Below are 57,530 nucleotides of genomic sequence, written 5' to 3'. Positions count from 1 at the left end.
GAACTGACTACTTCACCGTTCACCGAACGCTCGATGTCGGTAACTTCCTCCGGCCGCTCATCTATTAACAGCACCATCAAGACAATTTCCGGGTGGTTTCTGGTAATACTATTGGCGATTTCTTTAAGGAGAATAGTCTTTCCTGCTTTGGGCGGGGATACAATCAGGCCACGCTGGCCTTTACCAATTGGGGATACTAAATCAATAATGCGGGTGGACAGTTTATCCGGTTCGGTTTCCAGGGTGATGCGCTCCATAGGGTAGAGGGGTGTCAGCCCGTCGAAATGAAACCTCTCCCCGGATTGCTCCGGGTCTATGCCGTTAACTTGTTCCACTCTCAACAGGGCAAAATACCGCTCGCTTTCCTTGGGTTTCCGCACCTGCCCGCCCACCAGATCACCGGTGCGCAAATCAAAACGTCTGATCTGGGAAGCGGATACATATATATCGTCATGACTGGGCAAATACTGCATGGGTCTAAGAAAACCGTAACCATCGGGCAGTATTTCCAGCACACCTTGCGCAAACAACAGGCCGTCTTTTTGGGTCTGGACTTTTAGAATTTCAAAGATCAACTCTTTTTTGCGTAATTTATAATATGCCGGCAGCTCAAGACCTTTGGCGATCTTATATAACTCAACCATGGTCTTGTTCTCAAGCTCGGAATAATTCAAAGGCACCCCTCCCGCTCAAGAGAAAATTATTTTTTTAACAACACCAGAATTCAGTAGTCAGCAATCAGAATATATCAATAAATAAACCGCTCTTTCATTCTGACTGCTGACTACTGACTCCTGTCTACTGATCTTATAACCAGGGCGGACACATTTTATACGGCCTTTCGTTGTTTCCTCTTCAGTAAATATTTCAATAAAAAATACACAGGCAAAGAAACCACCACAGCGTTAACCAGGCTGCCCACCAGAAACGGGTAGCCATGTTCAGCAATTCCCGACAATAAAACGCTAAACATACTATCACCGGCAATTTTAATGTCCGGTCCGCTTACCTCCCCCAGCAGGGCCTTTCCCGTCATCAGGTCCAAGGTAAAGAAAAACGGCACCGCCAGTTTAAAAAATACCACTGTGGCAACCGCCGCCACCGGGTTGCAACGGATCAGGCGGGCTACCAGATAAGAGAGCGGAATGCTGATGATTGGTATCGGGAGAAAATCAAAAGATAATCCCAAGGCTACACCACAGGCTATCTTCTGAGGTGAGTCCGGCAGTTCCATCATCTTGCGGTGATAGGCTTTAACCGCTTCCGCCAGCCTGGAAGCAATTTTTTTCTTGCAGTAAACATTACTCTCGGAAAACACGTATTACTCCTTCAGGTTAGTATCATCACTTATTTATTTTTTACAGTCTCCCAGTCTTCAAGGAATTTTTTAATACCGGCATCGGTCAAGGGGTGTTTGAGCATCTGCATAATTACTTTGTATGGAACCGTGGCAATATGAGAGCCGGCCTTTGCCGCAGCAGTGACGTGCACCGGGTGGCGGATGCTGGCGGCTATGATCTCGGTGGCTAGCGCATAGCGGTCGAATATATCAACTATGTCGCAGATCAGTTCAATTCCGTCCTGGCTGATATCATCCAAACGGCCTACAAACGGGCTGACGAAAGCAGCTCCGGCACGGGCGGCCAGGAGGGCCTGGTTGGCGGAAAAGATCAGGGTAACATTGGTGCGGACACCTTTTTCGGCCAATATACTGGTGGCTTTCAACCCTTCCGCAGTCATGGGGACTTTGATCACAATATTGGGGTGAATGGCGGACAATTCCAAAGCTTCCTCAACCATGGCCGACGCCTCTGTGCCGACTACCTCGGCGCTGATCGGCCCGTCGACAATTGCAGCAATCTCACGGACTACTTCGGCAAAATTACGGCCTTCCTTGGCGATTAATGACGGGTTGGTGGTAACACCGCAAATAACCCCGAGCGCGTATGCCTCCCTAATTTCTTCGACATTTGCCGTATCAATAAACAGCTTAATTTATAACACCTCCCTTCGGCGCTCTATCCGCGCTGCCCAGAACCCGGATCTTTTCACGGATTACCGCGACAGCCGCATCTCTGGCAGGGGCGAGGATCTTGCGGGGGGTCAATCTCCAGCGGGCTGGCCGCGAGTATATCATGAATTGCCGCGCAAAATGCCTCACGGATGTTAGTGTCGATATTGACCTTGCGCACTCCCAGGCGTTATGTCTCATTTCTTTTGCGCCGCGTTTTTTTTAACTTGCCTACGTTCGCCAGACTGTCAAGGCACTTAAATCCATGCCGCGCAAGTTCAATTGATTCAACCTGCTGAATTACGCTCAAATCCTCTTCTGTTTCCGCATAGACGATATTGATGCTGTCACAATTCTTACAGTGCAGCTCCAGCCTGTCCGAGAAAATATCCACTTCAATCTTGTAATTGCCGCACTGGCAAAACAATCCGCCGGCGCAGGCAATCTCATGCAGGCGGTTCAGCACTTCAAACATGATTTTTGAGTTGTGAAAGTAACTGTCATAGCCAAACTCGTCAAAAAAGTTTTCCAGTTCCTGCCCGTTGTTCATCATCATTTCGCTAATCTTGGACACAGGACCGATATTACCCACTACCAAGTCGGTCTCCAGGCAGGAAAGCCGGGTTACTTCCCCGGACCAAAGCGACTTTCCGGGAATTTCGAGAAGATGGCCGCTTTCACAAACCATGCAGGCCAGTTTTAGCAAATAGCTGGACCGGTTTTTGATAACTTCCATCTTGGTGGCGCCGCAGGAACAGTTGATGGAAACAGCTTTGCCCTTGGGGAAGGCAAACCGGGAAAAGTAATGAACATCCATTTTTCCGCACTCAGGGCAACGCATAGCCAACACGGCGTCTGTTGCTATCAGCATTGTTTACCCCCCCTAAAGAACTGATAAAACCCTTTCCTTCAAAACCTGTATATAGTTACTTCGACAACAGGAATAAAAGTCCTCTTTCTCCAAGGGAAATAAAATGCCGACTGCCCTAATGGCCGTCATTGCTCCAAATCCGGCGGACATATTATCTTTTAAAAGTAACCGGGGCCGTTCATTTCAAAGGGTACCGACACGGCAAGAGCTACCAGCGCCGCAATAATCAGCATCAGCAGAACCAGGAGAATCAGAAAAGGCGACATCACCACCAGAACCGACCGGCCTGCGGTCAAACCGTGCACCTGCTTCAGACCGATCACCAGCAGGACAACGCTCCATACCGCCGTGGCCAACCCCGCCAATACGATTATAACCAATCCACCCGTTCCCAGCCAGAAGGACAACAAGTTAACCGGAAACATAAAAATAGAAGGCAGCCCCGCCAGTCCCACGACCACGAAGACGCCCGTCGCAGCGCCCTTCCCGCCAAGCAGCTCTGCCGCAAGGTGAATGAAGGCGCTGTAGCCGAACCATTTTACATAGCCCCAAAGCAGGCCGAAGATCGCCCCCAAAGGCGCCAGCACCCGCGAGAAAGGCAGAATTTGCAAACCGGCGTCATAAAGACCTGCTGTCATTGCCCGTGAAACGGCAAGCAGCCCCACCGTCACGTCAGAAACACATAGAATGGTAAACACCAGTAAGGCAAGGCCAACCGGCGGCCTTCTCGCAACAGTTTCCATAGTTTTCACCGGGTCAAAAAGCACGCCGTAAACCAACTCTAAAAAGTCCGGACGGGACCCGCCGCCGGTGAAGTACTGTTCAGATTCCGGGCTTACATCCGTGACCATACTGTCTTCCCGGTTAATATCACCATCCAACAAAAAGCACCTCACTTTTTTAGGAGTCAGGAGAGACAAAAGACAATGGACAATGGGGACGGTTCTTATTGTTTGACATGGCCCCCCCAACAATGAGAACCGTCCCCATTGTCCCTTCATTGTCCCTTGTCCCACCCTGACTCCTGACCTGTTATCTCAACCCGTAAGAATAAGCTGACTCCCCTCCCGTAAAAGCCGGCATACCTTTGCCTGACAGGATGCTTTGCCAGCCACCGCCTAAAAAGTTTCGCCAGATACTGTTGGAACCGAGCTCGGCAATTGCCGGCTCACCTGATATTCCCGCCAGTTTGCCGGCCAGCAGCACCGCGTCGTGAAAATCGCCCAGTTGGTCAACCAGACCAATCTCCATGGCCTGCCGCCCGGTAAAGACCCTGCCGTCAGCCAGTTGTTTGACTTCTAAAACTTCCTTATGCCTGCCTTTTGCCACAGCATCAACAAATTGGTTGTAGATATCATCAATCATCGATTGAAAAATTGCCCTCTCCTCCGCCGTTGCCGGCCTGGAATAAGAACCCATATCCTTATAGGGGCCGCTTTTAAAAGTTTGCTCGCTGATTCCCAGCTTGTCATACAATCCCTCAAGGTTTGGCGTCTGCATTATGACTCCGATACTGCCGGTCATCGTGCCGGGATTGGCAACTATTTGATCTGTGCACGCGGCTACCCAGTAAGCGCCGGAAGCAGCCACGTCCCCCATTGAGGCCACTACTTTTTTGCCTGACTGCCTCAATCTTTCTATCTCCAACCCGATTTCCTGCGAGGCCGCCGGAGTACCGCCAGGGCTGTTCAGCCTTATTACCACGGCCCCTATCTCAGGCTCCCTGGCAGCCCTTCGCAGGGTGGCGGCTATTTCTTCCGCACTACAGCCGCTGCTTAAAAAACCGGTGCCGCTTTGGCCGGACGCAATGGCGCCGTCAATATAAATCACACCGACTTTACTTTTGTCAAAGCCGGTCTGCCGGGGCGACCTGTCTCCAGTGCGCAAGCCGAATGAGAGAATAACTGACAGCGCGACCAGTCCAAGAATAACGCCTGCGATTATTTTCCTGCTCAATACCAACCACCTCTTATAATCTCATGTTACCTTAGCATGCTGTTTTGCTTGGAAAACATGCACGCTTACGACAACAAATCCGCACGGGGGACTGCGGGCCGACAACGCAACTCAATTTCAGACCTCGCCTTGTGATAAAAAAGCTTTGGTTTTTACCCAAAGCTGCAAAAAATTCGCCGGGGTTATTTATTTCGCTCCGCAAACTTCCTGGCCGCCCCGATAAATTCTCTGAATAACGGGTGCGGCCGGTTGGGCCGGGATTTAAACTCGGGGTGAAACTGGGTGGCTACAAACCAGGGGTGGCCGGTCAGCTCAATTATCTCCACCAAATAGCCGTCAGGGCGCGTGCCGGTGAATACCAGGCCGCCCCGGGTGAAATCTTCCCGGTAGGCGTTGTTCATTTCATAACGGTGGCGGTGTCTTTCTTCAATTATTTCTTCCCGGTAGGCCTGCCGGGCCAGTGAGCCGGGCTGGAGCATGCACGGGTAGTGCCCCAGGCGCATGGTTCCCCCCATCTGGTCGAGTGTTTTTTGCTCCGGCAGCAGGTCAATGACCGGATAAGGCGTGTCAGGGTTAAACTCAATGCTGTTCGCCCCCTGCCAGTTCAACACATTGCGGGCAAACTCCACCACGGCAAGCTGCATTCCTAAGCAAAGGCCCAGGTACGGCACTTTTTTTTCCCGGGCATACCGGATGGCTTCGATCTTGCCCTCAATGCCGCGGTCTCCAAAACCGCCGGGCACCAGAACGCCGTCAACGTCAGCTAAAAAATCCTCGACTTTTGCCCGCTCAACTTCTTCTGAGTCGATCCATTTGATCTTAATCGCCGACTCATTATAAAAGCCCGCGTGACGCAGGGCTTCCGCGACGCTCAGGTAGGCGTCGGGCAGGGAGACGTATTTCCCCACCAGGCCTATGGTGGTAGTGTAGCGCAGGTTTTTCATCTTCACCACCATTTCCTGCCATTCGCTCAGATCCGGCGGGCCGGTGGAGATACCCAATTTGCCTAGGACAATATCAGCCAGGCCTTCTTCTTCAAGCATCAGGGGAACCTCATAAATAGACGGCGCGTCCACGGCCTGGATCACCGCGTCCTTGTCAATGTCGCAGAATAGCGCCAGTTTATCCTCCATTTCCTTGGAAAGCGGCCGCTCGCTGCGGCAGACAATCACATCCGGCTGGATGCCGATGCTTCTGAGTTCTTTGACGCTGTGCTGAGTGGGCTTGGTTTTCAGCTCGTTCGCCGCCCGCAGGTACGGAACCAGGGTAACATGGATATATACAACATTATTTTTGCCGAGATTGCCCTTCAACTGGCGGATTGCTTCCAAAAAGGGCAGCGATTCAATGTCGCCGACAGTCCCGCCGATTTCGGTTATGATAATATCGGCGCCCGATTCATCAGCCACACTGCGCACCCGCTCCTTAATTTCATTGGTGATATGCGGAATTACCTGCACCGTGCCGCCCAGGTAGTCGCCCCTGCGTTCCTTGTTTATAACTGACGAATATATTCCTCCGGTAGTGACGTTGCAGTTTCTGAAGATATTTATATCAATAAACCGCTCGTAGTGCCCAAGGTCAAGATCGGTTTCCGCGCCGTCCTCAGTGACAAAAACCTCTCCGTGCTGGTAAGGGCTCATGGTACCGGGATCAACGTTAATATACGGGTCCAGCTTCTGAATGGCTACCTTCAGCCCGCGGCATTTCAACAGACGCCCCAGGGAGGCGGCCGTAATTCCTTTTCCCAGCGAAGATACAACCCCGCCGGTAACAAAAATGAACTTGGCCATAAACTCCTCCTTATGTCTTCCCAAAACTATCTCTCCAAAACTACTCTCCCATTCTATTGCTACCGACAGGACCTGTCAACAGTGACCAATGGATTGCCTGCCTACATACGTTCCGGTGCGGCCAGCCCCAGGAGGTGCAAGGCGTTTTGCAGGGTAATCCGGGTGGCGTCCACCAGCACCAGGCGGGCGCCGGACAAGGCTTGATCCGCGGTAATCACCCGGTGGGCGTTATAAAAGCTGTGCAAGAGGCCGGCCAGTTCGTGGGCGTAGCGCGCGATGCGCTGCGGCGCGAGCCCCTTGGCGGCCGAGGCCACTTCGCCGGGAAAGTCCGCCAGCTTCCTCGCCAGGGCAAACTCACTCTCTTCTTGGAGCAGGTTAAAATCAACTTCAGCCGGGTCCGGCACTTTGCCGCCCTGTTCTTTGCACTGCCTCAGGATGCTGCAGATGCGGGCGTGGGCGTACTGGATGTAATAAACCGGGTTCTCGTTAGTTTCCGCTCTGGCCAAATCCAGGTCAAAATCCAAGTGGCTGTCGGAACTGCGCATAACGAAAAAGTAACGGGCGGCGTCCTTGCCGACTTCCTCCATCAGCTCTTCCAGGGTCACAAATTGCCCGCTCCGCTTGGACATGCGCACCAGTTCACCGCCCTTGTACAGGCGGACAAGCTGCATAATGACAACTTCCAGGGCTTCCGGGTCGCAACCCAGGGCGGCCACGGCGCCTTTCATGCGGGCCACGTGGCCGTGGTGGTCGGCGCCCCAGATATCGATCACCCGCTCGAAGCCCCGCTGAAACTTGTTCAGGTGATAGGCTATATCAGTCGCGAAATAGGTTGGTATGCCGTTAGAGCGCACCAGCACCTCGTCCTTTTCCGCGCCGAAGGCACTTGCCTTAAACCACAGGGCTTCTTCATGCTCATAAATATGCCCCTGCTCCCGCAATAATTTCAAGGTGTCCCCGACCGCCCCGGACTCATGCAGAAACCGCTCGGAAAACCAGACATCGTACCGGACGCCGAAATCCTCCAGCGCTCGCTTGATAGCCTCCAGTTTTTCGTTCAGCGCGTATTTCACCAGGGCGGCCCGCCGCTCCCCGGCCTCAGCCTTCAGGTACGCGTCTCCGTTGCGGTCAACAAAGCCGCGCACTGTGCCGATAAGGTCCTCTCCGTGATAGCCCTCTTCGGGAAACGGTACGTCCATACCCAACAGCTGCATATAGCGGGCTTCCAGGGAAGTGCCGAAGTTCTCGATCTGGTTGCCGGCATCGTTTATATAAAATTCGCGGGTAACAGAAAAACCCGCGAAGTCCAGAATCGAGGCAATACTGTCTCCCAACGCCGCCCCGCGGGCATTGCCCATGTGCAGCAAGCCGGTGGGGTTGGCGCTGACAAATTCCACCTGAACCCTTTTGCCCTTTCCTTCGTCCACGCGTCCGTAGTTTTCCCGCTGGGCAATAATCCTGGGAAGAATCTCGTAAACCCAGGCCGGTTTAAGGTAAAAATTAATAAAACCGGGGCCGGCGATTTCTACCCGTTCCACCCAGGTCCCGGTTAAGGAAAAGTTATTGACCAGCATCTCCGCTATTTTGCGCGGCGCCATACGGGCCGGCTTGGCCAGCAGCATGGCCAGGTTGGCGGCAAAATCACCGTGGTCTTTCTCACGGGGCACTTCCACCGTAAAGTCCGGCACTTGCTCAACCTTGACAGCCCCGCTGCTGCGGGCAGATTCCAGCGCTCCGGCCAGGGCTCCGGCCAGGCTGGCACTAATTTCTTCAACTATTCCGCCCATTTATATCATTAAACCTCCTTGACAGACACTATTTAGCCAATTCAGTAATTAGGTTAATACTTTGCACCGGCTCTGTCAAGTCAACATTGAGGCGGGAAATGGCTCTTCAACGCGATGAGATGCTCTGTAAAACACAAAAAATAAGCCCCGGCAATACCGGGGACGGCAAAAACTCCTGCTGAGTTTTGCCGGGCTGATGATAAATCGATTACTTTTTATCAAGCAGGCATTGCAATAATTTCTTTAAATCTCGCAGTTCTTTTTCAAGGACGGATAGCTTCTGGACAGCCTGACTCGGACTACAGTTTCCAAATTGGGCGCACTTTGCACAGGGGTCAATGTAGGCTAGCGGGCATTGCTCCATTATTCTGCCTCCTTTCCTTGTTGATTCTCTTGCTTTTTCTATACTACCCCCTGGGCCATCATGGCGTTGGCCACCTTGAGAAAACCAGCGATGTTCGCGCCTGTCACGAGGTTGCCCGCGCAGCCGTATTCCTTAGCCACCCGGCTGGTCCGGCGGTAAATGTTAATCATGATGTCCTTTAATTTGGCGTCCACTTCCTCAAATGTCCAGGAACACCGCATACTGTTCTGGGACATTTCCAGGGCTGAAGTGGCCACTCCGCCGGCGTTGGCTGCCTTTGCGGGCGCGAAAAGAATTTCATTATCCCGGAACACTTTTATCGCTTCCGGGGTGGAGGGCATGTTAGCGCCTTCAGCTACCGCGATAACCCCATTGGCGGCCATCTTCAAGGCCGATTCCGCGTCAATCTCATTCTGGGTGGCGCAGGGAAGGGCGATATCGCACTTAACCGACCAGATTCCCCGCGAACCTTCGTAATAATTTGCCGTGGGATGCTCATCAACATAAGACCTGATTCTTTTTCTTTCAACTTCTTTCAGCCTCTTCAAGGTATCCAGGCTAATCCCGCCGGAATCGTAAATATAACCGTTGGAATCGCTCATTGCCACCACGGTGGCGCCAAGCTGCCGGGCCTTTTCAAGCGCGTAAATAGCCACATTCCCGGAACCGGAAATAACTACTGTCTTATTAGCAAAGGATTGCCCTTTGGCCTTGAGCATCTCCTCAGCAAAGTAGACCAGGCCGTAACCGGTAGCCTCGGTTCTGGTCAAGCTGCCGCCGTAGGCCAGTCCTTTGCCTGTCAGCACTCCATTGTAAAGTCCCGTGCACTTCTTGTACTGACCGTACAGGTAACCTATTTCCCGGCCGCCGACTCCGATATCCCCGGCCGGCACATCCACGTCCGCCCCGATGTGCCGGTAAAGTTCCGCCATGAAACTTTGACAGAAACGCATGACCTCACCGTCCGACTTTCCTTTGGGATCGAAATCACTGCCGCCTTTACCTCCCCCGATGGGCAGGCCGGTCAGGGAGTTTTTAAATATCTGTTCAAATCCAAGGAATTTAATTATCCCGAGATTTACGGAAGGGTGAAAACGCAGACCACCCTTGTAAGGGCCGATGGCACTGTTGAACTGAACCCGGAAACCCCGGTTAACCTGTACCCGGCCGCTGTCGTCAACCCAGGGCACCCGGAAAATAATCTGCCGTTCCGGCTCCACTATTCTGCACAGGATACCCGATTCCACCAACTCTGGATGTCTTTCAATGGCCGGTTCCAAAGATTCGAGCACTTCCAAAACGGCCTGATGAAATTCCGGTTCGTTCGGATTTCTTTCAGCAACCTTCTCCACTATTTCGCTAACAACCTGGTGCGCTGATCCCACTAATATGCCTCCTTTTTATCTGTTTTATCTGCATTCTTTTTTCAGGCAAAAGCGGCGGGTATTCTACCGCTTTTGATCATCCGGACCCTCCCGAAAAAACCGGGGACTAGAAGAAAGAAAAATACTCCTGCAATTCCCATGGATGTACAAATGCTTGAAAGCGTTCCCACTCTTTACCCTTGGCCATGGCAAACCTCCGGTAGATATATTCGCCCAGCGTGTCCCTGGTCAGTTGATCAGAGGCCAGCTCCCGCAGTGCTTCCGCCAGGGTGCGGGGCAGGCATTCAACCCTAAAGCCCCGGTTCTGGTTCTCATCTATGCGCAAGGTATTTTCGGCCAGCGGCGGGGGCGGCTGAAGCTGCCGCTGCATACCGTGCAAACCTGCTTTTAAAATTACTGCCAGGGCCAAGTACGGGTTGCAGGCCGGATCAGGGTTTCTTACCTCCACCCTGATTTTCCGGTCATGGTGAGCAGCGACCCGGAGCACCGAATCACGGCTGCCCTCCGACCAGGCTATCTGCATGGGCGTCATGTCCCCGGTCACCAGCCTCTTATATGAGTTAATCAACGGATTGGTAATGGCTGTATTGGCCCGGGTATGGGCCAGTACCCCCCCGATGAAATGTCCGAGCTCCCGCTCAAGCGGCAATGGCTGCTCCGTATCGAGAGCAGGGCAGTTATCCTCGCGATGGGGAAACAGGTGCAGGTGCAGCGCCGAACCCGGTGCGCCGTTAAGCGGTTTGGGCATTAAGGAAGCGTGCAATCCGTGCCGCTGGGCAATAGTGCGCACAATGAACTTGAAGGTTACCAGTTTATCCGCAATAGCCAAGGCGTTATCCGGTTTCAAAGCAATTTCATGCTGGCCGGGCCCTGCCTCATGGTGGCTAAAGCCAATGTCGAACCCCATTTCTTCCAGGGTCAGCACGATATCACGCCGCGCATTTTCACCCGAATCAACCGGAGTCAGGTCGCAGAACCCGGCGCAATCGTGGGCATTGGTGGTTGGGTTTCCTCTGTCGTCGGTACAGAAAAGATAAAACTGCACCTCCGCGCCCACGTAAATTTTAATTCTCATCTGAGCGGCTTCACTCAACACTTTCTTTAAGACATTGCGTGAACAGCCCGAGTAAGGAGAACCGGCCGCATCAAACACATCGCAGATGAAGCGGGCCACGGCCCCTTCCCTGGGCCGCCAGGGAAACACCACAAAAGTGGCTGGGTCCGGCAAAAGGGTGATATCCTGCTCATGGTGATTTGTCACCCCATCCACAACCGAGCTGTCGAAGGAAATTCGGCCCGACAACACCCCTGCCAAATCCTCCGAAGTTACGGCGATATTTTTCAACACGCCAAAAGTATCGGTGAACTGCATGCGCAGGAATTTCACATGACTCTCTTTTGCCTTTTCTAAAACGTCTTCGCGAGTGAGCATTGGCCCCCCCCCCTTCCAAATTACCGGTATATTCATTACATTGCTTGCACTGTTTGCTCGAAATACCAAAAGATCATTATAATTGATTAACCATAAATAAATCATAAGAAAAATACCTAAAAAATAATAATTTAATAATACTTACCACCTTATTTTATTTGATGATTAATAAATAAATCATAAGAAAAAAGGCTAAAAAATAATAATTTCATAAAAAAACTCCGCCTTTTCCGGCAGAGTTGAATTATTGATTCCTTTTGCTGCAAGTTTGCTATACTATTCGCTTGCTAATTGGTAGCCGATACCGTGTTTACTGAGAATATATTTAGGTTTGTTCGGGTCATCCCCGACTTTTTTGCGCAAACTGCCAATATAGTTTCTCAAATATTGCAGCTCGTTGCGGTATTCCAGTCCCCATACCCACGTCAGCAAGTCCTCATGGGTAATTATTTTCCCCGCGTTGATGCCCAGATGATACAGGACCTGATATTCCGTGGCGGTGAGCCTCACTTCCTCACCCCCGACAAAGACCCGCCTTTGGGCAAAATTAATCACCAGGTCACCCGATGTGAAAGCAGGATGCTTCAGGGAATCACTTGATTGGCCGGCTCTCCTGAGAACCGCCTTGACACGGCGCAACAGCTCCTCAACGCTAAACGGTTTGGTTAAATAATCATCAGCCCCCACATCAAAACCAAGTATCCGGTCCTTTTCGCGGGCCCGGCCCGTGAGCATAATAACCGGGATATCGGAAAACTCGCGGATTCTCTTACATACTTCAAACCCGTTGAACGAACCGGGAAGCATTATATCCAAAATCACTAAATCGTAATTAGAAGCTTCCAGCATTTCTATAGCGGTTTTTCCGTCAACGGCTATACCCACCTCGTACCCGCTGGCCAACAGGTTGACTTTAACCAACCGTACCAGACGTGGTTCGTCATCCACTATCAATACTGTCTTTCGCTTCATTCCGAGCCCTCCTGTCACTCTTTTAAAGCAATAATTCAAATTATAGCTGTTTGGATACAACCGGCAGGGTAAAATAAAAAGTGGTTCCCTCGTTCAACTTGCTCTTCGCCCAGATCTTTCCGCCGTGACTAATCAATATTTGACGGGCCAACGGCAGTCCCAGCCCCATTCCTTTTTGATATTCCTGGATGCCGCTGCTGACCCGGAAAAACTTTTCAAACAGCCTGTTTAAATGCTCGTCGCCAATGCCAATCCCCTGATCGGCCACCGAAACAACTATTTCCCCGGCCGAAACCTTTCCTTCGATTGTAATTTGAGTGTTTTCCACGGAATACTTGACCGCGTTGTCTACGAGGTTGCGAAGCACCTGTTCAATCCTGATCGGATCAGCCTCCACAAACGGGAAATCTCCCGCAAACAACACTGTATACTGATGATTTTTATTTCTGTAGGACTGATCCCTGAGTATTTTGTTTACTATTTGGGGCAGTAAAACCGGTTCTTTTTTCAGCTCGATATCGCCTTTCCAGCTTAATGTGGAAGAATCCAGCAAGTTATTGATTAGACTCTCAATATGATCTGTTTCTTCAACAATAATATTGAGGAACTCTTTTTGAGCATCAGGATCCCAGGTTACGTCTTCCCGCAGCAAGGTTGTAACGTAACCCTTTATACAGGCCAGAGGCGTCCTTAAATCATGAGACAATCCGGCCAGCATCTCCGACCACATTTGCGCCACATCTTCGGAAGGCAGAAAATATGAGGCAACTTTTCCGGCGTTTTGGTCGACATCCAAGCTGCATTCGATTGCATGCGTAATCGCTTTAAGTATTTCCGCAACAGAAAAGGAGTTCAGCAGCAGCCCTTCTCCGCAGGCCATTAAAAAACCTTTCTTGCCTGCCATGGGGAAACAGGTTACTTTCTGATCAGGCTGGCCGTATTTTTCGACAGCTCTTTGTCTTACCGGGCAATCAAAAACATGGCATGGCGTACCCTGATTCGTTGCCGAATCTTGCTGAGAACACCAGAGGACATCAACATCTATATCAGTAGTATCAGCCCTGCTGTTTTTATCCTGACTGTTAAAATGCACTATGCAATGCTGCGCCAAAATTATCCCGACAGCGCACCCTTTAATCCCCAGGGTGCCGACAAGCCAGCCGGGCACCCATTTGTAATTACCATGCTCTTGCAGCAATTTACCCGTAAATTGAAGTATTTTTATAGGAATGTCAGCCGGGTAAGCGTCTTTTGCATAATTTTTTTCATTCATAATGCCTTACTCCTTGGCAGAGTTGTCCGTAATTTCCCGGATGCTAAATTTCTTGTCCGGGTTTGCCCGTTATTGCAGATACAACTCGATCAACTTCTCTGCCAAGTATACAATTTCCTCGAAAAAGGGACAAGAACAATTTGGATTACATATGTAATGTCAAAAAAAATAAAGCCGCCTTTTAAGCTGGCTTTATCGACATCTGCACATAATATTCTCATTCACAAGGGAGTTAAAAATATATCTTACACCGTCTGGCGCATTCCTTCCCCTTCATCCTGCTCAGGCTTTCTGAAAGAAGCGGTCAATACTTTCCCCCGCCCCAGCCGGCGCTTGACAAAGCTGCCCATCCTCTTTAGCGCCTCACCTAGATCTTCCAGGGAGGCCGCGTAGGCGCAGCGGACAAATCCCTCACCTTGTTCTCCGAAAGCGTTGCCCGGCACCACAAGCACTTTTTCCTCATTGAGCAACTGCACGGCGAACTCCTCCGACGTAAGTCCGGTGCTCCTGATGTCGGGAAAAGCGTAAAACGCGCCGCGCGGCTCGAAACACGGCAAGCCTATTTCACGAAAAGCATCCACGACCAGCCGCCGCCGGCGGTTATACATGTCAATCATTTTGCGCATTTCGCGCCGGCCGTTCTTCAGCGCCTCCAGGGCGGCAAGCTGGGCGGTAATCGGGGCGCATAACATGGTGTACTGGTGGATCTTGGTCATGGCTGAGATAAAATCGCCGTTGCCGGCCGCGTATCCGACACGCCAGCCGGTCATGGCGTAGGCCTTGGAGAACCCGTTCAGCAACACCGTGCGTTCACGCATGCCCGGCAGGGAAGAAACACAGGTGTGCTCTCCCACATAGGTCAGTTTGTCATAAACCTCATCGGAAATGACAACCAGGTTGTGCGCCGCCGCCACTTCCGCAATTTCCAGCAGGTTTTTCCTGTCAATGGTAGCGCCGGTGGGATTGTTCGGATAGCTCAGCACGAGAATTCTGGCTCTCGGAGTAATGGCCTTTTCGACTTGCTCAGCCGCCAACTGAAAGCCGTCTTCCACCGATGTTTTCAAGTATACCGGCCGGCCGCCGGCCAGAATGACGCAAGGCGCGTAGGAAACGTAGGAAGGCTGGGGAATCATTACCTCGTCTCCCGGCCGGAGCAGGGTACGCATGGCCAGGTCCAGCCCTTCGCTGACCCCGACCGTCACCAGCACTTCACTGCGCGGGTTATAGTCCACTTTGTAAGTGTCACGGATGTCCCGGGCAATCTCCTCGCGCAGTTCCAGCATCCCGTGGTTCGAGGTGTACATGGTGTAACCTTTTTCCAGCGAATATACACAAGCCTCCCGGATGTGCCATGGCGTCACGAAATCGGGCTCGCCCACACCCAGCGAAATAATGCCTTTCACCTCCGTAACCAGATCAAAAAAGCGCCTGATGCCGGAAGGCGGCAGGTCACGCACGGCGGGGTTAAGCATTCCCCTCCAGTCGGTTTGTAAAGTCACGGCATGATCACCTGCCTCCTGTCTTCTTCTTTGTCATCAATGATGACGCCGTGGTGCTTATACGTTTTCAGGACAAAATGGGTCGCTGTGCTGAGAACATACTCCATCGAAGCTAGTTTAAAGGAGACAAAATGAGCAACTTCCTTCATTGTGCCGCCTTCAATCATCACTATCAGGTCATAAGCGCCCGACATCAGCCTGACGCTCCGCACCTCGGGAAACCGGTAGATGCGCTCGGCCACGGCGTCAAAACCCACGTCCCGCTGCGGTGATATTTTTACTTCAATCACTGCGGAAACCTTCTCGGCTCCGAGTTTATCCCAGTCAACCAGGGTAAAATAACCTTGGATCAGTTTCTTTTCTTCCGACTCTTTAATAATCCGGGCGACTTCTTCCTCATCCCGTCCGAGCATGGTGGCAATTTGGCCGGCGGTGAGCCTGGCGTCGGATTCGAGAAGTTCCAGCACCTCTCTCAATCCATATCACTCCTTCGTGATGATCTGAGGATTGACCATGCAGCTTATGTTAGGCCGTAATCAAAAAGCCGCTTATCAGCAATCCTTTAAACAATAAAAAAAACCGCCCCCCAAAAGGGACGGGATCTTCTCGCGGTACCACCCTATTTGGCCGCATGCCTCACCCCTTTTCGGGATTTCTCATACAGCCCTCTCCTGCCGTTTAACGGCGGCAAGCCGGCGGCGGCTTATTCTCTCCCCCAAGGGAGGGATTTTTCACCCGCGGCATCCAGGGCGGCCCTGGCGCTTTCCTCCACCGGGCTTACACCATACCCCGGCTCGCTGGCGATTAACGGCGCCTTTCTTCCCCTTCATTGCCTTGCGTTTGCTTTGATAAATCCATAAAATTAAAGTTATATTAGCACAAACGCATTCAGGTGTCAACCGGAAAAACCAGACATTTACATGGTCAATGTGCCGCCAGGCGTTTCAATTAATTTTAAAACATTTTCCTCCCGCCCGGTGACAGCGTTAATATATATCAGGTAGGAATCCTCCCCCAATTTGCCGTGAAACTCATAAGCCAGTTTTTCATCTGAAACCCCAACCGGAATGAGCACAAGCTCTCCCCCGGATACATTCAGCCGCGGGTTTATCGCCGCGCGCGCGCGCTCGCGTGAAACGGCGGCTTCCGGCAGGGGGCGCTGCCTGTGGGACATCAAGTAACCCGAGGTTTCCGTTCCGGTAACCTCGCCGCTGTCCAAAGCAACAGTCACCTTCACCAAATCGGGATAAAGGGTAACGCCATTTTGCAGCGCCGCGCAGTTAAAAGTGACTGAGTTCCCGTGCTGCTGGAAATAAGTCGAGCGCATTTCCCCAAAACCACGGCCGGCCAGGAACTGCAGGGCTTTCCGCCGCGCTTCCTCAATGCTCACAGTCTGGCCGCCGACCGGCCGGGAATTCATCATCCAGATTACTTTGCCGCCCTGCCGGGACACATCCAGTACTGTCGCCGCGCCGTCCGGCCCGCCCACCCGGGTTACTTCCACCCGGTGAGCCGGAATGCGCCCGTTGGTTGTCCCGGTAACCCTGGCCTGGTAGTCGGCTCCATCCTGCTTGTCAATAAAAGCAAGCGCTCTTTGCTCCGCTTCCGGCGCGTCCACATCGCCCTGTCCGCTCAAATCCCGGGGTTCAGTGCGTTCCAGGTGCTCTGAATAAGGCCCGTCATAGATCAGCGCGGGGTAGCGCTGCATCTGTTTATCCATTGACTGAAAGTCAGTCGTGGCCAGATCATCCGGGTTTTTTTGCAGCTTGCCCCTAACCTGGCGCACCATTTCTCCAAAATAAAAATTGTTCTGAGCCATGCCGGCCTGCATTCCCTGCAGCTCACTGTTTAAAGCAGCCGCCTGCTGGTAAAGGCTGTTCAGGGTATCCCAGTGTTTGGTGTCAATAGCTTCGCCCTGGTTGATCTGCCGGGCCAGACTGTCGGCATAATCTCCCACCTGGCTCAAAAACTTGGCCGTGCGCCCGGCCAGCGCGTCGTTTAACGGCAGTTGGCCGAGGTTGGACTGGGCAAACGCCGCCTGCTGGCGAATATCCATCAACAGGGCGCTGTCCAGGCGCGGGTCAGAGGCAATCATGCTTTTTGACAGGAGCACTTCAACGCTTTGAGTCTGGCTTGCCAAATCGTAAAAAGCGCGCTGGTACTTATTGCTCAGATAATTCTCCAGTTTGCGGTTGGCCGTGTACTGGCTGTAGCCCCAGGAACCGGCCGCGGCCAAAGCCAGCAGGCCGATGACCGCCGCTAATATCCATTTTCTCATCAAACAACCCCCTTTACCGGGCAAAAACGTGGTTGCCAATTTGCGTGACAATATTTCTGCTCCATATCCACGGGTTTACGGACTTGCCCGGGTTCCAGAAAAAAAGCGCCCCGCCCGAGGGGTCATACCCACCCATGGCCATCTGGGCGGCCTGAACGGATTCCTCGCTTAAGGGCCGGTACGCCTGTCCGTTTTCAATCGACTCGAAAGCTTCCGGCTGAAAAATCACCTCACTGATTGAGTGCGGAAACGAAGCGCTTTTTGTCCGGTTTAATATAACCGCGCCTACAGCCACCTTGCCGAGCAGCGGCTCGTTCGCCGCCTCACCCTCAATCACCCGGGCCAGGAGAGTAACATCACCCCGGTCGGTGGCCGCGCCCCGGGAAACAGCCGGCGTCTCACTGGGAACGCTAAATCCGAGAGCGTCCCAGGTAGCCTGTCCCACGACACCGTCGGCAGGTATGCCGTTGTTTTGCTGGAAGTTAATGACTGCCTGAAAGGTGCCGTCACCGTAATACCCATCCTGGCTGCCGTTATAATACCCCCATTGGCTGAGCCGTTGCTGCACCCGAAAAACATCATCCCCGGCGCTTCCCCGGTACAAGCTGGGGTTTTGCGCCGCAGCCTGCCTTTCGTGCAGTGAAACCAGCCCTGCCGCCAGCGCCAGCAAGCAAGCCGCATAAATTATTAATTTTTTTTTCGAAAACAAACCCTTGCCGTTAATCGCTCATCACCCCCCTGGCAATCGATAATATTTTAATAATATTTTTTCTATTGTCCCCAATTTTATGTGGAAATGCCGGTATTTTTTCAAAAAAAAAGACCTTTCCAGAGGTCTGCCATTTCTACCTGTTTTTCGTGGTCCAGTCAAAGCCGATATCCGGATCATTCCAGGCCAGGCGCTTTTCGTCCGGTTTGCCCGGGTCATAAGAGGCTGTGGTAAAATAGATGATCAGGGCCGGCATGCTGCCGAGCACCCGGTAGCCGTGCGCCACCATTTTGGGAATAACCAGCAAGATTGGATTATCTTCACCCAGGTAAAAAACATTTGTCTCTCCTTTGGTTGGCGAATCTTCGCGCAGGTCGTGCAGAACAACCTGGGCGCTGCCAACCGGAAAGAACCACAAATCATCCTGGCGCTCATGATAATGGAAAGCTTTAACCACACCGGGGTATGTCCTGGACATCGACGCCTGGCCGAAACGGGACAGCAATTGGTCGTCGTCCCTTAATATTTCCATAAAAAAGCCGCGGTCATCGCAGTGTTTAACCAGTTTCTTTACCTGCACGTCCTTAATCATCAAGCTACGCTCCTCACCCGCCGCACCGGCCGGGCTCACCGGGCGGTATACATTTTTTCGTAATACTCCAGGTATTCGCCGGACTTAATTTTCCGCCACCATTTTTTATTGGCGCGGTACCAGCTGACGGTGTCCCGCAGCCCCCGCTCGAAAGTGTATACCGGCCGCCACCCCAGTTCTTCCTTAATCTTGGCGGCGTCAATGGCATAGCGGCGATCGTGGCCGGGTCTGTCCGGCACGTGTTTAATCAATGATTCCGGCTTGCCCAGTTCAGCCAGGATAAGGCGGATTATTTCTACGTTGGCCCGCTCGTTGTTGCCGCCGATGTTGTATATTTCCCCCGGCTTGCCCCGGTGCAGCACCAGATCCAGCGCCCCGCAGTGGTCCAGCACATGGAGCCAGTCCCGCACGTGCAGGCCGTCTCCATATAAAGGAAGCGGCCTGTCTTCCAGAGCGTTGGTGACCATCAAAGGAATCAGCTTCTCAGGAAACTGGTAAGGCCCATAGTTATTGGAGCAGCGGGTAATGCTCACCGGAACGCCGAAGGTGCGATGATAAGCCAGCGCGAGCAGATCAGCCGCCGCTTTGCTCGCGGAATAAGGGCTGCCGGGAGCCAGGGAGGTCTCTTCAGTGAAATATCCGTTTTCTCCCAACGAGCCGTAGACTTCATCGGTAGACACCTGCAGAAACCTCCTAATGCCATGCCTGCGGGCCGCCTCCAGCAACTCTTGCACCCCCAGGACATTGGTCCGCACGAAAACGCCGGCGTCTATTATACTGCGGTCGACATGGGTCTCCGCCGCGAAATTGACCACGGCGTCTATCCCCTGCGAGAAAATCTGCTCAAGACAGTTCCGGTCCGTGATATCACCGCGCACGAAGCTATAACCTGATTTTTCCGCAACATTGGTCAGGTTGTCAAGATTACCGGCATATGTTAGCGAATCAAGGTTAATTATCCGGTAATCATACCGGTCCAATAAGTACCTGATAAAATTGCTGCCGATAAACCCCGCCCCGCCTGTTACCAAAACTCTCATTTTCAGTCCCCCCGCGGCTATAATATGATTTCCGTGTCATCTCCGACGAACAGGCGGCAGGCGTGGCGGCCGGCGGCAGCGCGGCTGATCCGGGTATTGCCGCCGATCAGGCTGTCTTCAACCCGTTCCACGCCGGATAGCCGGCAGTTTTCCAGCACCACTGAATATTCCACCCCGACCTGATCAAGAACAGTGCCCTTGCCGACAGCCGTATAAGGGCCGATAAAAGAATCTTTGACCACGGCGTTTTCCCCGATCACCACCGGCCCGCGAATGACGCTGTTGGTTATTGCCGCGCCAGCGGCGATGTCAACCCTGCCGGAAATCTCACTGGCGGTGTCGACCGAACCGTCCACTTGGCGGACGGCGTATTCGTCCAAAACTACCCGGTTGGCTTCCAAAATGTCATCCTTCTTGCCGGTATCCAGCCACCAGCCTTCCAGCAGCCTGGCTTCCACCCGGTGACCGGCGTCAACCATCTGCTGAATGGCGTCGGTGATTTCCAGTTCTCCCCGCCAGGAGGGTTTGACCCTGTCTATGGCGGTATGTATCGCCCGGTTAAAAAGATAAATACCCACCAGAGCCAAGTCGCTGAGCGGCTCTTGGGGTTTTTCCACCAGCTTCAATACTTCTTGCCGGGACCCGAGCACCGCCACTCCGAACTGCCGGGGGTCTTTTACTTTCTTTAACTGAATAATGGAATCGCTGCGGCCGGCGCTAAATTCCCTGACCAGCGCGCCGACACCTCCCTGAATCAAGTTGTCGCCGAGGAACATCAGAAACGATGAATCACCCAGGAAGTTCCTGGCGATTTTTACCGCGTGCGCCAGCCCCGCCGGGTTTTCCTGGAGAATGTACGTGAGCACCGCGCCCCAACGCGAGCCGTCCCCCAGCGCCTCCTTGATATGGCCGCCGGTTTCCGGAGATATAATAATGCCGATATCTTTTATCCCGGCGCTGCTGACCTGCTCCAACACGAAGTTGATAATCGGCTTATTGGCTACCGGTATTAATTGTTTGGCAGTGGTATAAGTAAGCGGCCGGAGCCGGGTGCCGCGCCCGCCCGCGAGAATAAGCGCCTTCAACAAAACGACCTCCGAATTATTCAGGAGTCAGGAGTCAGAAATCAGGAGTCAGAATAAAAGAATGATTTTAGTCATTAAATATTCTGACTCCTGAAATTCTCAATATCTGCTTTATAGCAATAATTGTTCAGTAATCAGAAGAGAGAATGGTTTTTAGTCTTGAAATATTCTGAATTCTGAATTCTGAATACTGACTCCTGACTGCCTGCCTTATAGCAGTAATATATGCGAATATGCGGCTCAAGGTTCCCCTAACGGACCGGGAGTCTGTTCTTTGAACACCTTAATTACTTCTTCACTGTAATAGGGCGCGCCGGCTTCCGCCGCCGCGGCGAAATACCTGGCGATACCCGCGTAAATCGCCCGGCTCACCTTGCCCTGGTAGGCCGGATCCTGCAAAAGCCGGCTTTCACTTGCATTGGTAATGAAGCCGGTTTCCACCAGCACCGCCGGTATGGAAGTGTTCCTGGTTATGTAATAGTCAGCCTCTTTTGTTAAACGGTCGGTGTTTTTTAAAAAGTTGGTCAATTCGGACTGGATGATTTGACCGGCCCTCTTACTTTCAGAAAAACCAGGCTGGACGAAGGTCTGAGCCCCGCGCGGAGCTTCAGAGGAATGACTGTTGACATGAATGCTGATCAAGAGGTCCGCCTTATGTTCATTTGCCAGCGCCACCCTCTTTTTTAAATCTTCCTGTTTTTTTTCCAGCAAACTGGTTGTGCCGGGTTCACTCAGGTCGCTATCGGTCTCCCTGGTCATCAGCACTGTCGCCCCCGCCTGCTTGAGCTCAGCCGCCAGGCGCTTGCCAATCGCCAGATTAATGTCTTTTTCCATAACACCGTTTTTACCCACAACTCCCGGATCAAATCCCCCGTGGCCGGGATCCACGACAATCACCTTATCGACAACCGGCCAGGCCAAAACCGCCTGGGATTCCCGTGCCGCCCCGGCATCCAAATACATAGTCACGGGCAGCGCCAGGAACACTAAAAAGGCAGTGGCGAACAAATAGCGTTTATTGATTTTGAAAGCTTTTATAAACATTAAATGCAAAAAAATCCCCCCTAGGACAACTACCTTTTAAAAAGTATGCTGTCTAAGAGAGGATTATGAAAATTGGTTTGCATATTCGGGTATTCAGGAGCCAGGAGCCTGAATTCAGAATATTTCAGCCAAAAACCCAGTCTCTTATCCTCATTCCTGATTCCTAACTCCTAAACCACAACTCCCAAGCTTTTGACTCTCGCTCCTTATCTCCTGACTACTGACTGCTGACTACTGGATTATGCGATCCACCTGGTCAATATTTGCAGCCCGTTTGCGACCGGTACAAAAATAACCTGACTGAACAGGGTTCCGAACAGGTTGGACAACGCCAGGTAGAAAATTATTTGCTTCAATTCCAGTTCATCCTGCTCTCCCGCCGCCACCGCGTCGGTAACCTTGGCCAGGACCGGGTCCACCATCATCACATTAAGCACAATTGAGGCGTTTCCCACTATTGACGCCATCAGCACCGCGGTGGAGCGGTACTCGGGATAAAGAGCGCCGGCATAAAGCCCGGATAAAACATTGGCGGTCCACAGGCTGTAGCTAGCCAGATTCCAAACCAGAAAAGCGCCGGGAGTGGCCATTTTTCTAAATATTATTTTTTTCAGCGTACGCAGTGAGGTGAACCGCAGCCGGAGAATACCGCCGCCGGGCCTGAAGAAAGAAAACAATACCAGCGGTATTACTCGAAAAACTGAGCCTGTCCGGCCGAAGGCCCTGATTGAGTTGGAAAATGACGTTACAAAGCTGGGGATAAGTAAAATGCCCAGAGTAGTCCCCACAGTGGCACCGAGGATGACAAAGCGCAGCTTTTCGTTTAAACCCGCCAGCGCCTCCTGGTAAACCAGCGTATCGGTAACAGCAGCGCCGGGTTCTGCCGACAGTGACCGGTCATAGGCTTGATCGATAATTTGTTCCACGGTTGAAGCCAGCAGCGGCGCCTGAAGCGTATTGGCAAAACTTGCCGCCAGGTAGACCACGCCGAAAAGCGAAATGGCAGTGGCCAGGTGACCTGTGCGAACACCGGCGAGGCGGGACGAGCGGGTCAGCGTATTTATTAAATTAATAAAAATCGTCAATAAAAAGACTAATAGCAAACGTTCCACTTGAGCCTCCAAAGTCATCTCAGAAACTGGTAACTTATTACATCATAACATAATGAATAGTTTATAAGCAATCGGACCTTAAGGCGTGTCATTTTAAGGTTCATAATTGGTTTTTATGAAGGCGAAAAGGAATAGGTATTCACCTCTTTCAACAGTAGTATTCGAAAAGGCTTGACTTGCCGGACCGGGTGTTTATCCGAAGCGACGCGGAGCACTGGATGCGGTTTTTATAGCGCGTGCAGGCATGCAGAAAAGCTCAAATAGACGCGTAGGCAGCTTATAGCAGTCTGGTTTCAGCGGTTGATAAAACGATGTTATTTAGGTAACATGAAAACTGCGAAGAGAGCGGAGGATAATCCCGGTCCGCCTACCTAAAATATTTTTCGAACACGGTCATATTTCAACAAGGGGACACTAAACTTTGTTGTTCCTAAGCAAGAACGAATTCACCTGTTCACAATTTTCGAAAATCGCAATGTCCTAAATGAAAAAGGAAGGTTAACCTTCCTTTTTTGTAGACTATGGTTCTATTATTAATAAGCAAAATAACACACGAATTGTATTTAACGTTTTGAAAATTGAGGCGCGCGGCGGGCTTTCTTCAAGCCGTATTTCCGGCGTTCTTTCATCCGCGGATCCCTGGTTAAAAAACCGGCTTTCTTCAACATGGGACGAAGATTGGGATCTGCCTGAACGAGCGCGCGGGCAATACCCATTTTTATCGCTCCCGCCTGGCCGCTGATACCGCCGCCCAAAACCTTGGCCTGAATATCAAACCGTCCCGCTCCGCCAATCAGTTCAATCGGCTGGCGGACGATCATTTCCAGTGTCCGCCGGCCGAAATATTCGCTTAAAGGTCTTTTGTTAATGGTCACATTACCTTCACCAGGCAGTAAAAACACCCTGGCTATAGCATTTTTCCTCCGTCCGGTACCGTAAAACATCACTTGAGCCATTTTGTCGGTTCCTCCTTCTCTGTTACATCTGCCAGGCTTCAGGCTTCTGCGCTTGATGAGGATGCTCAGGGCCCTTGTATACTTTAAGCTTCCTGCCCATATCCGCACCCAACTTGTTATGAGGCAGCATTCCCTTGATGGCCTTTTCCACCGCGAGTTCAGGCCTTGTTTTCATCAAGGTGCCGTAACTGACTACTTTCAGGCCGCCGGGGTAGCCGGAGTGCCTTATGTATTTTTTGTTGGCAAGTTTATTGCCGGTCAACACAATTTTCTCGGCATTGATCACTATGACAAAGTCACCGGTATCGACATGGGGAGTAAAGTCAGGTTTATGTTTTCCACGCAGAATCCGTGCCGCTTCAACGGCCAGCCTGCCGAGAACCTTGCCTTCAGCGTCCAGAGTATACCACTTGCGTTCTTTTATCTCAAGAGGTTTAGCCATGTAGCTCTTCATTAAAAATACCTCCTCAAAATAAGGCAAAAAGTAAAACAAACTATGCCGCTTTTCAACGGACGGGGCTAATGAACCGTCAAAAAACCACGTATTACAATATAACATAAAGCATTTCCAGTGTCAAGTTAAACAAGGTCAAAACTGACAGATATAAAAACCAGTCAATCGACAGCGGCATACGGTTTGCCAATCATGGCTTCCGCCGCCGGATACTCTACTTTTTCCAAACACAAACCCCTGGCCGGGAGGGTGGGACCGCCTTTCAGGCTGTCCAGGCTTGCCAGGATGCCGGCCACTTCGCCTGCCGCCAGTTTCCCCAGACCCACCCGGAGCAAGGTGCCGGAAATCATGCGGGCCATGTGGTAGAGAAATCCATCCGCCCGCAATATTATGTAAACGAGATCACCCTCGCTTGCCACCCGCGCCTGGTAAAGCGTGCGCACCGTCGTTTTAACCGGCGTGCCCAGGGCGCGAAAGGCGCTGAAGTCGTGCCTTCCCTCCAAATAGCCGGCTGCTTCCCGCATGGCGTTAAAGTCCAGCTGTTTGGGCACATGGTAACTGTACAGGCGGTGGAAAGGGGAATGCCATTTTCCGTGATAAACTGTGTAGCGATATGTTTTAGCGATGGCGGAAAAGCGCGCGTGAAACGACACCGGCACTTCTTCCGCGTCCAAGGCCACGATATCCCGCGGCAGCAAACTGTTCAGGGCGTATGCCGTCCGCTCCGCCGGCACGGGCCAGCCATCTGCCGCGAAACTGATTACTTGCCCGCGGGCGTGCACTCCGGCATCCGTCCTGCCGGCGCCGCTAACCTGAACAGGCCTTTGAGCCAGCTGGAACAGCCGCTCTTCCAGAACGCCCTGCACCGTTTGAAACCTTGTGCCGCGCTGCTCCTGGAATCCATGGTAATTGGTGCCGTCATAAGCTATCGTAACCTTAATATTGCGCATATTATCCTCAAATTAACAGCTACAGTGAAATGTTCGCTTGAATTGCTTTATGTATATCTAAGCCAAACCGTTATGGCAAGGATCGCGAAGGTAATGAGCAGCGTCATATAATCCTCCGGTTTCAGCGTCAAACTGTGCATTCTCGTCCGGTTGGCGCCGCCCCGGTAGCAGCGCGCCTCCATAGCCACGGCAAGTTCCTCGGCGCTGCGCAGCGCCCCGGCGAAAAGCGGCACGAACAACGGCAACAAACCTTTCACCCGGTCCATCGCCCCGCCTGAACCAAACCCGGCGCCGCGGGACCGCTGGGCTTTGGCAATTTTATCAGCCTCATTCAGCAAGGTGGGAACAAAACGCAAGGCTATAGTCATCATCATGGCTAATTCATGGGTAGGCACCCCGACCCGTCTAAGCGGAGCAAGGATACTTTCCAGCGCGGCGGTGAGGTTTACCGGGGACGTAGTCAGAGTAAGCAGAAAAGCGATTAAAATCAGCAATACCAGTCTTAAAAAAATCTGGCCGCCCCCTGCCAGACCCTCCTTGGTGACTTTTAAAAACCCCAGCCCGAACCATACTTCCCCCGGCGTCAACAGTGCCTGGAGAAAAAATGTAACCGCCAGCAGCAGCCAAATCGACAACAAGCCCCGAAAAAAAATCTTCGCGGAAATCCCCGTGAGAATCATGGATAAAAAAACAAATCCGGTCAACAGAGCGAACTCATACCATGAGGCGATGATAAAAACCGCAATTGCCGTCGCGATTACACAAACAACCTTGGTCCGAGGATCAAGGCGGTGCAATAATGAGTTGCCCGGAACAAACTGGCCGATAGTAACGTTAATCATACGCCAGGCTGCCTCATTTCCATATTACGCTCCATGTTCAGTATCCTGGCAATTTCCACAACCGCTTCATCAATCGTTAGCAAATCAGCCCGCACCGGCAACCCGCGGGCCTGCAGACGGAGCATTAATTCTACCGTCGCCGGAACATCCAGCCCCAGGGCGCGCAGTTCTTCAGTCTTGTTGAAAACCTCCCGCGGCGGCGCCTCCATGGCCAGGCGGCCTTTATGCAAAACGGCTACCCGGTCTGCCCAGCGGGCAACCTCCTCCATGTTGTGGGTAACCAGCACCACTGTTATCCCCCGCTCCCCCCGGAGCCGGTCAATACGTTCCATTAACTGCCTTCTGCTCACCGGGTCCAGGCCGGCGGCCGGTTCATCAAGCACCAACACTTCCGGGCGCAAGGCCAGCACACCGGCAATGGCAGCTTTCCTGCGCATGCCGCCGCTCAGACGGAACGGGGATGTCCGCCCTACTTCCTCCGGGTCCAGGTCAACCAGTCTCAACGCGTCAATGACCCTTTCCCTGACCTCGGCGTTGTTTAAGCCCAGGTTTCTCGGGCCGAAAGCCACATCGTCAAAAACAGTTTCCTCAAAAAGCTGGTGCTCGGGCTGTTGGAAAACCAGCCCCACCCTGTGCCAAAGTTCCCGGCGCAATCCTTTATTTGCTACGTCAATACCGCACACCCGCACATTTCCGCCGGTGGGCGCCAGGATGCCGTTAAAATGCTGGACCAGGGTGGACTTGCCGGAACCGGTCGCCCCAACCAGCGCGTAAAACTCGCCTCTTTGGATTTCCAGCGACACACTATCCAGCGAGGTTACTTCAAACGGTGTGCCCCTGGAGTAAACATGAGTAAGATTTTCGACCTTAATTACCGGCATAGGTACGCCACCATATCCTTAATAGTGAGAATACCATCAGGCACTAAAAAGCCCCGCCTTCTCAGGCGACAGGCAATTTTAGCCGCAACCGGCAACTCTAACCCCACATTCCGCAGCAACTGTTCCTCCGCGAACACCTCGGCCGGGGTTCCCGCCAGCACAGACCGGCCGGAGCACAAGACCATTACTCTATCCGCCACGGCGGCTTCTTCCATGTAATGAGTCACCAGAACCACAGTGACGCCGTTGGAACGGTTTAAACGGAGCAGGGTATCCATAAGTTCCCGGCGGCCGGACGGGTCAAGCATGGAGCTTGGCTCATCCAGGACCAGGCAGTCCGGACGCATTGCCAGCACACCGGCGATAGCCAGCCGCTGTTTTTGACCGCCGGAGAGCAGATGCGGAGCATGGTTCCGGTATTCCGACAGCCCGGTTAAAACCAGGGCCTCATCTACTCTGGCCCGCACCTCCGGCGGGGGCAGTCCCAGGTTCTCAGCGCCGAAGGCTACGTCTTCTTCCACCAGCGAGCTGACGATCTGGTTGTCGGGGTTTTGAAAAACCATCCCCACTCTCTGCCGGATTTCCCATAAATATTCCCCCTGGCGGGTGTCCATCCCATCCACCAGGACCGTACCCTCAAAAGGTGTGAGCAGGGCGTTAAAGTGCCTGGCAAGGGTAGATTTCCCCGACCCGTTGGGACCGACCAGAGCAAGGAATTCGCCTTTATATACATCCAGGTCCACACCATGCAAAGCCGCCTGCTCCGACTGGCCGCCGCGGTTGTAGAAATATGTGAGGCCTTTGACCCTGATATAAACCGCGCCTTCACGGGAACGGCCGCGCGCCGCTTGCTTTCCGGGCAGAGCATTACTAGACATGCAGGTTAAATCAGCTCTAAAATAACCGCTTTAGCGGCGTCGCCCCGGCGGTAGCCAACTTTGACAATCCTGGTATAGCCGCCCGGGCGGTCCGCATATTTCGGCGCGATTTTATCAAACAGTTTGCGCACCACATCTTCTTCATAGAGGTACGCCAGCGCCTGGCGCCTGGCTGCGAGGTCGTTCTGCTTGGCGGTAGTAACCAGCCTTTCGGCGATACTTTTTACTTCCTTGGCCCTGGCTTCAGTGGTATTTATCCGCTCGTCCCGGAAGAGGGATGTGACCAGGTTTCTTAACATAGCCTTCCTGTGGCCGGTGTTTCTTCCTAGCTTCTGGTAGCCCACTCTCAAATCCCTCCCTTATTCATCGCTTTTTTTCAGCAATAACCCCAGTTCGTGTAATTTATTGACTACCTCTTCCAGAGATTTTTTCCCCAGATTTCTTACTTTCATCATATCGTCTTCGTTGCGCTGGATTAACTCCTCAACCGTGTTAATCCCAGCCCGCTTCAGGCAGTTGTAGGAACGCACCGATAAATCCAGCTCTTCAATGGTCATTTCCAGGATCCTATCCTTTTGCTCCTCTTCCTTTTCCACCATGATCTCCACATCGCTGACCGTTTCCGTCAATCCGATAAACAGACGCAAATGTTCGCTCATAATCTTGGCTGAAAGGCTGACTGCCTCGTCAGGTCTGATGCTCCCGTCGGTCCAGACTTCCAATGTCAGCTTGTCGTAGTCCGTAATCTGGCCGACCCGGGTGTTCTCCACATTATAATTGACCTTGCTCACCGGTGTAAAAACTGAATCCACCGGAATCACGCCGATAATGTGTTCATTCTTTTTATTACGCTCCGCGGAGACGTAGCCCCGTCCTTTGGAGACGGTAATATCCATGGATAAACTGGCATTATCGGACAGAGTGGCTATCACCAGATCGGGGTTTAATATTTCCACATCGGAGTCACAGACGATATCCCCGGCTTTCACCACACCGGCGTCCTCAGCTTCTATGCGCAGAGTCTTTTCTTCATCGCTGTAAAGTTTCAGGCTGAGACTCTTGAGGTTTAAAATAATGTCCGTGACATCCTCCACAACCCCCGGGATGGTTGAAAATTCATGAAGCACTCCGTTAATCTTAACAGAAGTAACAGCTGCGCCCGGCAATGAGGAAAGCAGGATGCGGCGCAGGGAGTTCCCCAGAGTAATGCCGTAGCCTCTTTCCAGTGGCTCCACTGTAAACTTGCCGTAAGTGTAATCGTCGCTCATTTCTACAACTTCAATTTTCGGTTTTTCAATTTCAAGCACGGACGTTTCCCTCCTATTGGCGGTTGGTGGTTGGCGGCTGGTTAACACCCGGCAACCGACTGCTCACGACCAACGGCCAAAATGGCCTCCTACCTGGAGTATAACTCAACAATCAGGTGCTCCTGAACGGGAGCGTCGATCTGATCCCTTGCCGGGAGCGCCACTACGCGGGCGATGGCCTGGTCGGCCTCAAATTCAAGCCATGCGGGAGGAGTGCGCTCGGCAGCCCTCTCCAGCAGCTCTTTCACTCTCGGCGATTCCTTGCTCTTTTCCCGGACGGTAATTACATCGCCCACGCGGAGCGAATATGACGGTATGTTCACTTTACGGCCGTTAACCATAAAATGTCCATGCCGCACAAGCTGCCTGGCTTCGTTCCGGGATGCCCCGAGTCCCAGGCGATAGACTGCGTTGTCAAGCCGCCTTTCCAATAAGCGGAGCAGATTTTCACCGGTAACACCCGGCTGCCGCTCGGCTCTCACGAAGTAGCGCCTGAATTGGCCTTCCAAAATGCCGTATATCCGGCGCGCTTTTTGTTTTTCCCTTAATTGCAGGCCGTACTCCGAAACTTTCTTTCGTCCCTGGCCGTGCTGACCGGGAGCGTAAGCCCTGCGGTCAACGCCACATTTGGTTGAGTAACAACGGTCGCCTTTGAGGTATAGTTTCAGTCCTTCCCGGCGACATTGCCGGCACACTGCTTCAGTATATCTCGCCATACCAGCACACCTCCTTAAACTCTCCGGCGCTTGGGCGGCCGGCAACCGTTATGAGGAATCGGGGTTACATCTTTAATCAAATTGACTTCCAGCCCCGCCGCCTGCAGAGAGCGGATAGCCGCCTCACGGCCGGCGCCGGGTCCTTTAACCATTACCTCCACTACTTTCAGGCCATGCTCCATGGCCTCTTTAGCGGCATTTTCAGCCGCCATTTGAGCCGCGAACGGAGTGCTTTTCCGGGAACCTTTAAAGCCCACGCCTCCGGCGCTGGCCCAGGATATCGCATTTCCCCTGGTATCGGTAATGGTTACTATGGTGTTATTAAAAGTAGATCTGATATGCGCAACACCAGATTCGATATTTTTGCGTTCACGTCTTTTCGTTCTGGTTACGCGACGCGCCATTTAATAACCTCCTTAATTTAATGGATTTAATAGATTTTTTCGTTCATCAAGTTTGCTCAGATTATCCGCTTGATCGCATGGCGTAGCGCTTACCCACAGGCTAGCGCGTTCGCCCCCCGGATCTGCCAAACTCACCAACTCAGCCGGCTTAAAACTGCTGCCCCGCTTTTTTCGGGAACGGCTAAGCTAAACAACAATTTAATCCTAAACCGCCCTCCAGGTAAGCGCCACGCCACACTGAGCCAACCTTAACACTCATGCTACTTTTTCCTGCGCACGCCGACAGTCTTACGCGGCCCTTTACGGGTCCTGGCGTTGGTCTTGGTCCGCTGCCCCCGCACCGGCATGCCGCGGCGGTGCCTTAACCCGCGGTAGCAGCCAATTTCAATCAGACGCTTGATGTTCAAGGCTATCTCCCGGCGCAAATCACCTTCCACTTTGTGGTTCTTTTCAATAATTTCACGCAGCTTGTTGATTTCATCCTCAGTCAGATCCTTCACCCTGGTATCAGGGTTGACATTTGTCTGAGACAGGATTTTTTGGGACGTCGGCTTACCAATGCCAAAAATATAAGTAAGGGCAATCTCGACCCGTTTATCCCTCGGCAAGTCTACGCCTGCGATACGTGCCATAAATTATTCAACACCTCCTGGTATTACCCTTGGACCTGTTTATGTTTGGGGTTCTCACAAATCACCATAACTTTGCCCTTCCTGCGAATGATCTTGCACTTTTCGCAGATGGGCTTGACGGATGGCCTCACTTTCATCGCAAACCCTCCATTTCGGTCGTCTGTAGTCGTTGTCGGGTTAATTGTTGAAATCCGGATTCGCCGAATTCTTTTTTAATTCTTTTATTCTGACTTCTGACTCCTGACTTTACTTGTATCGATAAATAATACGCCCGCGGTTTAAATCATAAGGCGAGAGTTCGACTGTCACCCGGTCACCGGCCAAAATCCTGATAAAGTTCATCCTAATCTTGCCGGAAACATGCGCCAGCACTTTATGGCCGTTCTGGAGTTCCACACGGAACATGGCGTTTGGCAGCGGTTCGATGACAGTACCTTCAGCCTCGATAACATCTTGCTTTGACATTAGGTATCTGACCAACTCCTTATCTTAAAATGAACACTCGTTAAAGTTTTTCACTAGACTCTTGAGCTCCTCGCGAATATCCGCGTTGGTTATCCTTTTCCCTTTTTCCGCTTTGCTCGATAACTCACCGGCAATAACTTCATGAATATGCAAGTGTTTGATATTTTTATATTTGGGATTTTCCACTTTTCGCCCTTCCCCGTCCGCAACGCACACCCTGGATAGACTTTCGCAACCTATCACCAGATAATATCTGCCTCTATCGCGGCCTTTTGTCGAGCTAACCAAGTGCCCGACCTGTAAAGCGTCCCGGTCGCCGTATTTCCGGCTGAAAACGATATTGCCACTATTATCATCAGGCACCGACTGAGACATCTATTTCCTTCCTTTCATCATCTGGAAAACAGCTACCGGCAATCAGTACTTTTCTTTAATTATCGTAGTCATAATATGGTCAGTATCTCCGGTTTGTCATCCGTAATGGCAACAGTATGTTCGAAATGGGCTGAAAGCTTTGCGTCCAAAGTTACTACCGTCCAGTTGTTTGTAAGAGTCCGCACTTCAAAAGTGCCCATATTGATCATCGGTTCGATCGCTAATGTCATTCCCGCTTTCAGTCTGGGGCCTCTGCCGGGCTTGCCGAAATTCGGAACCTGCGGGTCCTCGTGCGGGCTGCTGCCTATTCCATGCCCGACATAGTCACGCACTACCGAATAGCCATAGCCTTCGGCACAAGTTTGTACGGCATTGGATATATCTGATAGCCTGGCGCCTTCCCTGGCATGCTCAATTCCCTTATAAAGGGATTCTTCCGTCGCCTTTAAGAGCCGCATGGCATCGCTGCTTACTTCTCCCACCGGAACGGTAACGGCGCTGTCTCCATAGTATCCGTTTACTTCCGCCCCAATGTCGATACTAATAATATCTCCACTCACCAGCTTCCTTAAACTGGGAAACCCGTGCACAACTTCTTCATTCACTGAAGCACAGATGCTGTAGGGGAAACCGTATAACCCCTTGAAAGCCGGTTTGGCGCCGGCTTTGATAATATAGTCCTCCGCCAGCCGGTCCAGTTCCCTGGTCGTTACCCCAACCCTAACGGCACTGGTGAGTTCCGCCAGTGTTTCGGCCACAACCCGCCCGGCGTCTCTCATATAGGAGAGTTCTTTTTCGGATTTACAGGTAATCATATGCCCACCTACTTAATAAACCCCTGGTAACTGCGCATCAACATGTGCGATTCCAATTGCTTCATCGTGTCCAGCGCCACCCCGACCACAATCAGCAGCGCGGTGCCGCCGAAATAGATATTTGGTATCTGGGTCGCCATCAGTACAAAGTTCGGCAATATTGCCACCAGGGCCAGGAAAATGGCTCCGGCCAGGGTTATCTTGTTCATCACCCGGCTGATATATTCCGCCGTCGGCCGCCCGGGGCGCAACCCCGGGATAAAACCGCCGTATTTTTTGATATTATCCGCCATATCTGACGGGTTCATGATGACGGCGGTATAAAAGAAAGTGAAGCCGATAATCAAAAGAGCGTAAATAACCGTGTGTGAAACTGTTCCCCACCCGAACCACTTCGAGTAGAACGCCGCGATTGCTTCGTTGGAAAAATATTTCACGAGCGTTTCCGGAAACATCAACAGTGACGAGGCGAAAATTACCGGTATAACACCGGCCTGATTGACCCGCAGCGGCAGGTGGGTTGTCTGTCCGCCGTAAACCCTGCGTCCAACCACCCGCTTGGCGTACTGCACGGGTATGCGCCGCTGCCCTTCCTGAACCATAACCACACCGGCGATCACCAGACCCCCGATGACGACAAGCAGCACAAGACTCAAGATGTTAATTGTACCCGCGTCTAAATAAGCCATAATTCTTTGTAAACCTGAGGGAACCCTTGAGACAATACCCGCGAAAATCAACAGCGAAATACCGTTGCCAATCCCTTTTTCAGTAATTTGTTCACCCGTCCACATCAGGAAGGTGGTCCCGGCGGTAATGGTGACGGCAGTCATTAAATAAGTCGCCGGACCGGGATGATAAAGCGAACCACCGACTCCGACCACCATGCCGATACCCTGGATAAACGCCAGTACCACGGTAAGGTAGCGGGTGTACTGGGTAATTTTCTTGCGGCCTTCTTCGCCTTCTTTACTCAGACGCTCCAGGTGCGGAATGACCACTGTCAGGAGCTGCATAATAATTGAAGCGTTGATGTAAGGCATAATACCCATGGCAAAAACAGAAAAATTCTTCAGCGCGCCGCCGGAAATCACATCAAAGAATCCGAAAATAGCGCCGCTGCTAACCAGCTCGGCAAATTTTTCCGAATTCACCCCGGGCACGGGAATATGAGCGCCCAGCCGGAAAACAAAAATCATACCAAGGGTGTAAAGCAGCTTTGTCCTCAATTCAGTAGCTTTCAGGGCATTCGCAATACTTCCCAGCAATTAAATCACCTCAGCTTTGCCGCCGGCGGCTGTGATCTTTTCCTCAGCCGACTTGCTGAAAGCTTGGGCACATACGGTTAGAGATTTTTCCAGCTTGCCGTTGCCAAGTATTTTCACACCGTCACCGATCTTTTTGATCAAGCGGGCGTCAAGCAAAGTATCCGGAGTCACGGTAACACCGTCCTCAAACCGGTTAAGCGCCGCTACATTGACAGCGATAATTTCCTTGGCAAACTTATTATAGAACCCCCGTTTCGGCATGCGACGCTGCAGTGGCATTTGCCCGCCCTCAAACCCGGGACGCACACCTCCGCCGGAGCGTGACTTTTGCCCTTTATGGCCGCGGCCGGCGGTCTTGCCCAAACCGGAGCCGATCCCTTGACCCTTGCGGGTGGGTTTAGGTCTAGCCCCTGGAGCCGGCCTTAGTTCATGCAGTTTCAAGATGACACCTCCTTAACATTCCTTACGGACCTGCGCTTCTCAGTCCCGCTTGTCTAAATTCGCGGGCCTTACGCTCCGGCTTCCTCGACTTTCAACAAATGCGCAACCTTATTAATCATACCCCTGATTTGCGGAGTGTCTTCGTGGATTACCGACCGGCTTACTTTGGTCAGACCCAGGGTCCGCACTGTAACCCTCTGCTTTTCCGGCCGGCCGATCAGGCTCTTCACCAGGGTTACCTTCAACTTGGCCACAACATTCCCCCCTTTTCTTGAGAGAGCATTACGTTACCTTTCAGTTCAACCGGGGACATCAGGTGTGAGGTGTGTCCCCCTCCAATCGGGGACATTCCTTCACTCGCCTGCTCTAATAGTAGCTAGTGTTCCAGCAGGCCACGCTCAGGAGCAATCCCTCTGTACTTTATACAACACAGGAAGGTGTGTCCCCATTCCTATTTTTTACCCCAGCAGTTCTTCCACCGTTTTATTTCTCAGCCGGGCCACATCCTCCGGAGTCTTCAGACTCTTCAGCGCATCCATGGTGGCACGGACCATGTTGTTAGCATTGTTCGAACCCAGGGACTTGGTAAGTATATCGTGCACTCCGGCCAACTCCAGGATCGCCCGGACCGGACCGCCCGCAATCACACCGGTGCCCGGCGCCGCCGGTTTCAGCAAAACTTTACCGGCCCCGAAATGCCCGGTAACTTCATGGGGAATGGTTGTTCCGGAAAGGGGTACTTTTATTAATGATTTCTTCGCGTCTTCAATGCCCTTGCGGATAGCCTCGGGAACCTCACCCGCTTTGCCCAGACCGGCGCCGACATGACCGTCGCTGTCGCCCACTACCATCAGAGCGGAAAAACTGAATCGCCGTCCGCCTTTTACGACCTTGGCCACCCGGTTGATATACACTACTTTTTCGGTTGTTTCCAGTTTGCTGGCGTCAATCCTCGCCATCTATTTCCCTCCTTTCTCATCGGGGACATTCCTTCACCGACCCGCCCTATAAGTAACTGGGATTCCAACAGGCCGATTTTAGGAATATTCCCTTCCAGATTTACACTCTACTAGAAGGTTTATCACCATTCCGCTCGGGGACATTCCTTCACTCGCCTGCTCTAAGAGTTACTATAGCATCAACAGGCCACCTAAAGGAGTATTCTCTTCGGACTTTTACCACACAGGAAGGTGTGTCCCCATTCCGCTAAAACTCCAGTCCGCCTGCCCGCGCGGCGTCAGCCAGGGCCTTGATCCGGCCATGGTAAATATAGCCGGCGCGATCAAATACCACCACTTTGATTCCTGCCTCAACTGCTTTTTTAGCCAGCAAATCTCCTACCGCAGCGGCTGCCGCTAAGTCGCCGCCATTTGCCAGTTTGCCTTTCAGCTCCGGTCCCAAGGTGGACGCGGCCACTAGAGTTACACCGCGTTCATCATCAATGATTTGGGCGTAAATATTTTGGATGCTGCGAAACACGTTCAGCCTGGGCCGGCCGGCAGAACCGGTTATTTTCTTGCGCACCCTGAAGCGCTTTTTTGCCCGCAGGGCCTTACGGTCGGGTTTATTCAGCACTTAGGAATTCACTGCCTTTCTAAAAAGTAATAAATAAATTATCCGTACTTACAGACTGCCAATCTCTACTTCTTGCCTTTGCCGCCGGCCTTGCCGACCTTGCGCCGGACCCTTTCACCTTCGTACCTGACGCCTTTCCCTTTATATGGTTCCGGTTCACGTACAGCACGAATGAACGCCGCCATGGCTCCCACTTTTTCCTTGTCGATACCCTTCACACTGATTCTGGCCGGCGCCGGAACTTCAATTACCAGTCCCTCTTGCGGCTCAATCTCCACCGGGTGTGAATAACCCATGGCCATTACGAGTTTGTTGCCTTGTTTGGAGGCGCGGTAACCAACGCCGACCAATTCCAGGTTTTTCTGAAAACCGACTGTTACTCCCACCACCATGTTGTTAACAAGAGTACGTGTCAAACCGTGCAATGACCTGTGCTGTTTATTGTCAGAAGGACGTTGGACCAATAATTGTCCCCCCTCGTATTTCACAACCATGTCCCGGTGCAGCTCTCTTTCCAACTGCCCCTTGGGGCCTTTAACCCGTATCCGGTTCCCGTCGATCTGCACATCAACACCTGCGGGTACCGGTACCGGCTGTCTACCAATCCTGGACATAAATTACACCTGCCATCCTAATTGTATTCAAGCACATGGTATTAATTACCACACGTAGCAAACTACCTCGCCGCCAAGTCCTTCTTTACGCGCCTTTCTATCGGACATGAATCCTTTAGAGGTGGAAATAATAGCTATTCCGAGACCGCCTAAAACTTTCGGCACATTATCTTTCCTGGCGTACACTCTTAAACCTGGCTTTGATATGCGCTTGAGACCGGTGATCACCCGTTCCTTATTAGTGCCATATTTAAGATAAACCCGGATAATCCCCTGCTTTCCGTCGTCTACAAATTCGCAATCCTTAACAAAGCCTTCATCTTTCAATATATTAGCGATTGCTTTTTTTACCTTGGAAGCAGGCGCCTCTACTTTATCATGATAAAATGTATTGGCGTTCCGGATTCTGGTCAAGAAATCTGCAATAGGATCGGTCATAACCACGCGAAACTACCTCCTTCCTGATCACCAACTGGCTTTGCGGATTCCTGGAATTTCACCTTTATACGAGAGCTCCCGGAAACAAATCCGGCAAATCTCAAACTTTCTCATGTAGGCGTGCGGACGCCCGCAGATTTTGCATCTATTGTGTCCGCGCACCGTAAACTTCGGCGCCCGCATAGCCCTTAAAACCATTGATTTTTTAGCCACCAACTTGCCTCCTTTTCGTATTTGGTAGCCGGTTGCCCGTAGTTTTCTACTACTGACCACTGACCACTGTAACTCTTATGCCGCCCGGAACGGCATGCCCATTAATCCCAACAGTTCTCTCGCCTCTTCGTCCGTTTTCGCCGTAGTCACAAAAATGATGTCCATGCCGCGGATTTTATCTATCTTGTCATAATCAATTTCCGGAAACATAAGCTGTTCACGAACACCCATGCTGTAGTTGCCGCGCCCGTCAAACGATTTGGGCGAAATGCCCCGGAAGTCACGCACCCTTGGCATCGCTATGTTAAAAAGCTTGTCAACAAACTCATACATGCGTTCGCCGCGCAAAGTAACCTTTGCGCCGATGGTCATACCGGCACGCAGCTTGAAGGCCGCGATAGATTTCTTCGCTTTAGTCGTAACAGGTTTTTGTCCGGTAATAATCATCAAGTCGTTTAACGCGGCGTCGATTGCTTTTGAATTCTGAATCGCCTCGCCCACGCCCATGCTAACAACCACTTTTTCCAGCTTGGGAACCTGCATGATATTTTTATACGCAAACTTTTTGATCATGGCGGGCACTATATCGTTCTTGTACTTGTCTTTTAATCTGGACATCTTAAACTACCTCCCTTCTCGGCAATCGGTTGTCGGTTCTGCAATCAGCTGCTTTTTTGAAATCACCATTGGGGTTTTCCCTTATTCCGACTCCTGACTACCGACTACTGACTACTGATCACTTATATCGCTTCTCCGCATTTTTTACAGACACGTTCTTTTTCCCCGTTTTCAAGCACCTTCTTGCCGACCCTGGTTGGGGTGTTGCACTTATTGCAGAAAAGCATCACGTTTGAGCTGTGTATGGGGGCCTCTTTTTCCAATATACCCCCTTGCGGCAGTTTCTGGGTAGGCTTGGAGTGGCGTTTAACAATATTTACCCCCTCGATGATTAGCTTGTTTTTAGCCGGTATGACTTCCAGAACCTTGCCCTTCTTCCCCGCGCTTTTACCAGTGACCACCAATACTGTGTCTCCTTTGCGGACGTGGATCTTGGGTTTTACCATATATTTTGTGTCACCTCCGAACTCACCGTCAATATTTAAAGATAGCCGGCGCTAGAGCACTTCCGGCGCCAGAGAAACAATCTTCATGAACTCACGGTCTCTCAATTCCCGGGCCACCGGACCAAAAATACGCGTTCCCCGCGGACTCTTGTCATCCTTGATAATAACAGCGGCGTTTTCGTCAAACTTGATGTAGGACCCGTCCGGGCGCCTGACTTCTTTTTTCGTGCGGACCACCACGGCCCTTACCACATCACTTTTCTTAACAACGCCGCCTGGCGTGGCTTCTTTAACGGAACATACAACGATGTCGCCCACACCTGCATAGCGCCGCAACGATCCGCCCAAAACACGGATGCACATCAGCCTGCGCGCCCCGGTGTTGTCAGCAACGTTGAGCAAAGACTGTACTTGAATCAATGCTGCAACCTCCTCACACTTACTACTTACGACTATCAACCGTTAAATCTGTTTGCCTCGCTCCAGGATCTCAACTACACGCCACCGCTTTTCTTTCGACAGCGGCCTGGTTTCCATAACTTTCACCTTGTCGCCGATCCTGCAGGAGTTTTCTGCGTCATGCGCTTTGAATTTACGGGTGCGCCGAATGATGCGCTGGTACCTGGGGTGTTTGACCAGGGTTTCAACAGCCACAACCACGGTCTTTTCCATTTTATCACTTACCACCCTGCCGGTAAGAACCTTGCGCAATCCACGTTGTTCCATCCATAATACTCCTTCCTGAACATATCCCTTGTGAGCCTGGCACCTTAAATCCTGACGCTGTTCTTACGCCCGTTGGATTCCCAACTCACGCTCGCGAATTACCGTCTTGACACGCGCGATCCTGCGGCGGATTTCCTGCAGTTTCATCGGGTTATCCAACTGCCCGGTGGCCATTTGAAATCTCAATTTAAAGAGTTCATCCTTGGAGTCGTCCAGCTTTTTATAAAGCTCGGAATCCGTCAACTCTCTAATATCCTTAGTTTTCAACGACTGCACCTACTTCCCCGCGCTTCACAAATTTAGTTTTAACCGGTAGCTTGTGAGACGCCAATCGCATCGCTTCACGGGCAACTTCTTCGGAAATGCCCGCCAACTCAAACATAATCCGTCCCGGCTTGACAACAGCAATCCAATATTCCGGTGTACCCTTGCCGGAGCCCATCCGGGTCTCAGCCGGTTTGGTGGTAATTGGTTTATCAGGAAAAATTCTGATCCAGACCTTGCCGCCACGCTTGATATAACGCGTCATGGCAATACGGGCCGCTTCTATCTGCCTGTTGGTTATCCAGGCCGACTCCAGAGCCTGAAGGCCAAATTCACCAAAACTGACATCTTTGCCGCCTTTAGCCCTGCCGGCTATTCCGGGGCGGTGCTGTTTGCGGTATTTAACCCTTTTCGGTATAAGCATCCCTATACGCCTCCTTCACCAGGTGCGGCCTTTCCTCCCCTGGCCGGGGTTTTTTCTGCATCTTTGACTGCCGGTAAAACTTCTCCTTTATAGATCCATACTTTAATGCCGATTTTTCCGTAAGTGGTGTTCGCTTCGGCAAAACCGTAATCTATATCGGCGCGCAAGGTATGAAGAGGAACCTTGCCTTCGCTGTACCATTCGCTGCGGGCAATTTCAGCGCCGGCCAAGCGGCCGCCGCACGCGATCTTGATCCCTTTCGCCCCCATTTTCATGGAGCGGTTGACCACTTGCTTCATGGCCCTTCTGAACGCAATCCGTTTCACCAGTTGGGAGGCCACATTTTCAGCCACGAGTTGGGCGTCCACCTCAGGGATCTTGATCTCCACGATATTTACACTGACCTGCTTAGCGGTGATTCGTTCAAGCTGCTTGCGCAGGTTCTCCACTTCCATACCGCCCCGTCCGATGACAATGCCCGGCTTGGCGGTGTGGATAAACACTTTAATCCGGTTGGCCGCCCGCTCTATCTGGATGCGCGAAACGCCTGCCACGAAAAGCTTCTTTTTGATAAACTTGCGTATTTTCAGGTCCTCGTGCAAGAGGCCGGCATAGTTTTTCTTGTCGGCAAACCACTTGCCTTCCCAGTCCCGGATAATACCAATCCGCAGGCCCTTGGGATTTACCTTCTGCCCCACTAAGATCTACCCTCCTTTTTGTCACCCACCACAACTGTTATGTGGCTGGTACGTTTGCGTAAAACATCTGCGCGGCCCATGGCCCGGGCCTGGAACCGCTTTAATGTAGGTCCTTGATCAACATAAGCCGCGGTTACGAACAACTCATCCTTATCGGCCTGCTGATTGTGTTCGGCGTTGGCGGCGGCGGATTTAACCACCTTTGTTACCGCCCCCGAGGCCCGTTTGGGTGTATATTTTAAGATAGCAAGGGCCTCCTGAATTTTCTTGCCCCGGATCAGGTCCACTACTATGCGCACCTTTCGCGGGGAAATCCTTATAAATTTGGCTGTGGCCTTAGCTTCCACAGGCTGTTTACCCCCTTCGTTAAGATGCCGGAAATGAAAACGGCTTCTACTTCAGTGCTGTAGACCTTTCCGTATGGTGACCGTGTCCTCGAAAAAGCCTGGTAACGGCAAATTCCCCCAATTTGTGCCCAATCATATCTTCGGTTATATATACCGGGATATGCTTGCGCCCATCATGCACGGCTATGGTGTGCCCGACCATTTGGGGAAAGATGGTTGAGCGCCTGGACCATGTCTTGATCACTCTTTTTTCGCCTGAATCATTCATGGCCTCTATTCTATTGAGAAGCCGTTCTTCGCAATACGGCCCCTTCTTTAATGACCGGCCCAAAATTGCAGCCTCCTTTCACACTCCATCGGGGACATTCCTTCACTAGCCTGCCTTAACAGTAACTGTTATTCAACACGCTATATGCAGGAATAATCCCTTCGAATTTATACGACCCTAGAAGGTGTGTCCCCTTTCCGCTGACGACATTCCTTCACTAGCCTGCCTTAACAGTAACTATTGCTCCACACGCCATGTGCAGGAATAATCCCTTCCGAATTTGTACACCCCTAGAAGGTGTGTCCCCTTTCCATATTTCCAACAGCCGCTATTTGGTTCTTCTTTTCACGATTAGCTTGTCGCTCGGTTTTCTTTTCCGGGTACGCGCGCCCAAAGCCGGCTTGCCCCACGGTGTAACAGGATTGCGGCCGATAGGCGAGCGTCCTTCGCCACCGCCGTGCGGGTGGTCAACCGGGTTCATCACAATACCCCGGACAGTCGGCCGAATGCCCATCCAGCGTTTCCGGCCGGCTTTACCTATTGTAATGTTTTCATGATCAACATTGCCTATCTGTCCGATAGTCGCGCGGCAGTCCAGCAATAAAAGCCGCATCTCACCGGACGGCATTCTTATATTGGCGTATTTTCCCTCTTTAGCCATCAGCTGTGCGGACCCACCGGCCGAGCGCACCAATTGACCGCCGCCGCCGGGGTGCAATTCGATATTATGAACTAATGTGCCAAGCGGAATATTACGTAACGGCAAACAATTCCCGGCCTTAATATCCGCGTCCGGGCCCGATACAACGGTTTGCCCGATGCTGATGCCGACAGGCGCAAGTATGTATCTCTTTTCACCATCAGCGTAATGCAGCAGAGCAATTCTGGCAGAACGGTTCGGGTCATATTCAACACTGGCCACCTTGGCCGGGATACCATCCTTGTTGCGTTTAAAGTCAATAACCCTGTACATCCGTTTGTGCCCGCCGCCACGGTGTCTTACTGTCAGCCTGCCGTACGCGTTGCGGCCGGCATTTTTCTTTAATGGTTCCAGCAAGGACTTTTCGGGTTCCGAACGGGTTATATCCTTAAATTCCGAAACGGTTACAAACCGGCGGCCCGGTGACGTCGGCTTAAAACTTTTAGTAGCCACAGGGATTCACCCCCTCAATAATTAATGTTATTACGGTAAAACTATATTCCCTCAAAAATCTCGATCCGGTCACCTTCTTTAAGGGTGACTATCGCCTTTTTTGTATCAGGCGTTCTGCCGGGAATCCTGCGGACCCGTTTGAGCTTTCCCTTAACGCGCATGGTATTTACTTTTTTCACTTTAACCTTGAACAAATTTTCGACAGCCTGCCGGATCTCCACTTTATTGGCTTTTAGATCAACTATAAAAGTGTATTTATTATCTTTCGATAAAGATGTGCTCTTCTCGGTAATAACCGGCTTCCTTAAAATATCGCGCGGATTTTTCATGGCGCGAGCACCTCCTCAACCCTGGCCACCGCGTCTTTGGTGATAACCAGCTTGCTGTACGCCAGGATGTCGTATACGTTGAGTCCGGTGGCATCAAGCGGCTTGATCCCCGGGATATTACGGGCGGACTTTGCCACTGTCTGATCGGCTTCCGCCGTTACCAGCAAAGCCTCGTTGACTTTGAGGTTATTTAATATATTAACCATATCCCTGGTTTTCGGCTGCTCCATCTGCAACTGATCCAGAACTAAAATATCACCTGAATTTACTTTAGAAGAGAGGGCTGATTTCAAAGCCAGTCTCCTCACCTTTCTCGGCAGGCTATACCGGTAGTCTCTGGGATGAGGTCCAAAAACGATCCCGCCGCCACGCCAGATTGGTGAACGGGTGGTGCCGTGACGGGCTCTGCCGGTGCCTTTTTGACGCCAGGGCTTGCGGCCGCCGCCGCTCACATCCGCCCTGGTTTTAGTGGCGTGGGTGCCCAGGCGACGGCCGGCCAACTGCATCACAACGGCATCATGCAAAACAGATTCGCTAACTTCAACACCGAAGACTTCATCTTTCAGCGTCAGTTCCCCGACCTGTTCGCCGCTAATATTGTACATTGCTACTGTAGGCATGAGTGTCCCCTTTCCGAGCCGAAAGCCTTTTAGTCCGCAGGCGCGCGCACACCGCGACCGCCCCCCGCGTCTTTAAGCTTAAGCTCTTTTCTAGCGCTGCCGCGCCTTGGTCGACGGTATCACCAGCACCAGACCGCCCTTGGGTCCGGGTATGGCTCCTTTAACGGCAAGCAAGTTGCGGTCGCCGTCAACTTTTACCACTTCAAGATTCTGCACCGTTATTCGCTCCGAGCCGTATTGCCCCGGCAATTTCCTGCCTTTATACACACGGGCCGGACCTTTCGCCCCCAGTGAACCTGGGCGCCTGTGGTACTTGGAACCATGGGCCATCGGGCCGCGGTGAAAACCATGACGTTTGATCCCGCCTGAGAAGCCGTGCCCTTTACTAGTACCAACCACATCTACCTTTTCTCCCTGGGCAAAAATATCGGCCTTAATTTCCTGGCCTACCTCGTATGAATCCGCATCTTCAACCCTCAGCTCACGCAGATAGCGCAGCGGCCGTACGCCGGCTTTAGTAAAATGGCCCTTCAGAGGTTTAGTGAAAAGACGTTCCCTCTTCTCTCCGAAACCAATTTGAACCGCGCTGTAACCGTCAGTCCCAGGGGTTTTCTTTTGCACAACAAAGCACGGACCGGCTTCGATCACAGTAACAGGAATAGCCAGGCCAACGTCCGTAAAAATCTGTGTCATCCCAACTTTTTTCCCCAGAATACCTTTTGGCATTATAAAATGCACCTCCGTTTTTCAAAGGCCGGAAACTAAAACCATTTGCCTTCGCCCCCGGCCTCTGAATTCTGTGGCAAGTGGTTGAGCTGGTTCTCAACATTGCCTCTATCTAAACCGGATATAACTTTACCTTCTTCAACTACAATTTTATTTCGATGTCCACACCGGCCGGCAGGTCCAGACGCATCAGGGCGTCCACCGTTTTCGGGGTGGGCTCGATAATGTCAATCAAACGCTTATGGGTCCGCATCTCGAACTGCTCGCGAGAGTCCTTGTTAACATGAGGACTGCGCAGAATGGTGTAAATATTTTTTTCCGTCGGCAGCGGAACCGGACCGGCGACAGAAGCGCCCGTCCTCTTCGCGGTATCCACAATCTTCAGGGCTGACTGGTCCAATATGTGATAGTCGAAGGCTTTTAGCCTGATCCTGATTTTTTGGCTCTTCATAAATATCCTGCTCTCCTTTTCGCCCGATGACCGGACATTCTCAGTGAAAATTCCCCATCTCGGTAGCTTGTAGCCGGTTGCCGGCAGTCGGATTGCTTATTGAAAATCGGCTTTACCGATCTTCTCTTTATTCTGACTCCTGACTTCTGACTACTGACTACTGAGTTGGCAACCTCTCACCTCATCGCGTTTGCCAATAGCCACGGGTTGGCGTTTCAGTATGTGAAAATGTATAACCTATATTACTCGAGCGGGTCAAATAACAACCTACTCCCTAATTCCGGTAACAACGCCCGCGCCCACAGTGCGGCCGCCTTCACGGATGGCAAAGCGCAGCCCTTCTTCAATAGCAATCGGGGTAATCAGGTCGATGTCAACTTTAATGTTGTCTCCCGGCATCACCATTTCCACGCCATCCGGCAGGGTGATCACGCCGGTCACGTCGGTGGTCCGGAAATAAAACTGGGGACGGTAGCCGTTAAAGAACGGCGTGTGCCTGCCGCCCTCTTCCTTGGTCAGTACTAACACTTCGGCAGAAAAGTTTTTGTGGGGCCTGATCGAGCCGGGTTTTGCCAGAACCTGCCCGCGTTCGATTTCTTTCCGGTCGACGCCCCGCAGCAGGCAGCCGATGTTGTCGCCGGCCTGGCCGCTGTCAAGGATTTTCCTAAACATTTCCACACCGGTCACCACGGTCTTCCGGGGCTTGTCGGCAAGTCCCACGATCTCAATTTCATCCTGCACTTTGACCATACCGCGCTCGACCCGGCCGGTGGCCACGGTGCCGCGTCCGGTAATGGAAAAAACGTCTTCGACAGGCATCAGGAAAGGCTTGTCGGTATCCCGCACAGGTGTGGGAACATGCTCGTCAACGGCATCCATCAGCTCCCAGATAGACTTGCACCATTCACAGTCTTTCTTGCCGCAGGCACATTCCATCGCTTTTAGCGCCGAACCGGTAATAATGGGAATTTCATCACCGGGGAATTCATAATTAGTCAGCAATTCGCGCACTTCCATGTCAACCAGCTCCAGGAGTTCCGGGTCGTCAACCATGTCGGCCTTGTTCAGGTATACGACGATGTAGGGAACATTAACCTGACGGGCCAGCAAGATATGCTCGCGGGTCTGGGGCATCGGGCCGTCCGCCGCGGACACGACCAGGATCGCCCCGTCCATCTGGGCGGCGCCGGTAATCATATTTTTGATGTAGTCGGCGTGGCCCGGGCAGTCAACGTGGGCATAGTGCCTTTTATCGGTTTCATATTCGACGTGGGCGGTATTAATGGTAATGCCGCGCTCACGCTCTTCAGGAGCGTTGTCAATCTCTTCGAACTTCTTAATCGTGGCCTGACCGACTGTGTTCAGAACCATGGTGATTGCCGCAGTCAGGGTGGTCTTGCCGTGGTCGACGTGGCCGATGGTGCCGATGTTAACGTGGGGTTTAGTCCGCTCATACTTTTGTTTTGCCATTAGTTTTATCCTCCTTTAAATTTTTATTTGCTGCAAACAGTTAATCCTACTTGCTGACGCTCTATAATTCCGGCTACCCATATTTTACCCTTGCCGTCTGGCAATAATTCCTTCCGCGATATTTTGCGGAACTTCAGCATAATGGCTAAACTGCATGCTGTAGGTGCCGCGCCCCTGTGTGCGCGAACGCAGGTCGGTCGCGTAGCCGAACATCTCCGCCAACGGCACGAGCGCATGGATTATCTGCATCCCGTTGCGCGGCTCCATATCCTCGATCCGGCCCCGCCGGGAGTTCACATCGCCGATCACGTCACCCATGTACTCGTCGTTCACCACGACTTCCACCTTCATTACCGGTTCCAGCAGAACCGCGCCGGCTTTGCCGGCGGCATTCTTAAACCCAATGGAACCGGCAATTTTAAAAGCCATTTCGGATGAGTCCACATCGTGGTACGAACCGTCCAGCAGGGTGACCCCGATGTCCACCATCGGGAAACCGGCTAAAATGCCGTTTTCCTGGGCTTCCTTAACGCCCGCGTCAACAGCCGGAATATACTCTTTGGGGATAACCCCGCCAATGACTTTGCTCGTGAACTCATATCCTGAGCCCGGCCCCCGCGGCTCGATCTCCAAAACAACATGACCGTACTGACCGCGCCCGCCTGACTGGCGGACAAACTTACCTTCAGCCTTAACCTTCTTCCTGATGGTTTCTTTGTAAGCAACCTGCGGCCGGCCTACGTTCGCTTCCACATTAAACTCACGCAGCATCCGGTCAATAATTATCTCCAAGTGCAATTCTCCCATGCCCGATATCAGCGTTTGGCCTGTTTCAGCGTCGGTATTAATCCGGAAAGTGGGATCTTCCTCCGCCAGCTTCTGCAGGGCAATCCCCATTTTCTCCTGATCCATTTTGGTTTTCGGCTCAATGGCCACATGGATAACCGGCTCCGGAAAATCCATGGATTCCAGGTAAACCGGCGCTTTCTCATCACACAGAGTGTCTCCGGTGCTGGTCGCCTTCAAGCCCACTGCGGCGACAATATCCCCGGCAAACACTTCCGTGATATCCTCCCGGTGGTTGGCATGCATTCTCAGAATACGCCCGATTCTCTCCCGCCTGTGCTTGGTTGAATTGAAAATATATGAACCGGACTGCAGGCTCCCCGAATAAACCCGGAAAAAGGTTAACTTGCCAACATAAGGGTCGGCCATTATTTTAAATGCCAAAGCGGCAAAAGGTTCATCATCCCTGGCCGCCCGGATTTCTTCAGCGCCGCTCTCCGGGTCAACCCCGCGCATGGGCGGCACTTCCGTGGGCGCCGGTAAATAGTCCACAATCGCGTCCAGCAGAGGTTGCACACCTTTGTTTTTAAAAGCGGAACCACATAGCACCGGGATTATCTGCACAGCCAGAGTAGCTTTGCGAATGCCTTCATGAAGATCTTTTTCCGTAAGTTCCTCGTTTTCAACATACTTCATCATTAAATTTTCGTCAGATTCGGCAACCGCTTCAATCAACTTGTTTCTAAATATACTCGCTTCTTCAGCCAGTTCCGGCGGGATGTCGGTTTCCTCGCTGTCGACACCCAATTCATCAATATAGATAATTGCCTTGTTTCTGACTAAATCAATGACACCATGGAACTTATCCTCCATTCCGATGGGTATTTGCAAAGCCACCGGGTTGGCGCCTAAACGCTCTTTAATCATTTTCACTCCACGGTGGAAGTCGGCCCCTACGCGGTCCATTTTATTGATGAAGGCTATCCGTGGAACACCGTATTTATCGGCCTGACGCCATACTGTTTCAGACTGCGGTTCGACGCCCCCCACTGAACAAAAAACCGCCACCGCGCCGTCAAGCACGCGCAGAGAACGTTCTACCTCCACAGTGAAGTCCACGTGCCCTGGCGTGTCGATAATATTAATCTGTGAATCACGCCACCGGCAACTGGTTGCCGCGGAAGTAATGGTGATGCCCCTTTCCTGCTCCTGGACCATCCAATCCATCGTCGCCGCGCCATCGTGCACTTCCCCTATTTTATGCACTTTGCCTGTGTAAAACAGTATCCGCTCGGTAGTGGTGGTCTTGCCGGCGTCAATATGTGCCATTATTCCTATATTTCGAATTTTATCCAACGAAAACTGACGCGCCATCAAGCTCCCCCTTACCAACGATAATGCGCAAATGCTTTATTAGCCTCAGCCATTTTATGAGTGTCTTCTCTTTTCTTTACGGAACCGCCTGTGTTCGCAGCCGCGTCCATAATTTCACTGGCAAGTTTATCCGCCATGGTCCGGCCGGCCCGTTCCCTGGAATACCTGGTCAGCCAGCGGATACCCAGCGTCTGCCTGCGGTCATGCCGCACTTCTATCGGAACCTGATAGTTGGCCCCGCCAACCCGGCGGGCCTTTACTTCAAGAACCGGCATGATATTCTTCATCGCCAGTTCAAAAACCTCCAACGGGTTTTTGCCGGTTTTTTCCTTGATCATATCCAAAGCACCGTAGACAACCGCCTCGGCAAGACTTTTTTTGCCGTCCTGCATCACTTGGTTGATCAGCTTGGTTAAAACCTTGCTCCGGTATACAGGGTCGGGCAGGATTTCCCGTTTGGCAATAGCCCCTCTTCTCGGCACTACTTTTCCCCCCTTTGCAGCGAATATAATGTCACCAAAACAGTACCGGCTATTTTTTAGGCCGCTTAGAACCGTATTTTGAACGCCCACGGTTCCTGTTCTGAACACCCGCGGAATCCAGTGAGCCGCGAATAATATGATATCTGACACCCGGTATGTCCTTTACCCTGCCGCCGCGCACCAGAACAACCGAGTGCTCTTGCAGGTTATGTCCGATGCCTGGAATGTAGGAGGTTACCTCAATGCCGTTGGTAAGCCTGACCCGGGCAACTTTACGCAAAGCGGAGTTGGGTTTCTTCGGTGTAGTCGTGTACACCCTGGTGCAAACGCCCCGTTTCTGCGGGCACTCCTTCAGCGCCGGCGCGGTGGACTTTTTATTCATTTCCTCCCTGCCTTTGCGGATCAGTTGGCTAATAGTTGGCACTATAAAACACCTCCTTCCCGGCTAATCATAGTAGTCAGTAGTCAGCATTCAGAATATTTTAGACGATAAGCCTTTCTGTCATTCCGGCTCCTGACTCCTGGGTAGTTACCTCTAATTTTGCACTTCAAGCAGCTTATTCCTCAATGACAGCCGCGGAAGCACAGCCCACCTCAATACCACAGGCTTTGCCCAGCGCCTGCATGGAGTCCGCCTCGATTACCCGGACACCCTTTGCAGCGCACATCCGGAGGATTGGTTCGACCACGTGCCTGTCAGCGTTTTGCGCTATATACACCACTTTGGCCTGCCCCCGCTCAATTGCTTTAAGTGTCTGTTTCGCGCCTACGGTTTTTTTTCGCGCTGATAGCAGCAGTTCATAAGCCATAACTGCTTAACCCCCTGAAATCCGGACACTTTAGTATCTTATCACCACAAGATGCCATTGTCAATATTGTACTATTCAGGAGACAGAATTCAGTAGTCAGTATTCAGAATAATACGAAACGATAACCAGTTCTCTTATTCGACTGCTGACTCCTGTCTACCGACTCCTGACTTCTAATGAGTTATACAGTCGTCGTCAAAAAATCATCCTGCACCTGGTCACTTTCGATTATATCTTCGTCACCGTCATACTCCTGCTCATCCACCCCTTCTTCATTTATGATATTGATGCTGATGTTGCGGTAGCGGGACATCCCCGTGCCGGCCGGAATCAGCTTGCCGATGATCACGTTTTCTTTCAGGCCGATGAGCGGGTCCAACTTGCCCTTAATCGCCGCCTCGGTAAGCACTCTGGTAGTCTCCTGGAAAGACGCGGCGGACAGAAATGAATCAGTGGCTAAAGAAGCCTTGGTAATACCCAGCAGCACCGCCTTGGCGGTGGCCGGTTCGCCCCCCAACGCCTCAACCCGGGCATTTTCATCTTCAAACTCGAATATGTCAATCAGGCCGCCCGGCAGCAGGTCGGTATCGCCGGGGTCATCTATTTTAATTTTCCGGAGCATTTGCCTGATCATTACCTCAATATGCTTATCGTTAATATCCACACCCTGCAGCCGGTAAACCCGCTGCACCTCTTGCAGGAGATAAATCTGCACACCCTGTACTCCCTTGATCTTGAGCAGGTCATGCGGGTTTACCGACCCCTCTGTCAATTCATCACCGGCGTCAACCTGGTCACCGTCTTTAATTTTGAGACGCGCTCCGTAAGGCACTTGATAAACAGCTTTTTCGCCGTCTGCGGCGGTAACTTCAATTTCCTTGCGGCCTTTGATTTCACGTACTTCGACCACGCCTGCCTCCTCGGCGATAATAGCTTGCCCCTTGGGGCGCCGTGCCTCGAAAAGCTCTTCCACCCGCGGCAAGCCTTGGGTAATATCATCCCCGGCCACGCCGCCGGTATGGAAGGTGCGCATGGTAAGCTGGGTGCCCGGCTCGCCGATGCTTTGAGCGGCAATGGTGCCGACAGCCTCACCGATATCAACATTGCGGCCGGTAGCCAGATTGCGCCCGTAACATTTGATGCACACGCCGTAACGGGTTTTGCAGGTTAAAACGGAACGAATCTTCACTTTTTTTATACCTGCTTTAATAATCCTCTCAGCATGTTCTTCAGTAATTTCTTCATCCGCTTCTACTATAATCTCCACATCGCCATTGGCTTTTTCCACCTTGATATCCTCAAGGGCTACCCGTCCGATAATCCGGTCTTCAATTTTTTCAATAACTTCGGCGCCGTCTTTAATCTCCTCGACGGTAATGCCCTGTGAAGTGCCGCAGTCAATTTCCCTGACGATCACATCCTGGGCGACGTCCACCAGACGGCGGGTCAGGTAACCGGAGTCGGCCGTGCGCAGCGCGGTGTCGGCCAAGCCTTTTCTGGCGCCGTGGGTGGAAATGAAATATTCCAAAACGGTCAGGCCTTCCCGGAAGTTCGCCTTAATCGGCAGGTCGATAATCCGGCCGGAGGGATCAGCCATCAGGCCCCGCATCCCGGCAAGCTGGCGGATCTGCTGGATATTGCCGCGGGCACCGGAATTGGCCATCATATATACCGGGTTAAAGCGGCCAAGCGTTTCATTCAGCGCTTCGGTCACTGTTCTCGTGGCTTCGTTCCAGATTCCGATTACTTTCCGGTAGCGCTCGTCTTCCGTAATCAGGCCGCGGCGGTACTGCAGCTCCACTTTCTCAACCTGCTGTTCGGCGTCCTTGAGAATTTCCTTTTTCCGTTCCGGAATCGTGATATCTTGAATGCCAATGGTTACTCCCGCTTTAGTGGCAAAAGTAAAGCCCAGTTTTTTAATGCCATCCAGCAGTTTGGTGGTGGCTGAAAAACCCAGCTGCCGGTAACAGTCATCAACGACCCTGCTCAACACTTTTTTATCGGCTATCTGGTTAATATACCCTAATTCAGGAGGTATAACCTCGTTAAAAATAGCCCTGCCGACAGTGGTTTCAAGCATGCTTTTATCGGGCATCCGCACTTTTATCCTGGCATGCAGGGAAATAACATTGTTGTAATAGGCCATCACAGCCTCTTCGCGGTCTTTAAAAACCTTCCCTTCTCCCTGTACGCCGGGCTCTTCCACGGTTAGATAGTAGATGCCCAAAACCATGTCCTGGGTAGGTATGGCCACCGGGCGGCCGTCCTTGGGGTTCAAAATATTATTTGAGGAAAGCATCAGCAACCTGGCCTCTGACTGCGCCTCCGCGGACAGGGGCACGTGCACGGCCATCTGGTCGCCGTCGAAGTCGGCGTTATAAGCCGTGCAAACCATCGGATGGATCTGAATGGCCTTTCCTTCCACCAGCGTCGGCTCGAAAGCCTGGATGCCCAGGCGGTGCAAGGTGGGAGCGCGGTTAAGCAGCACAGGATGTTCGCTGATCACATCTTCAAGCACGTCCCAAACCTCCGGGCGCACCCTTTCCACCATGCGCTTAGCGCTTTTAATGTTATGGGCGTGGCCATCATTCACCAGGCGTTTCATGACAAAAGGCTTAAACAACTCAATAGCCATTTCTTTGGGTAAGCCGCACTGGTGGATGTTCAAATCCGGACCGACAACTATAACCGAGCGGCCGGAGTAGTCAACCCGCTTGCCAAGAAGATTCTGGCGGAAGCGTCCTTGCTTTCCTTTCAGCATATCGCTCAGCGATTTTAAAGGGCGGTTGCCCGGGCCGGTAACCGGCCTGCCCCGGCGTCCGTTGTCAATCAAGGCGTCCACAGCTTCCTGGAGCATTCTTTTTTCATTCCTGACGATAATGTCCGGCGCGCCCAGATCCAGCAATCTTTTTAGACGGTTGTTGCGGTTGATCACCCGGCGGTACAGATCATTCAGGTCAGAAGTGGCAAAACGCCCGCCATCCAATTGAACCATGGGACGAAGCTCGGGAGGAATCACCGGAACCACGTCCAGCACCATCCACTCCGGCCGGTTTCCCGATTTGCGGAAAGCCTCCACCACTTCCAGACGCCTGATCGCCCTGATTTTGCGCTGGCCGGTGACGTCTCTCAGCTCCTGGCGAAGCTCTTTGGTCTGTTCCTCCAGGTCGATTTCCTCCAGGAGAATCTTGATGGCTTCAGCGCCCATGCTTGCTTTAAAAACATTGCCGTATTTTTCCCTGTGCTCCCGGTACTCCGTTTCAGTAAGCAGCTGCTTTTTGATTAACCCGGTCTCGCCGGGATCGGTGACAATATATGAAACAAAGTACAAAACTCTTTCCAGAGCGCGCGGAGACATGTCCAGCAGCAAGCCCATCCGGCTGGGAATACCTTTAAAATACCATATGTGCGAAACCGGGGCGGCCAGCTTGATGTGACCGAGGCGCTCCCGGCGCACTTTGGAACGGGTCACCTCAACCCCGCACCGGTCGCAAACCACTCCCTTGTAACGGACACGTTTATACTTGCCGCAGTGACATTCCCAGTCACGGGTCGGCCCAAAAATACGCTCGCAGAACAACCCGTCTCTTTCCGGTTTCAAAGTACGGTAATTGATTGTCTCGGGTTTTTTCACCTCACCGCTGGACCAGCTGATGACTTGTTCGGGAGACGCCAGGCCGATGCGGATACGGTCAAAATTATTTAATTCCAGCAAAAGAATCCCTCCTTCTGGAGTTACTCGTCTTCCAGTTCGAAATCATCTTCCTGATAACCTTCATTAAACCCCTCTTCGTCCACATCGTCGTCGTAATCTTCATGATTGACGACTTCAGGCAATTCTTCTTGCTGTATGTCAATACCCAGCTCTTTCGCTGTTTCAGTGATATCCTCTTCGACTTCTTTAATTTCGATCTCCCGGTCGTCTTCAGACAATACCCTGACGTCCAGCCCAAGGCTCTGCAGTTCTTTTATCAGTACTTTAAAGGACTCCGGCACACCTGGTTCCGGCACATTTTCCCCTTTGACGATGGACTCGTAAGTTTTTACCCGGCCGACCACATCGTCCGACTTCACGGTCAGGATCTCCTGCAGGGTATAGGCCGCGCCATAAGCCTCCAGCGCCCACACCTCCATCTCGCCGAAACGCTGTCCGCCAAACTGGGCTTTGCCGCCCAGCGGCTGTTGGGTAACCAGCGAGTAAGGTCCGGTGGAACGCGCGTGAATCTTGTCGTCCACCAGGTGGGCCAGTTTTAGCATATATACGTAACCCACTGTTACCGGGTTGTCAAAAGGTTCTCCCGTGCGCCCGTCATACAGCTGCATCTTGCCGCTCTCAGGCAGTCCCGCTTCCTTTAGTTTATCAAGAATGTCCTTTTCCGAGGCCCCGTTGAACACCGGCGTGGCCACATGGTAGCCCAGCGCCTTGGCGGCCCATCCAAGGTGCGCCTCCAAAACCTGCCCGATATTCATCCGGGAAGGCACGCCCAGGGGGTTCAGGACTATTTCTATCGGTGTGCCGTCCGGCAGAAAAGGCATATCCTCTTCCGGCAAAATGCGGGCAATAACACCTTTATTGCCGTGGCGTCCGGCCATCTTGTCGCCTTCGGAAATTTTCCTTTTTTGGGCGATATACACTCGCACCAACTGGTTCACGCCGGGCGGCAGTTCATCTCCGTTATCCCTTGAAAAAACCTTCACATCAACAATTTTACCTGCTTCACCGTGCGGCACTCTAAGGGAGGTATCCCTTACCTCACGCGCCTTTTCGCCAAATATGGCCCGCAAGAGACGTTCCTCGGCGGTCAATTCGGTTTCCCCCTTGGGCGTGACCTTGCCGACCAGGATGTCGCCGGGCCGCACTTCCGCGCCCGCCCGGATAATCCCCCGCGAGTCCAGGTCTTTCAAAATCTCCTCGCCGACATTGGGAATATCCCTGGTGATCTCTTCGGGACCCAACTTGGTGTCGCGGGCGTCGCATTCATATTCTTCTATATGAATCGACGTAAAGAAATCCTCCTTTACCGCCTTCTCGCTAACCAGGATGGCATCTTCATAGTTATAACCTTCCCAGGGCATAAAGGCCACCAGGATATTCCGGCCAAGCGCCAGCTCGCCGTAGTCGGTGGAAGGGCCATCGGCGATCACCTGGCCCGCTTCCACACGGTCACCCCGCTGTACAATGGGTTTTTGGTTGATGCACGTGCCCTGGTTGGAGCGGGTAAACTTCAACAGCTTGTATTTGTCAATGCCGGCCGGCCGGTAAACCAGATTCAAATCGACTGCTATCGAAAAGGTCTTGATTCCTTTACGCTGCAGGCTATCCAAATCCCCCTTGTTTATTATTTTATCTTTTTTAATGTGAATTTCTGCCTTGTCAGGCGCATAAATATCTTTCAAGGCCCTGATTTCTTTTATTTGAGGCACATGGTATTTTTTTTCATCCATTACTTGTGAAACAGGGATATTATAAATTTTCAGCCGGTATAATGTCTGTCTCATATGAGCAGGGATTTCTTCCAGCAGCCCTGTTCTCTTCAGCATTTCAACCACGGCTTCGGTAATTATATCGCCCTTTCTGGCTAGTGTTTCATTTGTTTCGCTAGAAATATCATAGGGCCATGTTCCCTCATACCTGGCGTCCGTCTTAACAATAATGTCGTTCGCGGTTACTTGCTCAATAATACCCGGATTTTTGGCAATCACCACCACCCCGGAATCCCTGGCGGCCTTATATTCAATCCCGGTGCCGACCAGGGGCGCCTGCGTTTTTAATAAAGGAACAGCCTGGCGCTGCATGTTTGCTCCCATCAAGGCCCGGTTTGCGTCATCATGTTCCAGAAACGGAATTAACGCCGTCGCTATACTGAATACCTGTTTTGGCGACACATCCATAAAATCCACCCGGTCGGCGGGAACTACCACAATTTCCGGAGAGCGGGCATTGACCCGGTTTTCCTGGAAATGACCTTCCTCATCCAACGGCGCGTTGGCCTGGGCTATAACGCAGCCCTCTTCTTTATCCGCGGTTAGATAAACTATCTCATCGGAAACCCGTTTGTTAGCCTTATCAACCTTGCGATAAGGCGTTTCAATAAAGCCAAGCGGGTTAATCCTGGCATAAGTGCTGAGCGAGCCGATCAGGCCGATATTGGGACCTTCAGGTGTCTCAATCGGACACATCCGGCCATAGTGTGAATTGTGGACGTCACGCACTTCAAAACCTGCCCGTTCCCGTGACAAACCACCCGGTCCGAGCGCGGAAAGACGCCGCTTATGGGTCAGCTCGGCGAGCGGGTTGGTCTGATCCATAAACTGGGATAGCTGACTTGACCCGAAGAACTCTTTAATGGCGGCGACTACCGGGCGGATGTTAATCAATACCTGTGGGGTAATCACATCCACATCCTGAATGGTCATTCTCTCGCGGACCACCCGCTCCATTCTGGACAAACCAATCCGGAACTGATTCTGCAGCAACTCGCCAACCGAACGCAAGCGGCGATTGCCAAGGTGATCGATATCGTCCACATGACCTTCCGATCTCACCAGACCCAACAAGTACTTGACTGTCTCAATAATGTCTTCCCTGGTCAGTTCCCTGATAAATTCACGTTCTTTGGGCAATTCTTTTTTCAGATAAGGATCAAACTCGGTTTCCCCTTTGGCGTTTTCACCATAACGGTAAAGAATGCCATGCTGCAGTTTTTCCTGAATCTTGTAACGGCCGACATTAGCCAAGTCATAGCGTTTAGGGTCAAAAAACAACGCTTCCAAAAGCGATCTCGCGCTTTCAACCGTAGGCGGCTCCCCGGGCCGCAAGCGCTTGTAGATCTCCACCAGCGCCTCTTCTTCAGTGTCGCAATTATCCCGGGACAAGGTTTCCTGAATACTTTTATCCTCGTTGAAGAGTTCGTTAATCACCATGTTGGTGCTGTAGCCAAGCGCGCGCACCAGAACGGTTGCCAATATCTTCCTGGTGCGGTCAATCCTGACAAAAATATGGTCGTTGACATCAGTTTCAAATTCCAGCCAGGCGCCCCGGTTGGGTATTATAGTGGCCGTGTAGAGCTTTTTACCGGTCGGATCGATAATTTCATTAAAATAGACACCGGGCGAACGGACCAACTGGCTTACTATCACCCTTTCGGCCCCGTTGATAATGAAAGTGCCCTTTTCGGTCATTAGAGGGAAATCTCCCATAAAGACTTCCTGTTCTTTGACCTCCCCGGTTTCTTTATTGATTAATCGCACCTTGACCCGCAAAGGAGCGGCAAAGGTTACGTCCCTTTCTTTGCACTCCTCCACTGAGTATTTCGGATCACCGAGGGTATAGTCTAAAAACTCAAGAACCAGGTTTCCGGTAAAATCCTGGATAGGAGATATATCATGGAAAACCTCTCTTAACCCCTCTTTTAAAAACCAATCATAGGAATTGCGCTGGACCTCAATAAGGTTGGGCAGTTCCAAGACTTCTTTCAGTTTACCGAAACTCTTTCGGCCTCTGCCCCCCACCTTCTCGGGATAAATCATCTAGCGCCTCACACCCCCGTCCCCAAATAAGAAAAATATTTACCGGCCATTCAGCAAAAAAACGCAAATACCGCTAGCGTGTCCTTTATCCACAAATCCCCGGAGGGGATTTTAACGATATGTTTAAACCGAAACAATGAAAAGCAAGGCTTTGTTTTTCTTTACAATACCTCGCTTTATACAAAATCAGACTATCTTAAATATTATTGCCATAATAATACAATAAAATACTTTGCTCTACAGAACCATTACCCACCCGTACACATATTAACAATCTATGCAATAAATATAGTAGATATTTAATGACATTTTTAAATTTTAGCACATCATATAATGTTTGTCAAGGAATTATTTGAAGGACCTTTTTGCTTTGTAAGCTTTTTTGGTTTTTCAGTCATTGCTCAAGCGTTCTCAATCCGGTGAATTGAAACTACTCTACATTAGATAATAGCCTAATTTTTTCATTGATTTAATAATTTGCCTCATTTTACCAGATAATGAGCATGCTTATCCTCTTGTCCACAACTTAGGGTGTGGACATTCTATCGGAAAAGTTATCCCTATGTGGATAATATTTTAGAC

General features: G+C 51.8%; 66 protein-coding genes and 1 pseudogene (1 of these 67 running past the window's edge). 1 reads left to right on the top strand and 66 read right to left on the bottom strand.

Features of this window, described 5'->3' with window-relative positions; translation table 11 throughout:
* From rho to L9W92_RS07460, 15 genes and pseudogenes are all read right to left on the bottom strand, one after another.
* Positions 1–674: the 5' portion of a transcription termination factor Rho gene (rho, locus tag L9W92_RS07530; protein ID WP_240083141.1), read on the bottom strand. The gene continues 640 nt to the left of window position 1, outside the view; only the first 674 of its 1,314 coding nucleotides appear in the window; its start codon is at positions 672–674; the stop codon falls past the left edge of the window.
* Positions 675–829: 155 nt separating this feature from the next.
* Positions 830–1,318, bottom strand: coding sequence for a DUF2062 domain-containing protein (locus tag L9W92_RS07525; protein ID WP_240083140.1), 489 nt, complete (start codon positions 1,316–1,318; stop codon positions 830–832).
* A 29-nt stretch (positions 1,319–1,347) separates the two neighbouring features.
* Positions 1,348–1,995 carry a fructose-6-phosphate aldolase gene (gene fsa / locus L9W92_RS07520; RefSeq protein WP_240083180.1) on the bottom strand — a complete coding sequence of 216 codons (648 nt, stop codon included), beginning with the start codon at positions 1,993–1,995 and terminating at the stop codon, positions 1,348–1,350.
* Positions 1,991–2,198: pseudogene (locus L9W92_RS07515) on the bottom strand (class II fructose-bisphosphate aldolase); the annotation flags it as partial. The pseudogene L9W92_RS07515 and the gene fsa, both read right to left, overlap by 5 nt.
* 3 nt (positions 2,199–2,201) lie before the next feature.
* Positions 2,202–2,882 (bottom strand): hypothetical protein, encoded by a 681-nt coding sequence (locus tag L9W92_RS07510; protein WP_240083139.1) that lies wholly within the window; start codon positions 2,880–2,882, stop codon positions 2,202–2,204.
* A 158-nt stretch (positions 2,883–3,040) separates the two neighbouring features.
* Positions 3,041–3,763 carry a Yip1 family protein gene (locus L9W92_RS07505; protein ID WP_240083138.1) on the bottom strand — a complete coding sequence of 241 codons (723 nt, stop codon included), beginning with the start codon at positions 3,761–3,763 and terminating at the stop codon, positions 3,041–3,043.
* 151 nt (positions 3,764–3,914) lie between these two features.
* Positions 3,915–4,838 (bottom strand): signal peptide peptidase SppA, encoded by a 924-nt coding sequence (gene sppA / locus L9W92_RS07500; protein WP_240083137.1) that lies wholly within the window; start codon positions 4,836–4,838, stop codon positions 3,915–3,917.
* A 182-nt stretch (positions 4,839–5,020) separates the two neighbouring features.
* On the bottom strand, positions 5,021–6,631 hold the full coding sequence (gene pyrG, locus L9W92_RS07495) for a CTP synthase (protein WP_240083136.1): 1,611 nt from the start codon (positions 6,629–6,631) through the stop codon (positions 5,021–5,023).
* 101 nt (positions 6,632–6,732) lie between these two features.
* Positions 6,733–8,418: an arginine--tRNA ligase gene (gene argS, locus L9W92_RS07490; RefSeq protein WP_240083135.1), complete on the bottom strand. Its 1,686-nt coding sequence runs from the start codon at positions 8,416–8,418 to the stop codon at positions 6,733–6,735.
* 402 nt (positions 8,419–8,820) lie between these two features.
* Positions 8,821–10,167 (bottom strand): NADP-specific glutamate dehydrogenase, encoded by a 1,347-nt coding sequence (gdhA, locus tag L9W92_RS07485; RefSeq protein ID WP_240083134.1) that lies wholly within the window; start codon positions 10,165–10,167, stop codon positions 8,821–8,823.
* Positions 10,168–10,273: 106 nt separating this feature from the next.
* Positions 10,274–11,599 carry a glutamine synthetase family protein gene (locus L9W92_RS07480; protein ID WP_240083133.1) on the bottom strand — a complete coding sequence of 442 codons (1,326 nt, stop codon included), beginning with the start codon at positions 11,597–11,599 and terminating at the stop codon, positions 10,274–10,276.
* A gap of 276 nt (positions 11,600–11,875) precedes the next feature.
* Positions 11,876–12,571 carry a response regulator transcription factor gene (locus L9W92_RS07475; protein WP_240083132.1) on the bottom strand — a complete coding sequence of 232 codons (696 nt, stop codon included), beginning with the start codon at positions 12,569–12,571 and terminating at the stop codon, positions 11,876–11,878.
* 40 nt (positions 12,572–12,611) lie between these two features.
* Entirely contained in the window at positions 12,612–13,844 is a 1,233-nt protein-coding gene (locus L9W92_RS07470) for a sensor histidine kinase (RefSeq protein WP_240083131.1), read from the bottom strand.
* 245 nt (positions 13,845–14,089) lie between these two features.
* On the bottom strand, positions 14,090–15,316 hold the full coding sequence (locus L9W92_RS07465) for an aminotransferase class I/II-fold pyridoxal phosphate-dependent enzyme (protein ID WP_240083179.1): 1,227 nt from the start codon (positions 15,314–15,316) through the stop codon (positions 14,090–14,092).
* Positions 15,317–15,339: 23 nt separating this feature from the next.
* Entirely contained in the window at positions 15,340–15,819 is a 480-nt protein-coding gene (locus tag L9W92_RS07460; protein WP_240083130.1) for an Lrp/AsnC family transcriptional regulator, read from the bottom strand.
* 147 nt (positions 15,820–15,966) lie between these two features.
* Between L9W92_RS07460 and L9W92_RS07455 the strand changes: the two genes are divergently transcribed.
* Positions 15,967–16,203, top strand: coding sequence for a hypothetical protein (locus tag L9W92_RS07455; protein ID WP_240083129.1), 237 nt, complete (start codon positions 15,967–15,969; stop codon positions 16,201–16,203).
* Between the two features lie 56 nt (positions 16,204–16,259).
* Here L9W92_RS07455 and ypeB read toward each other — a convergent pair whose 3' ends face one another.
* The 51 genes from ypeB to rpoB form a co-directional block, all read right to left on the bottom strand.
* Positions 16,260–17,621 carry a germination protein YpeB gene (gene ypeB, locus L9W92_RS07450; RefSeq protein WP_240083128.1) on the bottom strand — a complete coding sequence of 454 codons (1,362 nt, stop codon included), beginning with the start codon at positions 17,619–17,621 and terminating at the stop codon, positions 16,260–16,262.
* Positions 17,622–17,634: 13 nt separating this feature from the next.
* Positions 17,635–18,330, bottom strand: a complete 696-nt coding sequence (gene sleB / locus L9W92_RS07445; RefSeq protein WP_240083127.1) for a spore cortex-lytic enzyme — start codon at positions 18,328–18,330, stop codon at positions 17,635–17,637.
* Positions 18,331–18,466: 136 nt separating this feature from the next.
* A complete protein-coding gene (locus L9W92_RS07440; protein ID WP_240083126.1) occupies positions 18,467–18,961 on the bottom strand; it encodes a dTDP-4-dehydrorhamnose 3,5-epimerase family protein in 495 nt (164 codons plus the stop codon).
* Entirely contained in the window at positions 18,958–19,962 is a 1,005-nt protein-coding gene (gene rfbB, locus L9W92_RS07435) for a dTDP-glucose 4,6-dehydratase (RefSeq protein WP_240083125.1), read from the bottom strand. The genes L9W92_RS07440 and rfbB overlap by 4 nt, the downstream gene beginning before the upstream one ends.
* Before the next feature lie 17 nt (positions 19,963–19,979).
* Positions 19,980–21,047, bottom strand: coding sequence for a glucose-1-phosphate thymidylyltransferase (locus L9W92_RS07430; protein WP_240083124.1), 1,068 nt, complete (start codon positions 21,045–21,047; stop codon positions 19,980–19,982).
* Between the two features lie 240 nt (positions 21,048–21,287).
* Positions 21,288–22,091 carry an N-acetylmuramoyl-L-alanine amidase CwlD gene (cwlD, locus tag L9W92_RS07425; protein ID WP_240083178.1) on the bottom strand — a complete coding sequence of 268 codons (804 nt, stop codon included), beginning with the start codon at positions 22,089–22,091 and terminating at the stop codon, positions 21,288–21,290.
* Positions 22,092–22,330: 239 nt separating this feature from the next.
* Entirely contained in the window at positions 22,331–23,203 is an 873-nt protein-coding gene (locus L9W92_RS07420) for a lipid II flippase family protein (RefSeq protein ID WP_240083123.1), read from the bottom strand.
* A 563-nt stretch (positions 23,204–23,766) separates the two neighbouring features.
* Positions 23,767–24,159, bottom strand: a complete 393-nt coding sequence (gene rpsI / locus L9W92_RS07415) for a 30S ribosomal protein S9 (protein WP_240083122.1) — start codon at positions 24,157–24,159, stop codon at positions 23,767–23,769.
* Between the two features lie 22 nt (positions 24,160–24,181).
* Positions 24,182–24,613 (bottom strand): 50S ribosomal protein L13, encoded by a 432-nt coding sequence (rplM, locus tag L9W92_RS07410; RefSeq protein ID WP_240083121.1) that lies wholly within the window; start codon positions 24,611–24,613, stop codon positions 24,182–24,184.
* Between the two features lie 161 nt (positions 24,614–24,774).
* Complete coding sequence (gene truA, locus L9W92_RS07405; RefSeq protein WP_240083120.1) at positions 24,775–25,563, bottom strand: tRNA pseudouridine(38-40) synthase TruA; 789 nt, start codon at positions 25,561–25,563, stop codon at positions 24,775–24,777.
* Between the two features lie 47 nt (positions 25,564–25,610).
* Positions 25,611–26,405, bottom strand: a complete 795-nt coding sequence (locus L9W92_RS07400) for an energy-coupling factor transporter transmembrane component T family protein (RefSeq protein WP_240083119.1) — start codon at positions 26,403–26,405, stop codon at positions 25,611–25,613.
* Positions 26,402–27,286 (bottom strand): energy-coupling factor transporter ATPase, encoded by an 885-nt coding sequence (locus L9W92_RS07395; RefSeq protein WP_240083118.1) that lies wholly within the window; start codon positions 27,284–27,286, stop codon positions 26,402–26,404. The genes L9W92_RS07400 and L9W92_RS07395 overlap by 4 nt, the downstream gene beginning before the upstream one ends.
* A complete protein-coding gene (locus tag L9W92_RS07390) occupies positions 27,277–28,164 on the bottom strand; it encodes an energy-coupling factor transporter ATPase (protein WP_240083117.1) in 888 nt (295 codons plus the stop codon). The genes L9W92_RS07395 and L9W92_RS07390 overlap by 10 nt, the downstream gene beginning before the upstream one ends.
* A gap of 5 nt (positions 28,165–28,169) precedes the next feature.
* The gene (rplQ, locus tag L9W92_RS07385; protein WP_240083116.1) at positions 28,170–28,508 is read right to left on the bottom strand and encodes a 50S ribosomal protein L17; all 339 of its coding nucleotides are present in this window, start codon (positions 28,506–28,508) and stop codon (positions 28,170–28,172) included.
* Positions 28,509–28,523: 15 nt separating this feature from the next.
* Positions 28,524–29,471 carry a DNA-directed RNA polymerase subunit alpha gene (locus L9W92_RS07380; protein WP_240083115.1) on the bottom strand — a complete coding sequence of 316 codons (948 nt, stop codon included), beginning with the start codon at positions 29,469–29,471 and terminating at the stop codon, positions 28,524–28,526.
* A gap of 89 nt (positions 29,472–29,560) precedes the next feature.
* Positions 29,561–30,187 (bottom strand): 30S ribosomal protein S4, encoded by a 627-nt coding sequence (rpsD, locus tag L9W92_RS07375; RefSeq protein WP_240083114.1) that lies wholly within the window; start codon positions 30,185–30,187, stop codon positions 29,561–29,563.
* Between the two features lie 14 nt (positions 30,188–30,201).
* Entirely contained in the window at positions 30,202–30,591 is a 390-nt protein-coding gene (gene rpsK, locus L9W92_RS07370; RefSeq protein ID WP_240083113.1) for a 30S ribosomal protein S11, read from the bottom strand.
* A 260-nt stretch (positions 30,592–30,851) separates the two neighbouring features.
* Positions 30,852–31,223, bottom strand: a complete 372-nt coding sequence (gene rpsM / locus L9W92_RS07365) for a 30S ribosomal protein S13 (RefSeq protein ID WP_240083112.1) — start codon at positions 31,221–31,223, stop codon at positions 30,852–30,854.
* Between the two features lie 23 nt (positions 31,224–31,246).
* Positions 31,247–31,360 (bottom strand): 50S ribosomal protein L36, encoded by a 114-nt coding sequence (gene rpmJ / locus L9W92_RS07360; RefSeq protein WP_240083111.1) that lies wholly within the window; start codon positions 31,358–31,360, stop codon positions 31,247–31,249.
* 109 nt (positions 31,361–31,469) lie between these two features.
* Positions 31,470–31,688, bottom strand: a complete 219-nt coding sequence (gene infA, locus L9W92_RS07355) for a translation initiation factor IF-1 (protein ID WP_240083110.1) — start codon at positions 31,686–31,688, stop codon at positions 31,470–31,472.
* 24 nt (positions 31,689–31,712) lie between these two features.
* Complete coding sequence (locus tag L9W92_RS07350; RefSeq protein WP_240083109.1) at positions 31,713–32,063, bottom strand: KOW domain-containing RNA-binding protein; 351 nt, start codon at positions 32,061–32,063, stop codon at positions 31,713–31,715.
* 68 nt (positions 32,064–32,131) lie between these two features.
* Positions 32,132–32,878, bottom strand: a complete 747-nt coding sequence (map, locus tag L9W92_RS07345) for a type I methionyl aminopeptidase (RefSeq protein ID WP_240083108.1) — start codon at positions 32,876–32,878, stop codon at positions 32,132–32,134.
* Between the two features lie 8 nt (positions 32,879–32,886).
* Complete coding sequence (gene secY / locus L9W92_RS07340; protein ID WP_240083107.1) at positions 32,887–34,146, bottom strand: preprotein translocase subunit SecY; 1,260 nt, start codon at positions 34,144–34,146, stop codon at positions 32,887–32,889.
* Positions 34,147–34,587 carry a 50S ribosomal protein L15 gene (gene rplO, locus L9W92_RS07335; protein ID WP_240083106.1) on the bottom strand — a complete coding sequence of 147 codons (441 nt, stop codon included), beginning with the start codon at positions 34,585–34,587 and terminating at the stop codon, positions 34,147–34,149.
* A gap of 68 nt (positions 34,588–34,655) precedes the next feature.
* Positions 34,656–34,841 carry a 50S ribosomal protein L30 gene (gene rpmD, locus L9W92_RS07330; protein WP_240083105.1) on the bottom strand — a complete coding sequence of 62 codons (186 nt, stop codon included), beginning with the start codon at positions 34,839–34,841 and terminating at the stop codon, positions 34,656–34,658.
* 204 nt (positions 34,842–35,045) lie between these two features.
* Positions 35,046–35,546, bottom strand: coding sequence for a 30S ribosomal protein S5 (rpsE, locus tag L9W92_RS07325; protein ID WP_240083104.1), 501 nt, complete (start codon positions 35,544–35,546; stop codon positions 35,046–35,048).
* Between the two features lie 247 nt (positions 35,547–35,793).
* Complete coding sequence (gene rplR / locus L9W92_RS07320) at positions 35,794–36,162, bottom strand: 50S ribosomal protein L18 (RefSeq protein WP_240083103.1); 369 nt, start codon at positions 36,160–36,162, stop codon at positions 35,794–35,796.
* 65 nt (positions 36,163–36,227) lie between these two features.
* Positions 36,228–36,776, bottom strand: a complete 549-nt coding sequence (rplF, locus tag L9W92_RS07315) for a 50S ribosomal protein L6 (RefSeq protein ID WP_240083102.1) — start codon at positions 36,774–36,776, stop codon at positions 36,228–36,230.
* Positions 36,777–36,821: 45 nt separating this feature from the next.
* Positions 36,822–37,220: a 30S ribosomal protein S8 gene (gene rpsH / locus L9W92_RS07310; RefSeq protein ID WP_240083101.1), complete on the bottom strand. Its 399-nt coding sequence runs from the start codon at positions 37,218–37,220 to the stop codon at positions 36,822–36,824.
* A 21-nt stretch (positions 37,221–37,241) separates the two neighbouring features.
* A complete protein-coding gene (locus tag L9W92_RS07305; RefSeq protein ID WP_240083100.1) occupies positions 37,242–37,427 on the bottom strand; it encodes a type Z 30S ribosomal protein S14 in 186 nt (61 codons plus the stop codon).
* Positions 37,428–37,502: 75 nt separating this feature from the next.
* The gene (rplE, locus tag L9W92_RS07300; RefSeq protein ID WP_240083099.1) at positions 37,503–38,045 is read right to left on the bottom strand and encodes a 50S ribosomal protein L5; all 543 of its coding nucleotides are present in this window, start codon (positions 38,043–38,045) and stop codon (positions 37,503–37,505) included.
* Between the two features lie 122 nt (positions 38,046–38,167).
* Entirely contained in the window at positions 38,168–38,491 is a 324-nt protein-coding gene (rplX, locus tag L9W92_RS07295; protein ID WP_240083098.1) for a 50S ribosomal protein L24, read from the bottom strand.
* 51 nt (positions 38,492–38,542) lie between these two features.
* On the bottom strand, positions 38,543–38,911 hold the full coding sequence (gene rplN, locus L9W92_RS07290) for a 50S ribosomal protein L14 (protein WP_240083097.1): 369 nt from the start codon (positions 38,909–38,911) through the stop codon (positions 38,543–38,545).
* A gap of 42 nt (positions 38,912–38,953) precedes the next feature.
* Positions 38,954–39,217, bottom strand: a complete 264-nt coding sequence (gene rpsQ, locus L9W92_RS07285) for a 30S ribosomal protein S17 (protein WP_240083096.1) — start codon at positions 39,215–39,217, stop codon at positions 38,954–38,956.
* A 63-nt stretch (positions 39,218–39,280) separates the two neighbouring features.
* Entirely contained in the window at positions 39,281–39,484 is a 204-nt protein-coding gene (rpmC, locus tag L9W92_RS07280; protein WP_240083095.1) for a 50S ribosomal protein L29, read from the bottom strand.
* Entirely contained in the window at positions 39,474–39,905 is a 432-nt protein-coding gene (gene rplP, locus L9W92_RS07275) for a 50S ribosomal protein L16 (RefSeq protein ID WP_240083094.1), read from the bottom strand. The genes rpmC and rplP overlap by 11 nt, the downstream gene beginning before the upstream one ends.
* A gap of 2 nt (positions 39,906–39,907) precedes the next feature.
* A complete protein-coding gene (gene rpsC, locus L9W92_RS07270; RefSeq protein ID WP_240083093.1) occupies positions 39,908–40,603 on the bottom strand; it encodes a 30S ribosomal protein S3 in 696 nt (231 codons plus the stop codon).
* Positions 40,603–40,950: a 50S ribosomal protein L22 gene (rplV, locus tag L9W92_RS07265; RefSeq protein ID WP_240083092.1), complete on the bottom strand. Its 348-nt coding sequence runs from the start codon at positions 40,948–40,950 to the stop codon at positions 40,603–40,605. Before rplV ends, rpsC begins: the two co-directional genes overlap by 1 nt.
* Before the next feature lie 46 nt (positions 40,951–40,996).
* A complete protein-coding gene (gene rpsS, locus L9W92_RS07260; protein ID WP_240083091.1) occupies positions 40,997–41,281 on the bottom strand; it encodes a 30S ribosomal protein S19 in 285 nt (94 codons plus the stop codon).
* Between the two features lie 265 nt (positions 41,282–41,546).
* Positions 41,547–42,371: a 50S ribosomal protein L2 gene (rplB, locus tag L9W92_RS07255; RefSeq protein ID WP_240083090.1), complete on the bottom strand. Its 825-nt coding sequence runs from the start codon at positions 42,369–42,371 to the stop codon at positions 41,547–41,549.
* 41 nt (positions 42,372–42,412) lie between these two features.
* Positions 42,413–42,700, bottom strand: a complete 288-nt coding sequence (rplW, locus tag L9W92_RS07250; protein ID WP_240083089.1) for a 50S ribosomal protein L23 — start codon at positions 42,698–42,700, stop codon at positions 42,413–42,415.
* A complete protein-coding gene (rplD, locus tag L9W92_RS07245; RefSeq protein ID WP_240083088.1) occupies positions 42,697–43,320 on the bottom strand; it encodes a 50S ribosomal protein L4 in 624 nt (207 codons plus the stop codon). Before rplD ends, rplW begins: the two co-directional genes overlap by 4 nt.
* 90 nt (positions 43,321–43,410) lie before the next feature.
* Positions 43,411–44,046, bottom strand: coding sequence for a 50S ribosomal protein L3 (gene rplC, locus L9W92_RS07240; protein WP_240083087.1), 636 nt, complete (start codon positions 44,044–44,046; stop codon positions 43,411–43,413).
* Between the two features lie 142 nt (positions 44,047–44,188).
* Positions 44,189–44,497, bottom strand: coding sequence for a 30S ribosomal protein S10 (gene rpsJ, locus L9W92_RS07235; RefSeq protein ID WP_240083086.1), 309 nt, complete (start codon positions 44,495–44,497; stop codon positions 44,189–44,191).
* 267 nt (positions 44,498–44,764) lie between these two features.
* Positions 44,765–45,967: an elongation factor Tu gene (tuf, locus tag L9W92_RS07230; protein WP_240083085.1), complete on the bottom strand. Its 1,203-nt coding sequence runs from the start codon at positions 45,965–45,967 to the stop codon at positions 44,765–44,767.
* A gap of 84 nt (positions 45,968–46,051) precedes the next feature.
* Positions 46,052–48,127, bottom strand: a complete 2,076-nt coding sequence (gene fusA, locus L9W92_RS07225) for an elongation factor G (RefSeq protein WP_240083084.1) — start codon at positions 48,125–48,127, stop codon at positions 46,052–46,054.
* Positions 48,128–48,138: 11 nt separating this feature from the next.
* Positions 48,139–48,609, bottom strand: a complete 471-nt coding sequence (rpsG, locus tag L9W92_RS07220) for a 30S ribosomal protein S7 (RefSeq protein WP_240083083.1) — start codon at positions 48,607–48,609, stop codon at positions 48,139–48,141.
* A gap of 49 nt (positions 48,610–48,658) precedes the next feature.
* Complete coding sequence (rpsL, locus tag L9W92_RS07215) at positions 48,659–49,033, bottom strand: 30S ribosomal protein S12 (RefSeq protein WP_240083081.1); 375 nt, start codon at positions 49,031–49,033, stop codon at positions 48,659–48,661.
* A gap of 133 nt (positions 49,034–49,166) precedes the next feature.
* A complete protein-coding gene (locus L9W92_RS07210; RefSeq protein ID WP_240083080.1) occupies positions 49,167–49,418 on the bottom strand; it encodes a ribosomal L7Ae/L30e/S12e/Gadd45 family protein in 252 nt (83 codons plus the stop codon).
* Positions 49,419–49,599: 181 nt separating this feature from the next.
* Positions 49,600–53,133 (bottom strand): DNA-directed RNA polymerase subunit beta', encoded by a 3,534-nt coding sequence (gene rpoC / locus L9W92_RS07205; RefSeq protein WP_240083079.1) that lies wholly within the window; start codon positions 53,131–53,133, stop codon positions 49,600–49,602.
* Between the two features lie 20 nt (positions 53,134–53,153).
* The gene (gene rpoB, locus L9W92_RS07200; RefSeq protein WP_240083078.1) at positions 53,154–56,948 is read right to left on the bottom strand and encodes a DNA-directed RNA polymerase subunit beta; all 3,795 of its coding nucleotides are present in this window, start codon (positions 56,946–56,948) and stop codon (positions 53,154–53,156) included.
* Positions 56,949–57,530 lie beyond the last annotated feature (582 nt).

It is taken from the genome of Pelotomaculum terephthalicicum JT (assembly GCF_022410535.1).
GTDB lineage: Bacteria > Bacillota > Desulfotomaculia > Desulfotomaculales > Pelotomaculaceae > Pelotomaculum_D > Pelotomaculum_D terephthalicicum.
The sequence above is the reverse complement of the archived record's forward strand: the minus strand, read 5'-3'. Positions and strand labels throughout refer to the sequence as shown.

What these genes read in the sequence shown, in the direction of transcription:
- L9W92_RS07510 (WP_240083139.1), bottom strand. Translation starts at nt 2,882, where the DNA reads ATGCTGATAGCAACAGACGCCGTGTTGGCTATGCGTTGCCCTGAGTGC.
- pyrG (WP_240083136.1), bottom strand. Translation starts at nt 6,631, where the DNA reads ATGGCCAAGTTCATTTTTGTTACCGGCGGGGTTGTATCTTCGCTGGGA.
- argS (WP_240083135.1), bottom strand. Translation starts at nt 8,418, where the DNA reads ATGGGCGGAATAGTTGAAGAAATTAGTGCCAGCCTGGCCGGAGCCCTG.
- L9W92_RS07480 (WP_240083133.1), bottom strand. Translation starts at nt 11,599, where the DNA reads ATGCTCACTCGCGAAGACGTTTTAGAAAAGGCAAAAGAGAGTCATGTG.
- L9W92_RS07475 (WP_240083132.1), bottom strand. Translation starts at nt 12,571, where the DNA reads ATGAAGCGAAAGACAGTATTGATAGTGGATGACGAACCACGTCTGGTA.
- L9W92_RS07470 (WP_240083131.1), bottom strand. Translation starts at nt 13,844, where the DNA reads ATGAATGAAAAAAATTATGCAAAAGACGCTTACCCGGCTGACATTCCT.
- L9W92_RS07465 (WP_240083179.1), bottom strand. Translation starts at nt 15,316, where the DNA reads ATGCTTAACCCCGCCGTGCGTGACCTGCCGCCTTCCGGCATCAGGCGC.
- ypeB (WP_240083128.1), bottom strand. Translation starts at nt 17,621, where the DNA reads ATGAGAAAATGGATATTAGCGGCGGTCATCGGCCTGCTGGCTTTGGCC.
- rfbB (WP_240083125.1), bottom strand. Translation starts at nt 19,962, where the DNA reads ATGAGAGTTTTGGTAACAGGCGGGGCGGGGTTTATCGGCAGCAATTTT.
- cwlD (WP_240083178.1), bottom strand. Translation starts at nt 22,091, where the DNA reads ATGTTTATAAAAGCTTTCAAAATCAATAAACGCTATTTGTTCGCCACT.
- rpsI (WP_240083122.1), bottom strand. Translation starts at nt 24,159, where the DNA reads ATGGCTCAAGTGATGTTTTACGGTACCGGACGGAGGAAAAATGCTATA.
- rplM (WP_240083121.1), bottom strand. Translation starts at nt 24,613, where the DNA reads ATGAAGAGCTACATGGCTAAACCTCTTGAGATAAAAGAACGCAAGTGG.
- truA (WP_240083120.1), bottom strand. Translation starts at nt 25,563, where the DNA reads ATGCGCAATATTAAGGTTACGATAGCTTATGACGGCACCAATTACCAT.
- L9W92_RS07400 (WP_240083119.1), bottom strand. Translation starts at nt 26,405, where the DNA reads ATGATTAACGTTACTATCGGCCAGTTTGTTCCGGGCAACTCATTATTG.
- L9W92_RS07395 (WP_240083118.1), bottom strand. Translation starts at nt 27,286, where the DNA reads ATGCCGGTAATTAAGGTCGAAAATCTTACTCATGTTTACTCCAGGGGC.
- L9W92_RS07390 (WP_240083117.1), bottom strand. Translation starts at nt 28,164, where the DNA reads ATGTCTAGTAATGCTCTGCCCGGAAAGCAAGCGGCGCGCGGCCGTTCC.
- rpsD (WP_240083114.1), bottom strand. Translation starts at nt 30,187, where the DNA reads ATGGCGAGATATACTGAAGCAGTGTGCCGGCAATGTCGCCGGGAAGGA.
- rpsK (WP_240083113.1), bottom strand. Translation starts at nt 30,591, where the DNA reads ATGGCGCGTCGCGTAACCAGAACGAAAAGACGTGAACGCAAAAATATC.
- rpsM (WP_240083112.1), bottom strand. Translation starts at nt 31,223, where the DNA reads ATGGCACGTATCGCAGGCGTAGACTTGCCGAGGGATAAACGGGTCGAG.
- rpmJ (WP_240083111.1), bottom strand. Translation starts at nt 31,360, where the DNA reads ATGAAAGTGAGGCCATCCGTCAAGCCCATCTGCGAAAAGTGCAAGATC.
- infA (WP_240083110.1), bottom strand. Translation starts at nt 31,688, where the DNA reads ATGTCAAAGCAAGATGTTATCGAGGCTGAAGGTACTGTCATCGAACCG.
- L9W92_RS07350 (WP_240083109.1), bottom strand. Translation starts at nt 32,063, where the DNA reads ATGTCTCAGTCGGTGCCTGATGATAATAGTGGCAATATCGTTTTCAGC.
- map (WP_240083108.1), bottom strand. Translation starts at nt 32,878, where the DNA reads ATGATTACCTGTAAATCCGAAAAAGAACTCTCCTATATGAGAGACGCC.
- rpsE (WP_240083104.1), bottom strand. Translation starts at nt 35,546, where the DNA reads ATGGCGAGGATTGACGCCAGCAAACTGGAAACAACCGAAAAAGTAGTG.
- rplF (WP_240083102.1), bottom strand. Translation starts at nt 36,776, where the DNA reads ATGTCCAGGATTGGTAGACAGCCGGTACCGGTACCCGCAGGTGTTGAT.
- rplE (WP_240083099.1), bottom strand. Translation starts at nt 38,045, where the DNA reads ATGTCCAGATTAAAAGACAAGTACAAGAACGATATAGTGCCCGCCATG.
- rplX (WP_240083098.1), bottom strand. Translation starts at nt 38,491, where the DNA reads ATGGTAAAACCCAAGATCCACGTCCGCAAAGGAGACACAGTATTGGTG.
- rpsQ (WP_240083096.1), bottom strand. Translation starts at nt 39,217, where the DNA reads ATGGAACAACGTGGATTGCGCAAGGTTCTTACCGGCAGGGTGGTAAGT.
- rplP (WP_240083094.1), bottom strand. Translation starts at nt 39,905, where the DNA reads ATGCTTATACCGAAAAGGGTTAAATACCGCAAACAGCACCGCCCCGGA.
- rplW (WP_240083089.1), bottom strand. Translation starts at nt 42,700, where the DNA reads ATGAAAAATCCGCGCGATATTTTAAGGAAGCCGGTTATTACCGAGAAG.
- rplD (WP_240083088.1), bottom strand. Translation starts at nt 43,320, where the DNA reads ATGCCTACAGTAGCAATGTACAATATTAGCGGCGAACAGGTCGGGGAA.
- rplC (WP_240083087.1), bottom strand. Translation starts at nt 44,046, where the DNA reads ATGCCAAAAGGTATTCTGGGGAAAAAAGTTGGGATGACACAGATTTTT.
- rpsJ (WP_240083086.1), bottom strand. Translation starts at nt 44,497, where the DNA reads ATGAAGAGCCAAAAAATCAGGATCAGGCTAAAAGCCTTCGACTATCAC.
- tuf (WP_240083085.1), bottom strand. Translation starts at nt 45,967, where the DNA reads ATGGCAAAACAAAAGTATGAGCGGACTAAACCCCACGTTAACATCGGC.
- fusA (WP_240083084.1), bottom strand. Translation starts at nt 48,127, where the DNA reads ATGGCGCGTCAGTTTTCGTTGGATAAAATTCGAAATATAGGAATAATG.
- L9W92_RS07210 (WP_240083080.1), bottom strand. Translation starts at nt 49,418, where the DNA reads ATGGCTTATGAACTGCTGCTATCAGCGCGAAAAAAAACCGTAGGCGCG.
- rpoB (WP_240083078.1), bottom strand. Translation starts at nt 56,948, where the DNA reads ATGATTTATCCCGAGAAGGTGGGGGGCAGAGGCCGAAAGAGTTTCGGT.